Origin of the sequence: Actinomadura sp. NPDC048021 (assembly GCF_040653135.1) — a bacterium.
In the GTDB taxonomy this organism is placed as follows: domain Bacteria; phylum Actinomycetota; class Actinomycetes; order Streptosporangiales; family Streptosporangiaceae; genus Spirillospora; species Spirillospora verrucosospora.
Genome location: NZ_JBEZJQ010000019.1, coordinates 1 through 56,277, shown reverse-complemented (window position 1 = coordinate 56,277; position 56,277 = coordinate 1). Strand labels below are relative to the sequence as shown.

Here is a 56,277-nt window from a genome sequence, read left to right as displayed (position 1 = left end):
TCGGGCCTCGGCCCGCAGAGCGCGACCGAGTCCTTCGCGGCTCTGCTGCGCGACCGGCTCCGCAAGGACGGCGTCTACATCGTGGTCCCCCCGTCCGGCGGCAGCGGCGAGATCCGCCAGTTCGGCGACGTCCGCGGGCTCCCGATCGAGGACGCCTGGTCGGCCGCGAACTCCGAGACCCCCTACGACGCGGGCGCCGCGCGGGTGGTCGCGCTGTTCGTGGACATCGCCCTGTCGGGGCACGCCAGGGAGCGCCGCGACCATCCGCGGCCGCGGCCGAAGTCGAAGGTCCGCGAGGCCCTCGACGCCGACGACGCGGCCGACCGGCGGGCGTCCCGCATCGAGTGGAGCGTGTTCGGCGGCGGCGCGGCGCTGAGCGGGGCCTCGATCCTCGGCCTGCTGGTCGGCCGCCGCGTCCTGGCGGCGCGGCGGGCGCGGCGGCCGGGACGATCGCCGAAGAAGAACACCGGGAAGGCACGCAGATGAGGCGGCTTCCGGCGGTGCTCGCCGCCCTCACACTCGCCCTCGCCGCGCTCGCGGCGCTCCCCGGCGCCGCCGCGGCCGACGAGCCGCCCCCGTACGCCTACCACCGGCTCGACCGGGTGGGCGCCGCGCTGGCCAGGGACCCGCTGTTCGTCGACCCGGACCTCGCGCAGGCGCTCGGCGCGTCCGACCGCGCCCGCCTCCGCGCGGTCCTCGCCGGGACGGCGAAGCGGCTCGGCACGCCGGCGTACGTCGTCGTGATCCCCAACCCGAGCGAGTCGGAGTCGCAGGGCCGCGACGACGCGTTCCTGTTCATGCTGCACGACCGGTCGCGCCGCGACGGCCTCTACGTGATGGCCGACGGGCACGGGAATCTGGAGTCCGAGGCGTTCAACGTCCCGCGCCGGGGCCTGTCCGCGTTGGATGAACTGGACGAGGAGGACGCGCCGGGCGCCGCGAGACCCGCCGACTCCGAGCGCCCGTTCGACGGGCTCGCCGACCGGATCGTCCGGCGGCTCGACGGCTACGCGGCGGCACCCTCGGCGTCCCCCACCATGCCGCGGCTGTACTCGAGTCCGGACCCGTTCGGGCAGGAGAACACCCTGACGCCCGACGAACCGGAGATCAAGGCGCCGCTGCTGACCGGGCTCCTGCTCGCCGGGCCCGCGGCGGCCGCGGTCCTGTACTGGCTGGGTCTCGGCGTCCTGGCCCTGCGCCGGGGCGGGCTGTCGCGCCCCCCGAACCGGCCGAGGACCCGCCGGCACGACCAGGCGCGCACCAGGCCGAGCATCCGCTGGCTGCGCCGGCACGGCGCCAAGGACCTGGAGAGGCTCCGCCGCCTGCTCACCACGGCCGACAGCGAGCGCGGACGCGCCTACGCCGTGTCCGCCTACGACGCCGCGCAGATCCTCTACGACGACGCCAAGGATGACGAGGGCAAGGCGATCGACCTCGTCGGCGCGATCGTGCTGGCCCGCCAGGGATGCGTCGCCCTGACCCGCGACATCGAGTCCCCGCCGTCCCCGTGCCTGGTGAACCCTCTGCACGGCAGCTCGGTCGTGCGCAAGCGCGTCCGGATGCTGGAGAAGGACCACGGCGGGGCCCTGCCGAGGCAGTGCCCGCTCTGCGCTAACTGCCGGGATCTCGACAAGAGGCAGGCGCTCGACGAGCGGCGCCTCCTGCAGATCCCGGGGCCGGACGGCCACCGCCCGCACACCCTCGTCCCGGGCGTGTGGCGCGACGCGGCGTGGGGCGCCCACGGCAAGACCTTCCTCCCCCGCGTGATGAGGTACCTCGGTGTTGACTGAACCGTCCCCCGGCGAGCGGCTGGCCGCCGCCCTGCGCCGCTCCCCCGTCTACGTCGACCCGTCCCTGGCGCCGGCGCTCCCCGCGGCGGCCCGCCGCGAGCTCATCGCCAAGCTCCGCAAGGCCCCCGCGCCGGTCTTCGTCGTGCTGGTCCCCATCGTCAAGGGCGGCACGTGGACGGACGGCGAGCAGCTCGCGACCGTCGCGCACGACCGCCTCGGCCGCGACGGGATCTTCATCACCTTCGACGACGACTCCCAGGACCTGAGGGCGCGCGAGTGGGGCGGCGACCACCGGGCCGACCGCGCCGCCTGGGCCGTCGCCCTGGACCGCGCCATGGACGACGCGCCGCTCGCCGCCCGGCTGTCGCGCGTCGCCGACCTGATCGTCTCCGGGACCGGCCAGCAGGAGTACGACCGGGTCTCCGCCGAGATCGACAAGCGCTACAGGGCCCGGCACGGCACCGCGCCGGGCGAACGCGGCGCGGACGGGAACGAGGCGGACGGGGGCGGCCTCGCGCTGCCCCTCGGCGCCGGCGCGGCGGCCGCGGCGGCGGCCGGGGTCGCCGGGTTCCTGCTGTGGCGGCGGCGCCGGATGGCCTCCGTCCGCCGCGAGGGGGAAGGGCTGCTGATGCCCCGCACCGTGTTCGCCACGGCGCACCGCGCCACCGAGGACCAGCTCCGCGAGCAGGCGTCCCGCGAGGTCATCGCGTTCGGGGAGCTGCTGGACGACAGCACCGTCCCGACCTCCGGCGAGCGGGCCCGCGCCCTGGTGGCCCGCGCCCTGGACGCCTACCAGGCCGCGGGGAAGACCCTAGACGCGGCGCGGGGCGTCCCCGACCTTGCCGGTGTCCTCGTCCTCCTCGACCAGGGCCGCGACGCCCTGGCCTCCGCGCAGGCGGTCGCCAAGGGCCGGTCGGAGATCCCGCCCGTCCCGCTGTGCTTCTTCAACCCGCTCCACGGCGACGCGACCAGCGAACTCGACTGGCGGCCCGTCGGCTCCCGCAGGCGGCTGAGCGTCCGGACCTGCCGCGCGTGCGCCCGCGCGGCCCGCGACAAGCGCGCCCCCGAGGTCCTCACCGACCGCCGCGACGGCCGGGAGGTCCCTTACTACGAGGCCGACCCGTCCGGCAGCGTGTGGGCCGAGACCGGCTACGGCCAGCTCCGCGACGACCTCATCGAGCGCGTGCTGCGGGGCGACAACAAACCGCGCTGACCGCACGCTCCGATTGTTTACCGTCCCTTCACCGGCGGCCGTCCGGCGGCAGCCCACTTCGCGTGTGTGGTGGGACTGTGGCCCATCGATCAGGGAGAGGCGCCCGCGGGGCGGGGTGCGCCGCGCTGCTGCTGTCGCTATCGTGCGGCTGCCACGGCGGCGTCCCGTCCGCCGCACCCGTGACCGCGCGTGCCGCGGCGCGGGCGGTCTGCCTCGGCTACAACGGCCTGGACAGGGTCAACCCGGCGGCGCAGGTGCGCGCGGGCCGGTTCGCCACTCCGAAGGTCGCCCCCGTCCGCGTCGCCGACGGGACGGACGTGGACTGGGGCCTGGCACCGGACGGCAACCGGTCGTGGCAGCTCTGGTTCCATTCCCTCGAATGGCTCGGCGGCCTCATCAGGGAGCACGAGCGGACCGGTGACCGCGCCGCACTGCGAACGGCCGCGGGCGTCGCCCGGGACTGGCTCGCCGACAACGCCCGCCCCGAGCGGTTCTCCGCGCGCCGGCGCGAGGCGATCGACCAGGCCGCCAAGTTCCGCCTCGCCACCCTCGTCTGCCTCCGCAGGCACCTGGCCGGACGGTGGCTGGACGAGGCCGTCGCGGCCCACGCGCGGTGGCTGGCCCGTCCCGAGCACTACTCGGGGCCCTGGAACCACGGGACCGACGAGTCGATGACGCTCATGACGGCGGGCTGCGGCATCGGCCGGGCGGACCTCGCGGAGCTCGGCCACCGGCGCCTGCTCGACGCGGTCCTCGCCCCGCCCGGCGGCGCGCGGCCGGCCGTCGACGACGAGGGCGCCGGGAACGAGCAGTCCGCGCGCTACACCGTCTACAACCGGAGCCGGTGGCGGCTCGCCTTCCGGGTGATGCGCGAGTGCGGCCGTCCCGTCCCCGCCGAACTCGTCCGCCGGCACAAGCTGATGGACGAGTTCATCGCCTTCCAGACCACACCCGGTGGCGACCTGCTCCAGATCGGCGAGTCGGACGCGTCCAGAGCCTCCGACATCGACTCGCCCGGAACGGGCCCGCTCAGATACGTCGCGACGCAGGGCGCGGAAGGCGTCCCGCCGAAGGAGAGGGCGCGCGTCTACCGCGCCGGGTACGTGGTGGGCAGGTCCGGCTGGGGCCGGGACGGCCGCTCCTTCGCCGAGGAGACGGCCTACACGGCGCGCTTCGGACCGGGCCGGTACGCGCACGGGCAGAACGACCACATGGCGCTCACCTTCCATGCGCTCGGCCGCGACATCCTCGTTCCGAGCGGCCACATCGGCTACAGCGACACGACCTGGCGCAGGTGGCTGGCCTCGCCGGAGGCGCACAACACGCTCGTGGTGCGGGGCGCGCCGTTCCGCGAGAACGCGGCGACGGCGCTGGTCGCGCACGAGTTCCGGCGCGGCGCCGACACGTTCCGGTTCTCCGACACCGCCTTCGCCGGGACGGCCCGATTCCGCACTGTGCTCGCGGCCTCCGATCCCGACGCCGTCGCCGTGCTGGACGAGGTGCGCTCCGCCGCCCCCCGCTCCGTCGAGCAGCTCTGGCACCTGCCCGCGGCGTTCACCGCCGTTCCGGCCGGGACCGGCGCCGTCGCCACCGCGGGCCCTGTCCGCGTCCACTTCATCCGGTTACCGCTCCCCGGCACCACAGGCGGACCCGCCACGGTCACCCGAGGCGCCCTGGACCCGCCGCAAGGCTGGATCGCCCCCTCCACCCGCAAGAGACTCCCCGCCCCGGTGGTGACGATTCCCGCCCATGGAAGGACCCGGCAACTTCGCATACTGACCCTGATCGCCCCCGTCCGCGGCGAAGGACCGAGAATCCAGACCCGCACACTCCCGGACGGAACACTCCACGTAGAGGCGACCTTCTCCGCCCACAACCTGACCTTCGAGGCCACCCCCGACGGCGCCCTTCACCGCCTCCCCTGACCGGCATCCACATTTCAGCGCTCTCGGACGTGCCACGCCATGACGCTCTTGGAGTAGACCTGAGCGAGGCCGCGGGTCGGGCGGCCGGAAGGCGCTCTGGGCGCCTGGAGGTCGCACGACCCGCCGAGCCGGGCGACCGGAGCGCCACGACGGCAACCCGCACGGGCACGGAAACCAGCACCGTGGCGTGAGGATCGCCCGGCTCGCAACGGGGGTTCCAGGGGGTCGCCCCCCTGGGAATCACTGCGCGAGCATGTCGGCGGTGAGGCTGGCCTCCGTGCCGGGGATGCCCTGGTCGCCGGCGCGCTTGTCGGCCATGGCGAGGAGGCGGCGGATGCGGCCGGCGATGGCGTCCTTGGTGAGGGGCGGGTCGGCGAGCTGGCCGAGCTCCTCCAGGGAGGCCTGCTTGTGCTCCAGGCGGAGGCGTCCGGCGTTGACGAGGTGCTCGGGGGCGTCGTCGCCGAGGATCTCCAGGGCGCGGGCGACGCGGGCGCCGGCGGCGACGGCGGCGCGGGCGGAGCGGCGCAGGTTGGCGTCGTCGAAGTTGGCGAGGCGGTTGGCGGTGGCGCGGACCTCGCGGCGCATCCGGCGCTCCTCCCAGGCCAGGACGCTGTCATGGGCGCCGAGCCGGGTGAGCAGGGCGCTGATCGCGTCGCCGTCGCGGACGACGACGCGGTCGACGCCGCGGACCTCGCGGGCCTTGGCGTGGATCTTCAGGCGGCGGGCGGCGCCGACGAGGGCGAGGGCGGCCTCGGGGCCGGGGCAGGTCACCTCCAGCGACATGGAGCGGCCGGGTTCGGTGAGGGAGCCGTGCGCGAGGAACGCGCCGCGCCAGGCCGACTCGGCGTCGCAGGCGGCGCCGGCGACGACGTGCCGGGGCAGTCCGCGGACGGGCCGGCCGTTGTTGTCGATGAGGCCGGTCTGCCGGGCGAGCGACTCGCCGTCGCGGAAGACGCGCACGACGTAGCGGTTGCCCTTGCGCAGGCCGCTCGGGGCGAGCACGACGACCTCGGAGGTGTGCCCGAACACCTCCGAGATGTCCTTGATCAGCCTCCTCGCCGCCACACCGGTGTCGATCTCGGCCTCGATCACGATGCGGCCGCTGACCAGGTGCAGGCCGCCCGCGAACCGCAGCAGCGTCGAGACCTCGGCCTTGCGGCAGCACGGCTTCAGCACCGTGAGCCTGCTCAGCTCGTCCTTGACCACACCGGTCATCGCCATCTGATGAACCCTCCCCCTATCGGACTTCCAGCAGTGTGGCCGATCCCGGCCGCGCCGGTCGTCACTCGGTGAATATCTGTACGAAGGCTTGGGCCAGACGGGCGGGTTCATGACGCGGCGATCCGTCGTCGGCGGCGACGTCGGCCAGCACGAGACGTCCGCCGAGGTCCTTGACGGCCTTGTCGAGGGCGTCAGGGTCGTCCACGACCCCGCGGTCGGCGAGGACGACGTCCACGCGCAGGTCGGGCGCGTGCGCCTGCAGCACCTCCAGATGGGTCTGCGGCGAGAAGTCGTCGGTCTCGCCGGGCTGCTGCGCGAGGTTCAGCGCGACGACGCGGCGGGCGCGGGAGGTGGTGAGGGCGCGGGCCAGCGCGGGCACCTTCAGGTGCGGCAGGACGCTGGTGAACCACGAGCCGGGGCCGAACACGATCCAGTCGGCGTCGTCGACGGCGGCGAGGGTCTCGGGGCAGGCGGGCGGATCGGCGGGCACCAGGGACACGCCGAGCACGCTGCCGGGCGTCCTGGCGCACGCCACCTGGCCCTTGACATGGGTGATCTCGTCGGGCCTCGCGGGGTCGGCGCCGCGCACCTCGGCGACGATGTCCATCGGGACGGCCGCCATCGGCAGCACGCGGCCGTGCGCGCCGAGCAGCCGGCCGACCCAGTCGAGTCCGGCGACGGTGGAACCCGGTGAGGCGCCGTCGCCGCCGAGCAGCTCCCACAGCGCGACGATGAGCAGGTTGCCGACGGCGTGGCCCTGCAGGTCGCCCTCGTTGCGGAAGCGGTGCTGGACGACGTCCCGCCAGGTCTGGCCCCACTCGTCGTCGCCGCAGAGGGCGGCGAGCGCCATCCGCAGGTCGCCGGGCGGCAGCACGCCGAGCTCGCGGCGCAGCCGGCCGCTGGAACCGCCGTCGTCGGCGACGGTGACGATCGCGGTCAGCCGGTCGGTGACGCGGCGCAGCGCCGACAGCGACGCGTAGAGGCCGTGGCCCCCGCCGAGCGCGACGACCTTCGGGCCGAGGGGCTTCACCGTGCCGTTTCTCTCCTCGTCCGGGACTCCCGCCGGGTCCCGGCGCGGTCCGTCATTCGCGGCCGAGGTCACGATGGGCGACCTGCACCTCGATGCCCTCGTCCCGCAGCCGGGCGGCGATCTGTTCCGCCATGGCAACACTACGGTGTTTTCCACCGGTACATCCCACGGCAAGCGTCACGTAGTGCTTGCCCTCGCGTTCATACCCGTCGGCGAGGAGCCGCAGCACCTCGGCGTAGGCGTCCAGGAACTCCTTGGCGCCGCGCTGCCCGAGGACGTAGTCGCGGACGGCGGCGTCGCGGCCCGTCTTCGGCCGCAGCTCCGGCACCCAGTGCGGGTTCGGCAGGAACCGGCAGTCGACGACGAGGTCGGCGTCGACCGGCAGGCCGTACTTGTAGCCGAACGACACCACGGTGGCGCGCAGGCTGGACTCGCCGCTGTCCGTGCCGAAGAAGCCGATGATCTTGTTGCGCAGCTCGTGCACGTTGAGGCCGCTGGTGTCGATCACCAGGTCGGCCTCGGCGCGGACCTCGCGGACCAGGTCGCGCTCGCGGGCGATGCCGTCCACCAGGCGGCCGTCGCCCTGCAGCGGGTGGGGGCGGCGGACGCTCTCGAACCGGCGCACGAGGTCGGCGTCGCCGGCCTCCAGGAACACCACGCGCGGGTGGACGCCGCGGGCCTCCAGCTCGGCGATCGAGGAGTGCAGGTCGTCGGTGAACGCGCGGCTGCGGACGTCCACGACGACGGCGATGCGCGGCACCGCGTCCTTCACCCGGCCGCCGAGGTCGGCCATCGTGGCCAGCAGCCCGGGCGGCAGGTTGTCGACCACGAACCAGTCGAGGTCCTCGAGCGACTTGGCCGCGGTGCTGCGGCCCGCCCCGGACATGCCGGTGACGATCACGATGTCCGGGATCTTGGTCTCGCTGGTCATCCGCTACTCCCCCTGTGCTCCCCGTCGTCCCCGCCGGGTCCCTCGTCCCCGCCGGGTCCCTCGCCCCCGCCGTCCGGCGGCGCGGCGCCGCCGTGCAGCGCCGCCACGATGCTCTCGGCGCTGCGCATGCCGATTCCCGGGACCTCGGCGACCTGCGCGGGCGTCGCGTCCTTCAGCCGCTTCAGCGACCCGAAGTGCTTCAGCAGCGCCGCGCGGCGCGCCGGACCCAGACCAGGAACGTTATCGAGTTCGCTGACCGTCATGGACCTGGACCGCCGCTGCCGGTGGAAGGTGATGGCGAACCGGTGCGCCTCGTCGCGGACCCGCTGGACGAGGAACATGCCCTCGCTGTTGCGCGGCAGGATCACCGGGTCGCTCTCGCCGGGAAGCCAGAGCTCCTCCAGCCGCTTGGCGATCCCGCACACCGCGATGTCGTCGACGCCGAGCTCGTCGAGGGCGCGCTGCGCGGCCGCGACCTGCGGGGGGCCGCCGTCGACGAGGACCAGGTTGGGCGGGTAGGCGAACTTGCGCGGCCTCCCGGTCTCCGGGTCGATCGGCTGGTGCGCGCCCTCCTCCGGGTCGCCGAGGGAGTCGAGCTCGCCGGTCTTCTCGCTCTCGGCCAGGTAGCGCCTGAACCGTCGGGTGATGACCTCGTGGATGGAGCGGACGTCGTCCTGCCCCCGCACGGCCTTGATCGTGAACCGGCGGTACTCGCTCTTGCGGGCCAGGCCGTCCTCGAACACGACCATGGACGCGACCACGTCGGTGCCCTGCAGGTTGGACACGTCGTAGCACTCGATCCGCAGGGGCGCGTCGTCGAGCTCCAAGGCTTCCTGGAGCTCCTGCAGCGCGCGGCTGCGGGTGGTGAGGTCGGAGGCGCGGCGGGTCTTGTGCTGCTTGAGCGCCTCGTGGGCGTTGCGCGCGACCGTCTCCAGCAGGGTCCGCTTGTCGCCGCGCTGCGGGACGCGCAGCCGGACGGGCCCGCCGCGCTGCTCCGACAGCAGCTCGGTCATGGCCTCCACCTCCGGCGGCAGGGCCGGGACGAAGACCTCGCGGGGCACCGACTCGCTCTCGCCGTAGATCTGGATGAGGAAGTGCTCGACCAGGTCGGCGGTGGTGACGTCCTCGACCTTGTCGACGACCCAGCCGCGCTGCCCGCGGATGCGGCCGCCGCGCACGTAGAACACCTGGACGGCCGCCTCCAGCTCGTCCTCGGCGAAGGCGACCATGTCGCAGTCGGTTCGGTCGGGGAGCACGACCGCCTGCTTCTCCAGGGCGCGCTCCAGGGCGCGGATGTCGTCGCGGAGCCGGGCGGCGCGCTCGTACTCCTGGGACGCGGCGGCCTCGCGCATGTCGCGTTCGAGGCGCTTGATGAACCGGGTGGTGTTGCCCGCCATGAAGTCGCAGAAGTCCTCTGCGAGCAGCCGGTGCTCCTCCGGCGAGACGCGGCCTACGCACGGCGCCGAGCACTTGCCGATGTAGCCGAGCAGGCAGGGGCGGTCGAGCTGGTGCTGCCGCTTGAACACGCCGGCGCTGCACGTGCGGACGGGGAACACGCGCAGCAGCTGGTCGACCGTCTCCCGGATCGCCCACGCGTGGGAGTACGGCCCGAAGTAGCGCACGCCCTTGCGTTTGGCGCCCCGCATCACCATCACCCTCGGGAAGTCCTCGTTCAGGGTGACGGCGAGATAGGGATAGGACTTGTCGTCGCGGTAGCGGACGTTGAACCGGGGGTCGAACTCCTTGATCCAGGAGTACTCCAGCTGAAGGGCCTCGACCTCGGTGCCGACCACCGTCCAGTCGACGCGCGCGGCGGTCTGCACCATCGTCTGGGTGCGGGGGTGCAGGGCGGAGAAGTCGGCGAAGTAGGAGTTCAGCCGCGAGCGCAGGTTCTTGGCCTTGCCCACGTAGATGACCCGGCCGTGCTCGTCGCGGAACCGGTACACCCCCGGGGATTCCGGGATGGAGCCGGGTGCGGGTCGGTAGGTCGCCGGATCTGCCACACTCGAAAGCCTAATGGGCGGCACCGACACGCCGTGCCCCGCGCCGCCGGAGGCCCCCGCCGATCCGGAGGGTGACGTAGATCTCTCCCCTCCGCCCGGATGTTCGCAAACCATGCGGAAAGGGAGGGTCAAACGGTTCCGCGGATCCGGAAGGGGGTCGTTGCGCACGTGTCCACGCTCTGGGCTTGGATCGTCCTGGCCGCCGTCGTCGGCACGTCCGTGATCGTCGTGGAGGGGGGCCGCCGGCTCGTCGCGGGCCGGCTGTCGCACCGCTGGCCCGGCGCCGGACGGGTCGCCCGGCGCTGCACCGCGCCCGCCTTCGCGTTCGCGGTGGTGGTGAGCTCCAGCACCGCGATGCCGTACCAGTTCATCGGCGGGCACGCCGAGGACGTGGTCCGGCACGCGATGCGGATCGCGGCGATCGGCGCCTCCACGTGGCTGGTGCTGCGGATCGGGTACGCGCTGAGCGACCCGCCGCTGACGCGGCTGATGCGGATCGAGGGCGAGCGCAACCGGCGGGCGCGGCGGGCCCGCACCCAGATGCTGCTGCTGCGCCGCATCGCCGCCGTCATCATCGTGGTGCTCGCCGTCGGAGCGGCGCTGTTCACCTTCCCCGCCGTGCGGGCGGTCGGGGCGGGGGTGCTGGCCTCGGCGGGCGTCGCCGGCCTGGTGGTCGGCATCGCGGCCCGGCCCACCCTCGGCAACCTGCTCGCCGGGCTGCAGCTGGCGTTCAGCGACGCGCTGCGGCTGGACGACGTCGTCGTCACGCAGGGCATCTGGGGCCGGGTCGAGGAGCTGACGCTGTCCTACGTCGTCCTGCAGCTCTGGGACGACCGGCGCATGATCTTCCCGGTGTCGCACTTCACCGAGCAGCCGTTCGAGAACTGGACGCGGCACTCCAGCCGTCTGCTCGGCTCGGTCGAGCTGCACGTGGACTGGACGGTCCCGGTCGAGGACCTGCGCGCCGAGCTGCACTCGGCGCTGAAGGACAACCCGCTGTGGGACCAGCGGGAGTGGATGCTTCAGGTGGTGGACGTGCTGCCGAGCGGCCTCGTCACGGTGCGCGCACTGATGAGCGCCGCCGACTCGGCGAGCACCTGGGACCTGCGCTGCGACGTGCGCGAGCACCTGGTCTCCTACATCCGCGACCGCCACCCGGAGGCCCTCCCCCGGCTCCGCATCGGCCCCGAGCCGGTCGCGGACGGCGCCGAGGCCGGGGCCGGCGACCCGCCCCCGGCCACCGAGGAGGAGGTGGCGGAGGGGCGGCACGCCGACGGCGCGCGGGCCGTCCCCCGCGAGGACGGCCCGGCGCGCGCGAAGTCGCTCAGGCGAGCATGATCTTTCCGCCCTGGACGGTGACCTTCTTCGCCGCCAGGGGCTCGTCGGCGGGCGGGCTCGCCACCGAGCCATCCGTGATCTTGAATTTGCTGCCGTGGCAGTGGCAGTTGATCGTGCCCCCGGACACCGATCCGACGCCGCATCCCCGGTGGGTGCAGGTCGCGGAGAACGCCGTGAACTCGCCCTGGCGGGGCTGGCAGACGACGACCTTGGCGTCCTCGAACACCTTGCCGCCGCCGACGGGGATCTCGCCCACCGAGGCCAGGGCCGCGCCCGACCCGCCCTCGGAGCCGGCGCCCCCGGAGCCGGCTCCGCCCCCGTCGTCGCCCGACCCGCCGCACGCCGCCGCCAGCCCGGCCACGCCCGCGAGTCCGGCGCCGATGAGCAGCCCCCTGCGGGTGCCGCCCGCGGCGCCGTCCCCCGGCGCGCCCTCCCCCGGCGCGAGCTCCGTTCCGTCCGCCTGCGTCTCGGACCTGTGTGGCATCCTCGCCCCTCCGGTGACCTCTGTCGGTTCCTGTCCGTCACCGGGAATCACGGATCCGCGAGCGCGCCGGTTCAACGCGGGCCCGACTCGATGATCAGGTGACGACGATGCCGCCGCCCTCGACCCGCACGGGGTACTCCTTGAGGGGCTCCTTCGCCGGACCGCGCTGCACCGAGCCGTCGGCGATCCTGAACTCGCTGCCGTGGCAGTGGCACTTGATCAGGCCGTTCGAGACCCCGCCGACCGTGCAGCCCTGATGGGTGCACACCGCCGTGAACGCCTTGTAGGCGCCCTGGCTCGGCTGGGTCACCACGACCTTCTCGTCGCCGTAGACCTTGCCGCCGCCGACCGGGATGTCGGCGGCCTTCGCGACCTGCTTGCCCTTGAGGTCCGCGGCGGGCGTGGCCCCGCCGCCGGACGCGCAGCCCGCGAGGGCCGCGGCGCCGAGCGCCCCCGTCCCGCACAGCACCGCACGCCGGCCGACTCCCCCGCTCCCGGCGGCCTCGGCGGCCCCGGGCGTCACTTCGTCTTCCATGGCTCCATCCTGGTGGACGGCCTCACCCGTCCCGCACCGGCCCGCCTCCGGGACCTCAGGCGAGGAGCTTCTTGAGGAACTGGCCGGTGTGGCTGGCCTCGACCTCGGCGACCTCCTCGGGGGTGCCGGTCGCGACGACCGTGCCGCCCCGCGAGCCGCCCTCGGGGCCCATGTCGATGATCCAGTCGGCGGTCTTGATGACGTCGAGGTTGTGCTCGATGACCAGGACCGTGTTGCCCTTGTCGACCAGGCCGTTCAGCACGCCGAGGAGCTTGCGGATGTCCTCGAAGTGCAGGCCGGTGGTCGGCTCGTCGAGCACGTAGATGGTGCGGCCGGTGGAGCGCTTCTGCAGCTCGGAGGCCAGCTTGACGCGCTGCGCCTCGCCGCCCGACAGGGTCGGGGCGGGCTGGCCGAGCCGGACGTAGCCGAGGCCGACGTCGTTCAGCGTCTTCAGGTGCCGGTGGATCGCCGTGATCGGCTCGAAGAACTCCGTGGCCTGCTCGATCGGCATGTCGAGCACCTCGGAGATCGTCTTGCCCTTGTAGTGGACCTCCAGGGTCTCCCGGTTGTAGCGGGCGCCGTGGCAGACCTCGCACGGGACGTAGACGTCCGGCAGGAAGTTCATCTCGATCTTGATGGTGCCGTCGCCGGAGCAGTTCTCGCAGCGGCCGCCCTTGACGTTGAAGGAGAACCGGCCGGGCTGGTAGCCGCGCACCTTCGCCTCGGTGGTCTGCGCGAACAGCTTGCGGATGTGGTCGAACACGCCGGTGTAGGTCGCCGGGTTGGACCGCGGGGTGCGGCCGATCGGCGACTGGTCGACGTGCACGACCTTGTCGAGCTGGTCGACGCCGTTGACGCGCTTGTGCTTGCCGGGGACGGTCTTCGCGCCGTTCAGCTTCTTCGCCAGCGAGTTGTAGAGGATGTCGTTGACCAGCGTCGACTTGCCGGACCCCGACACACCGGTGACCGCGGTGAGGACGCCGAGCGGGAACGCGACGTCGACGTCGCGCAGGTTGTTCTGCTGCGCGCCCTTGACGGTGACCTCGCGGCCCCGGGTGCGGGGCCGCCGGATCTGCGGGACGGCGATCTCGCGGCGGCCGTCCAGGTAGGCGCCGGTGAGGGAGCGCTCGGACTTCTTCAGGTCCTCGACCGTGCCGGAGACGACGATCTCGCCGCCGTGCTCGCCCGCGCGCGGGCCGATGTCGACGATCCAGTCGGCGGCGGCGATGGTGTCCTCGTCGTGCTCGACGACGATCAGGGTGTTGCCCATGTCGCGCAGCCGGAGCAGCGTCTCCAGCAGCCGGTGGTTGTCGCGCTGGTGCAGGCCGATCGACGGCTCGTCCAGGACGTACAGGACGCCGACCAGGCCGGAGCCGATCTGCGTCGCCAGCCGGATGCGCTGGGCCTCCCCGCCGGCGAGCGTGGCGGACGCCCGGTCGAGGGTCAGGTAGTCGAGGCCGACGTCCAGCAGGAAGCCGAGCCGGGCGTTGATCTCCTTGAGGACGCGTTCGGCGATGTGCGTCTCGCGCTCGTTCAGTTCGAGCGCGAGCAGGAACTTCGCGGCCTCGCCGATCGGCATCGCGGCGACCTCGGCGATCGACATCCCGCCCATGGTGACGGCCAGCACGACCGGCTTCAGCCGGGCGCCCTCGCACGTCGGGCACGGGATCTCGCGCATGTAGCCCTCGAACCGTTCCCGGCTGGAGTCGCTCTCGGACTCGGCGTGGCGCCGCTGGATGTAGGGGACGACGCCCTCGTAGGCCGTGTAGTACGACCTCGTGCGGCCGTAGCGGTTCTTGTAACGGACGTGGACCTGCGTCTCGTGCCCGTTGAGGATCGCCTTGCGCGCCTTGGCGGGCAGCCGGTCCCACGGCGTGTTCAGGTCGAAGCCCATCGCGTCGCCCAGCGCCGACAGCAGCCGCAGGAAGTAGTCGCTGACGTGCCCGCCCGACCACGGCTGGATCGCGCCCTCGCCGAGCGAGAGCTCCCCGTCGGGGACGACGAGCTCGGCGTCGACCTCCATGCGCGTCCCGAGGCCGGTGCAGTCGGGGCAGGCGCCGTACGGCGAGTTGAACGAGAACGAGCGCGGCTCCAGCTCCTCGAACGACAGGTCGTCGTAGGGGCAGTAGAGGTGCTCGGAGTACATCCGGGTGCGGTGCTCGTCGTCCTCGGGCAGGTCGACGAAGTCGAGGACGATCGTGCCGCCCGCCAGGCCGAGCGCCGTCTCGACCGAGTCGGCGAGCCGCTGCCGGGCGGAGTCCTTCACCGAGAGCCGGTCGACCACGACGGAGATGTCGTGCTTCTCCTGCTTCTTGAGCTGGGGCGGCTCGTCCAGGCGGATCATCTGCCCGTCGACCAGCGCCCGCGAGTAGCCCTTGGACTGGAGTTCGCGGAACAGCTCCAGGTACTCGCCCTTGCGGCCGCGGATCACCGGCGCCAGCACCTGGAACCGGGCGCCCTGCTCCAGTTCCAGCACCCGGTCGACGATCTGCTGCGGCGCCTGCCGGCTGATCGGCCGGCCGCACTCGGGGCAGTGCGGGTGCCCGATCCGGGCGTAGAGCAGCCGCAGGTAGTCGTACACCTCGGTGATCGTCCCGACCGTGGACCGGGGGTTCTTGCTGGTGGACTTCTGGTCGATCGAGACCGCCGGGGAGAGCCCCTCGATGAAGTCGACGTCGGGCTTGTCCATCTGCCCGAGGAACTGCCGGGCGTAGGCCGACAGCGACTCGACGTACCGGCGCTGCCCCTCGGCGAAGATCGTGTCGAAGGCCAGGCTGGACTTCCCGGAACCCGACAGACCGGTGAACACGATCATGGAGTCCCGCGGGAGGTCGAGCGAGACGTCCTTCAGGTTGTGCTCGCGTGCTCCACGCACGATGAGTCGGTCATGCACGTTCTTCCGGTTCCTCTTCTGGGCGCGGCGATCTGCGTATACGGCTCGGTATCAAGGCTAGCCACGGGGAGCGACAGGCTCCCCCGGCTTCTCAACAGCGGCGCTCGCCGCTGCATTTCATGACGCTACCCGGCCGGTCCGAGCGGTCGGGACGGCACCATCGCACCGTACACGTGTTCGAACGCCGCCCGCCACCGGAACGCCGTCAGGGCGCGGCGCCCCCTTCCGACCACCCGGAACGCGCTTCGCGCGCGGTCGCGGCGGGACCGCGGTCACTCGTCGTCGAGGGCGTGGGAGAGGTAGCGCTCGGCGGAGCGGCGGACGGCCTCCTTCCCGCCGCTGTAGACGATCTTCTTCCACCAGGCGCCGTAGACGCGGTCGAAGTCGTAGGGCTCCAGGAGGCGCAGGGCGCGGCGGACCGTGCGGGGGCGCTCGGGGATGTAGTTCGGGTAGGAGTACATGAAGCTCACCCAGTCGCGGTCGTTGACGACCTGCACGATGTCGCCCGAGAAGAGGGCGCGGGCGTCGCGCCAGTGCAGGACCTGGCCGCCCGCGAAGTGGACGCCCGCGTTGATCAGCGTGAGGCCGTCGGCCAGTTCGAGGGTGTCGCCCGACCAGAAGGCGACCGCGTCGTCCGGGCGGGCCACCCAGCGGCGGTCGGCCTCGTGGACGTACACGGGCGCGTCGAACGCCCGCGCCCACTCGATCATGGTGCCGTAGTAGTGCGGATGGCTGATCGCGATCGCGGACACGCCGCCGAGGTCGTTCACCCGGCGGACCAGCTCGTCGTCGATGAGGGTGACCATGTCCCACAGGACGTTGCCGGACGGGGCGCGCAGGAGGAGGGCGCGCTGGCCGATGGCGATGGACGGCTCGGCGCCGATCCCGACGACGCCCGGGCCCTCCTCGGCGACGCGGCCGCGGTGGCCGGCGCGCAGTTCCTCCAGGGTCGTCCACCGCTGGCCCTCCCAGCCGACGTACTGCCGCTCGTCCTCGCAGATCGGGCAGTCGGGGCGGGGCCCGGCGTACTGGACGCCGCAGGTGACGCAGATCGGAAACTCCATGATCACCATTGTCTGGCGCGGGCCGGGCCCGTGCGACAGGATGGAGGGTCCTTTTCGCCGAGGAGGGGTCATGGACTGGCGCGACGTGATCGACGAGCTGGACGCGGGCGTGGAGCGGATCGCCGCCACGCTGGAGGGGCTGTCCCCCGGCGACCTGCGGGGCGGGTCGGGGCTGCCGGGGTGGAGCCGCGGGCACGTGGCGGCACACATCGCACGCAACGCCGACTCCCTGTGGAACCTGCTCGAAGGGGCGCGCACGGGGACGGAGGTCCCGCAGTACCCGAGCCTGGAGCGGCGCGACGCCGACATCGTCGCGGGCGCCGGCCGCTCCCGCGACGAGCTGGTCGCCGACGTCCGGGCGACGCAGGCGCGGTTCTCCGAGCAGGCCCGGTCGCTGCCTTCGAGCGCGGCGGAGGCTCCGGTGCGGGCGATGGCGGGCTGGCCCCATCCCGCCTGGTACACGGTGTTCCGCCGCTGGAACGAGGTGGAGGCCCACCACGCCGACCTGGCCGCCGGGTACGGCCCGGCCGACTGGCCGGAGCCCTACGTCCGCTGGTCCGCGGCGGCCACGCTTGCGGACCTGGCGGCGCTGCCGGACCGGCTCCTCGGGGAGCCGGCCGGGCTGCGGATCACCGCGACCGACTCCGGCGAGACCGCCGACCTCGGCTGGACGCCCGGCGGCCCGGAGGCGTCCGGCTCCGGGCGGGCGCTGCTGGGCTGGCTGAGCGGACGGTCCGACGGCGCGGGCGTGCACCTCCGCCCGGACGGTCCGCTGCCCGTGCCGCCGCCCTGGCCGTACGAGCCCTCCCGGTTCCGTGAGGAAGCGGGCTTCTGAGCGGGCCGGGGGACTAGGGGAGGTCGTCGCCCGCGAGCCGGTGCAGGGCGTCCGCGGAACGGACGGCGATCGCGCTCCGGGCGACGGTCACGCGGCCGCGCACGGGCTCGGCCGCGAGGATCTGCGCGACCTTGCGGCGGCCCATCCCGGCCCAGCGGCCGAGGTCCTGCTGGGTGACCGGGACCTGGACGACGACGCCCTCCTCGATCACGCCGTCCGGGCGCTCCCGCTTGACCGGGGAGCCGAACCGCGCCGCCAGGCGCAGGAGGCGGCCGGCGAGGCGGCGCTCGGGGTCGTCGGGGAAGTGCGCGACGCGCAGCTCGTTGGCGTCGCGGAGCCGTTCGGCGAGGACGGCGGCGACCGCCCACACCGAGCCGGGCTGGGCGTCCAGGACGCCGCGGAAGCGCGCGGCGGGCAGCACGATGGCCTCGACCCGCGTCAGCGCCTCGGCGTTGGCGTGCCGGACCCCGCCGTCCACCGCCTCCAGCTCCCCCACCAGGTCGCCGGGGCCGAGGACGTCGAGGATGGCGGTCTCGCCGTCCCGGTCGACCCAGACCTTCACCGCCCCGGACCGCAGGACGAAGACCTGGGCCGCGCGGGTGTGCTCGCGCGTCAGGAACGCGCCGGGCCTGATCACCACCGGCGCGCCCGCCCGCCGCAGGGCCTCCTGGGCGCGGGGGGTCAGCGCGTCCCAGAACCGGGGGGTCTGCATCTCGCCTCCTCACCGGACCCGGATCCGGCCGGGCCCCGGCTTCATGATCGCTTGCTCGCGGTCCAGTGAACGCGCCCCGGGGCCGGCCGACCAGGTCGCCGGTCACATCTCGGGCGGTCTTTCCGGGGCGAGCAGGCCGTCCAGGGCGCGGACGCGGCGGGCGCAGTCCGCGGCTGCCGCGTGGTCGCCGAGGGCCAGGCGGGAGTCGCGCAGCAGTTCCAGCGCCCGCCGCAGCCCCCGCTGGTCGTCGGTCTCGCGGCGGATGGCGATCTCGGCGGTGACGTGCTCCACCGCGCGGTCGTGCTCGCCGGTCAGCTGGGACGCGCGGGCCATGCTGTGCAGGGCGTGGGCCTGCTCGCGGGTGGCGCCGAGCTCGGCGGCGAGGTCGAGGGCGCGCCGCCCGGTGGCGAGGGCGTCGCCGGCGCGGCCGAGGTCGAGGTGGATGGCGGCGAGGTGGCCGAGGCCGACGGCCTCGCTGTGCCGGTCGCCGACCTCGCCGAGGATGCGCAGGGCCTCCAGCTCCCGCTCCAGGGCCTCCTCGGGGCGGCCGGCGCGGCGCAGCACGGCGGCGAGGGTGTCCATGCCGACGCCGAGGCCGTACCAGTCGCCGCCCGACTCGCGGATGCCGAGCGCCTGCCGGGCGGCGCGCTCGGCCTCCTCGGGCAGGCCGAGCCGCGCGTAGGTGCGGGCCAGGCTGCCGAGCGTCCCGGCCATGCCGCCCCGCGCGCCGAGCCGGTGCCACAGGTCCAGGGCCTCCAGGCCGAGGACGAACGCCTCCTGGTGGCGGCCGAGGCGCCGCATCACCACCGACAGGTGCTCCAGGTCGTTGGCCTCGCCGTGCTGGTCGCCGATCTCGCGCCGGATCTCCAGGGCGCGCAGGAGGTGCTCGCGCGCCTCGCGGTACCGTCCGAGGCGCCAGTGGACGATCCCGATCTGCGCGAGCGCCTCGGCCTCGCCGTGCCGGTCGCTGGTCTCGCGGTGCAGCCGCAGCGCCTGCCCGCAGTAGGTGAACGCCTCGGCGAACCGCGTCGCCTCGCACATGAGCATGCCGAGCGTGGCCAGCGCGCGCGCCTCCCCGTGGCGGGCGCCGAGGGCGCGGTAGGTGCGCAGCGCCTGCTCGGCGTCCTGCTGCGCCAGGTCGCGCAGGCCGAGCGCGGCGTTCATCCGCGCGAGCTCGGTCAGCGCCTGCGCGGCGCCGTGCATGTCGGCGAGTTCCTGGCGGATGGCGAGCGCTTCCAGAGCGTGCGAGACCGCGCCGTGGACGTTGCCTTGGCGGCGGTGGACCTGGGCCACGGTGAGCAGGGTCTCCGCCACGCCGGGTTGGTCGTGGGTCCGGCGGCGGACGTCGAGCGCCCTGGCGGCGTGGTCCAGAGCCGTCTCGTAGTCGCCGAGGCCCAGGTGCGCCCGGGCCAGGATGTCGTGGCCCTTGGCCGTTCCCGCGTCGTCTCGCAGTTCCCCGTGGACGGCGAGGGAGCGCCGGGCGTGGTCGATCGCCGTCAGGTAGCGGCCCAGCGCCACGTGGACGTCGGCCAGGGTGGCCAGGGTGGCGGCCTGCCCGTAGCGGTCGGGCGGGTCGGCGGCCCGGAACCCGCGCCGCGCGTCCTCGCCATAGCCGATGGCCTGGACGGAGTCGCCCAGCTCGAAGTGCGCCATCGCCAGGTTGTGGAGCATGACGGCGGCAGCCGCCCAGTCCTCCTCGGTGCGGGCGGCGTGCAGGCCCACCTGGTGGACGGCGATGCTGTCCTCGCTGTAGCGGCGGAACTCCTGGAAGTCGAACAGCGCGTCGGCGAGCTCCCAGCACGTGCGGTGCAGGCCGAGCCGGGCGGCCTGGTGCACCGCGGCGACCAGGTTGCGGCGCTCGGCCTCGAACCAGGCGAGTCCGGCCGCGCGCTCCGCGGCGGTGGACGGACGCCCGTGCGCCTCCCCCGGATGCGTCCGGGGACGGGACCGCGCCGCCATGGCGTGGCCCGCGCGGCGCGCCTCGGCGAGGTAGCCGGCCAGGAGCCGCCGCTGCGCCGCCTGGAGCTCGCCGTCGGAGTCCTCGCGCAGCCCCCGTTCGCGGGCGAAGTCGCGCAGCAGGTCGTGCATCCGGTAGCGGTCGGGCCCCACGTCGTGCACCAGGTAGGCCTGGCGCAGGCCCTCCAGGCATTCGCGCGCGTCGCCGACCGTGCCGTCCAGCAGGGCGGCGAGGGCGGTGGGCGTGAAGTCGGGGCCGGCGACCAGGCCGAGCCTGCGGAACGCCTCGCGCTGCCCGCGGCGCAGGCTCCGGTAGGCGACGTCGAACGTCGGGCTGAGGACGGCCAGCAGCGCCGTCCCGGACGTTCCGGGCGCCGCGCCGTCGCCCAGGCCCGCCCCCGCGAGGCCCGGCCCGTACGGCGCGGCGTCCCGGACGTCCCGGGCCGCCAGTTCCCGGACGGTCCCGGCGATCGACTCGCCGGGGTTCTCGGCGAGCCGCCCGGCCATGACGCCGAGCGCGAGCGGCAGGTGGCCGCATTCGCGGGCGAGCCGCTCGACCGCCTTGTCCTCCTCCCTGAGGCGGGGGTCGCCCGCGCCGAGGACGTTGGAGATGAGGTCCACGGCCTCCTGCGTCGCCATCTCCCGCAGTTCCAGGGTCCGGACGTCGGCGCCTTCGAGCAGGGCCGGCAGCCGCCGCCGGCTCGTCACGACCACCAGCCCCGAGGCCATCGCCGCCAGCAGCGGCCTGATCTGCTCGGGCCGGGCGGCGTTGTCCAGGATCAGCAGCATCCGCCGGTCGCCGAGCAGGGACCGGCACTGCGCCGCCAGCTCCGCCTCCGTCCTCGGGACCTGGTCGCCGGGCACGCCCGCCGCGCGCAGCACCTGCCCCATCGCCTCCGCCGGGGTGACGGGGCTGCGGGACGTGCCGCGCAGGTCGGCGAACAGGACGCCGTCGGGGAAGCGGTCGAGGACCCGGTGCGCCCAGTGGAGCGCCAGCGTGGTCTTGCCGACGCCCGCCATGCCCTGGACCACGACGGCGCGCGGCCACACCGACTGGCCGACCAGCAGGTCGAGCTTGCCGAGGCTGACCGCGCGTCCGGCGAAGTAGGGGTCGTCGGCGGGGAGGCGGACGGCGGGCGGCCGGGCCGGCGCCGCCAGGCGCACCGGTTCGCGCGCCGCGATCCCGGCGCCGTCGTCCGGCTCCCGGGCCCGCTCGGGCGCCCGCTCGGGCTCGGCGGCCGGCCAGTCGTCGCCCCAGGGGCTCGCGGCGCGGCGGAGCCGTTCGACGTCGAGGACGGTCAGCGGGCGGGCCCGCCGGTCGAGGATGCCCTTGGCCCGCCACGTCCGGAACCAGCGCACCAGCGTCTCGCGGGAGATCCCCGCCCAGTTGGCCAGCTCCGCCTGGCTGAGCCGCAGGGGGATCCGCGTGCCCTGGCCGGGGGCGGGCTCGCCGAACCGGTGCGCCAGCTCCAGCAGGTGGTAGGCGAGCCGCTGCGGGTGGTCCGCGGCCCGCACGGCGTGCCGGCGGCCGCCGTAGGTGACGCTCTCGGAGACGGCGTGCATCATCGCCTCGGCGACCTGCGGGCTCGCCGCCAGCAGGCTGCGGAACTTGCCGCGGTCCACGCGCAGCGCCGTGACGTGGTCCAGCGCGGCGACCGTGGCGCGCTGCGGATGCCCCCACGGGCCGAGGACTCCGACCAGGTCGCCCGCCCCGAACAGGTCGATGATCGACTCGTCGCCGTCGCTGGAGTCCACGAACTCCTTGGCGACCGCGTTGCTCGCGGCCCGCGGCGACGCCTTGAACACCACGTAGACGGCCGGCGCGACCGTCCCCTGGTGGCACAGCATGCCGCCAGGCGGGATGTCGGCGCGCCGTCCCATGGCGCGCAGGGCCTGCCGGTCGGTGGGGGCCAGCCGCTCCCAGAAGCTGCCCGGCCGGACGCCCGGCCCGTCGCCGATCATCCGGTCGCCCTCCCGCCGCGGCGCGCCCCCGGCGGCGTCCCGCGCTGCCGCGCGGGACGGAACGCGGTCGTCACCGCCTCACCGCCCTTCCGGGGTCGGACCTGATCTTCCGGTTCCCATGGTGCGGGGAGAAGGCGGGAAAGTCCGTCCGGCGGCGCACGGTTCGGCTGCGTCTGGTGACTCATTCCAGGCGCGCACCCCGAGCGCGGGTGATCGCGGGAGCCGATGATGGAAGATGGTCTTCGAACGAACGACGGGGAGGACGCATGACCTACACCGGTAACGCCGAGGCGGGCGGGCGTCCGGACGTCCGGGAGCTGCCCGGGCTGCGGGTGACGAAGGTGGCGGTCGGCCCGTACGACAACAACGCCTACCTGCTGCGGTGCACCGCGACCGGCGAGCAGCTGCTGATCGACGCGGCCAACGAGGCGCCCCGGCTGCTGGAGCTGATCGGCGACGGCCCCCTCGCGCGGATCGTCACCACGCACCGGCACGAGGACCACTGGATGGCGCTGAGCGAGGTGGCGCGGGCCACCGGCGCGCCGGTCGTCGCCCATCCGCGCGACGCCGGGCCCCTCCCCGAGCCGGTCGCCGAGCCGGTGGAGCACGGCGACACCGTCGCGGTCGGGCAGGCGTCCCTCGACGTCATCCACCTGCGCGGCCACACGCCCGGCTCGATCGCGCTCCTCTACGACGCGGGCGGCGAGCTGGCCGACCGCCCGCACCTGTTCACCGGCGACAGCCTGTTCCCCGGCGGCGTCGGCAACACCTGGGGCGACCCGACGCGCTTCCGGCAGCTGCTCGCGGACGTGGAGGAGCGCGTCTTCGACCGCCTCCCCGACGCCACCTGGTTCTATCCGGGGCACGGCAAGGACTCGACGCTCGGCCGGGAGCGCCCCTCGCTCCCGGAGTGGCGCGCCCGCGGCTGGTGACGCTCGCGGCCCGGCCGGAACAAGTGGCGGGGGACGTTCGTTTGCCCCAACACACTTCCCGGCCCGAGACCAGGAGTCGACCATCCCCCCACCTCACGAGGCGGATCCAGGACCCGCGCTGCGCTACCCGGCGGGTTCGCTGGTGCTCGTCGCCGGCCTGCCCGGCTCCGGTAAGAGCACGCTGCTCAACCGCCTGTACGGGCTGCGCGGCGACGAGACGGCCCCGGTGCGCGCCGGGGACGTCCGGGTGATCGACTCGCGCCAGTCGCGCAACTGGTGGGCGCGGTTCCTCGGGCCGCTGCCCGTCCGGCTGCGGACCCCGATCGTCCAGAGCACCCACGTCTGGCGCATCGGCCGCGCGATCGTCGCCGGGCACGGCGTCGTCGCCCACACGCGCGGCACCTGGCCGCACATCCTGCACGGCTTCGCCTGGCTGGCGCGCCGCCGCGGCGGGCGGCTGCACCTGATCCTCATCGACGTCGCGCCGGAGACCGCCCGCGCCGGCCAGTACGCGCGCGGCCGCGTCGTCGCCGCCGCCCTCTGGACGCGCCACTGCCGCCGCTGGCGCCCCCTGATCGCCCGAGCCCGCAGCGGCGCCCCCCTGCCGCCCGCGGCCGGCGTCACCGTCCTCGACCGCGACGCCGCCGACAAGCTGCAGGCCATCCACTTCAGCTGAGCTCGCCGAACCAGCGCACGATCCGGGCGGTGCCCGCGAGGTTGGAGCCGAGGTGGCGGGAGCCGCCGTAGAGCCGGTCGCCCACCTCGACGACGGGCACGGCGGCGCCGCGGTCCCGGAACCGCGCCGCGCAGTGGTCGGTGTTGGCGGTGACCGCCTGCTCGTCCCCGGCCATCGCGTAGAGGCGGACCGGGACGCGCGGGGTCCAGGCCGTGCAGACCTCCGCGTCCACGCGCAGGGCCTCGGCGAACGATCCGGAGGGGTGGCGCAGCAGCGCGAGGCCGCGCGGGGTGAGGAGTGCGCCCAGCGTGTCCGGGAGGCCGTCGAGCATGACGCGCCCGGGCGTCGTGCCGTCGAAGTACTTCTCGACGCGTGCGGCATAGGGCTCGCGGAACAGCTCCGAGGGGTCCTCGTAGATGCCTCCGTGGACGCGGTTCCAGGAGGTGAGCAGGTACGACGTGTACGCGACCGCCATCTTAGGAGCGATGTCCCCGCGCAGCAGGGCGGGCAGTTCCGCGCCCCGGAAGTCGTAGGCGCCGCTGATCGGGGCCACCGCGCGCAGGCGGAAGTGCGGGTCGGCGCCGCCCTGCAGCGCCCGGGCGAGGCCGAGCGCGGACGAGGCGCCCTGCGAGAAGCCGGTGACGAAGACCCGGCCGTCGAGGACGCGCCCCGCCCGCGGGGTGAAGTGACGCGCCGCGCGGAGCATGTCGAGGGACGCGCTCGTCTCGGACGGCACGTCCTTCCACGGATGGACTCCGGGTCCGAGCCCCAGGCCGAGGTAGTCGGGCGCGACCGCCGCGAACCCGGCCGCGGCGTAGGTGACGGCCGCTCCGGGCCCCCAGACGTCGTCCGCCGTCGAGGGGGCGTCGGGCTTGTAGCTCATGGTGCCGTGCGTGTACGAGACCGTCGCGAGGCGGCGGTCGCGGCTGCGCGGCAGCACGACCAGGCCGCTGGCGGTCGTCGCGCGGCCCCGGGCGTCGACCGTCCGGTAGACGAGCCGGTAGGTGTCGACGCCGTGGCGGACGGACGCGGTGTCGAAGTCCTCGGACGCGAGCCAGGCCCGGACCTGGTCGGCCGACATGGCGGCGAGGTGGGTGGCGGAGACCAGACGGCCTCGTGCGGCGTTCGGCTGGGCGACGGGCGCCGCCCGGTGCTCGGCGGTCGGGCGCTCGAACACCCCGGCGGACGCGGCGGAGACGCCGGCGGCCGTGATCGCGGCGGCGGCGAGCGTCCCGGCGGTGAGGCGGGTGAGGGTGCTTGTCATGGCGGCGAGCATCGCGCCCGGCCGCCCGGGTCCGCGTCGCCCCCGCAGGTGATCTCGTGCCCGCTACCTGAGAGGGTCCCCCGGCCGGATGGGGAGGAGGGCGGGCGGGGGCGTGGGTAGGGTCGGGGGAGGTCGAGACGACGAGAGGCGGCAGTATGGCGCAGCAGGTACGCGGGGTCGTCGCACCCGGCAAGGGTCAGCCGGTGCGGATCGAGACGATCGTCGTCCCGGACCCGGGGCCCGGCGAGGCGGTCGTCGACGTCCAGGCGTGCGGGGTCTGCCACACCGACCTGCACTACCGCGAGGGCGGGATCAACGACGAGTTCCCGTTCCTGCTCGGCCACGAGGCCGCCGGGGTCGTCGAGTCGGTGGGCGAGGGGGTGACCGAGGTGGCGCCCGGCGACTTCGTGATCCTCAACTGGCGCGCGGTGTGCGGGCAGTGCCGCGCCTGCAAGCGCGGACGCCCTTGGTACTGCTTCGACACCCACAACGCCGCCCAGAAGATGACCCTCCAGGACGGGACGGAGCTGTCGCCCGCGCTCGGCATCGGCGCGTTCGCCGACAAGACCCTCGTCGCGGCCGGGCAGTGCACCAAGGTCGACCCCGCGGCGCGGCCCGAGGCCGCCGGGCTGCTCGGGTGCGGGGTGATGGCGGGGCTCGGCGCGGCGATCAACACCGGCGGGGTCGGGCGCGGCGACTCGGTCGCGGTCATCGGCTGCGGCGGCGTCGGCGCGGCGGCCGTGCTCGGCGCCCGGCTGGCCGGGGCCGCCCGGATCATCGCCGTGGACCTGGACGAGCGCAAGCTCGCCACCGCGTCCTCCCTCGGGGCCACGCACACCGTGAACGGCGCGGAGAAGGACGTCGTCGCGACGGTGCGGGAGCTGACCGGCGGGTTCGGCGCGGACGTCGTCATCGACGCGGTCGGCCGCCCCGAGACCTACGAGCAGGCCTTCAACGCCCGCGACCTCGCCGGGACGGTGGTGCTGGTCGGCGTGCCGACCCCGGAGATGAGGCTGGAGCTGCCGCTGCTGGAGGTGTTCGGGCGCGGCGGGTCGCTGAAGTCGTCCTGGTACGGCGACTGCCTGCCGTCCCGCGACTTCCCCATGCTCATCGACCTCTACCTGCAGGGCCGCCTGGACCTCGACGCGTTCGTCTCCGAGACGATCCCGCTGGACGGCGTCGAGGCCGCGTTCGAGAAGATGCACCGCGGCGACGTGCTGCGCTCGGTGGTGGTGCTCTGATGGCCCGCGGATCCGGGGAACTGCGCGTCGACCGCCTCGTCACGTCCGGGACGTTCTCGCTGGACGGCGGGACGTGGGACGTCGACAACAACGTCTGGATCGTCGGCGACGACAGCGAGGCGATCGTCATCGACGCCGCGCACGACGCCGAGGCCATCGCGGCGGCGCTCGGCGACCGCCGGCTGGTGGCGATCGTGTGCACGCACGGGCACGACGACCACATCGACGCGGCGCCCGCCCTGCGGGCCCGCACGGGCGCGCCCGTCCTGCTGCACCCGGACGACCTGATGCTGTGGAAGCAGCGGCACCCGGACGCCTCGCCCGACGGGGAGCTGTCCGACGGGCAGGTCGTCACGGTCGCGGGCACCGGCCTGACGGTCCTGCACACGCCCGGCCACAGCCCCGGCGCGGTGTGCCTCCACGCGCCCGACCTGGCGACGGTGTTCTCCGGCGACACCCTGTTCAGCGGCGGCCCCGGCGCGACGGGCCGGTCGTTCTCCGACTTCCCGACGATCATCGCCTCGATCCGGGAGCGGCTGCTGACGCTCCCGCCGGAGACGACCGTCCGCACCGGGCACGGCGACTCCACCACCGTCGGCGCGGAGGCCCCGCATCTCGAGGAATGGATAGCCCGCGGCCACTGACCGGGATAGTGTCCCCGGTGGCGGACAGCCGTCCACGGCCGGGAGGGTGCGATGCGGCGCAGGGCACCGCTGGCGCTCCTGCTGTGCGGGGCGGTCGCGGGCTGCGGCCAGAGCGCGCGCGGCGCGGACGTGCCGGCGCCGGCCGTGCCGCCGCCGACCGCGCCGCCCGTGTCGGCCTCCGCGCCTCCGGCGAGCCCTCCTCCCCCGGCCGGCGTCCCCGCGACCGGCGAGCCCGTGCCGCTCGGGCGGGTCGCGGGGTGGCGCATCACCACGTACTACACGGCGCTGGAAAGCCTGTACGACGGCGAGCGGAAAGCGGTGCGCGGCTGCGCCCGCTTCCACTGCTCGCGCGGGAAGACCCCGCTCGGCTCCTATCCGAAGGACTTCCTCAAGGTCGTCCAGACCGAGGGCAGCGGGCGCGTCACCGAGGGGCCCGAGCGGGGCCGGTACCTGAACTGGTCGCACAGCGTCGGCTTCTGGCTGGACGACACCACCCGCGACTCGCGGGGGCGCCCGCTACGGGCGTGGGCGTCGGCGGCGGCCGACAGGTCCGTGCTGGCGCGGGGACGGCGGTTCGCGATCCTCGACTGCGGTGAGGACGGCGGCGGCCGCGCCGTCGAGGACGAGGTGTGCGCGGCGTTCCGGAAGGCCCGCTGGACGGTCACCGACCTGTTCCGCCCCGGATACGGCGGCCAGAACCACGCCGACGTCTACATCGGCGAGGAGAAGGGCTCGCGGCTGGCCGGGTCGCCGTTCTACACGACGCTGAGCGGCGCCACGCTCGTGGGGTCCTAGGACGTCCCGGACGCGGCGGCGGCTAGGACGGGACGCGCTCGACCGGGCGCGGTGAGGCGAGGCGGGTCGGCTGCGTCCGGCCCCGCAGGGTGACCTCGTCGCCGAGCGACCAGTGCGCCGCCTCGTCCGGTCCCGCCCCGGCGAGGAGGGAGCCCGCCGCCAGCACGCGCTCGCGGGTGGTCTTGGCCATGTCGGTGAGGCGGGCCGCCTCGTTCACCGGGTCGCCGATCACGGTGTACTCGAACCGCTCCTCGGCGCCGATGTGCCCGGCGACGGCCTCGCCCGCCGAGACGCCCACGGCGGCGCTCAGCGCCGGGACGTCCTCGCGCAGCCGGCGGGCCAGCTCGCGGGACGCGGCGAGCGCGCGGACGGGCGCGCCGTCCAGCGCGAGCGGCGCCCCGAAGATGGCCAGCGCGGCGTCGCCCTCGAACTTGTTGATCCAGCCGCCGTGCGCGCCGATCACCTCGACGACCACGGCGAAGAAGTCGTTCAGCAGCCGGACGACCTCGGCGGGCGGCCGGTCGGCCGCGAGCCGCGTGGAGCCGATGATGTCCACGAAGATCACCGCGACCTCGCGCAGCTCGCCGCCGAGGTCGATGCCGCGCTCCACCGCGACGCGCGCGGCGTCCGCGCCGACCTGGCGGCCGAACAGGTCCCGCAGCCGCTCGTGCTCGCGCAGCCCGGCCGCCATGTGGTTGAACCCGGCCTGCAGCAGCCCGACCTCGCTGGCGTCGTAGACGGGGACCTCGACGTCCAGGTCGCCGCGCTCGATCCGGGCGAGGCCGAGCCGCACCGACTCGACGGGGTCGGCGATGGCGCGGGCGGCGCCGTAGGTGACGCCGAGCCCGACGACCAGCGCGATGCCGCCGAGCGCGAGGACGGCGACGGCGAACTCCCGCACGGTGATCCTGGCGATGACGAAGGACCCGATCGCGAGGGTCATCAGCCCGAGGATCGGGACGGCGGTGCCGAGGCCCCAGGCCAGCACGGAACGGGCGACGACGCCGGGCAGCCCGGTCCGGCGCGGCATCTCGCTGCGCAGCGCGGTCGTCACCGCGCGCCGCAGCAGCCGCTCCGTCAGCAGGTAGACGACCGTGCAGGTGGTGAGGCCGCCGAGCAGGCTCGTCAGGCCCAGCTTGACGGCGAGCAGGCCCGAGAAGGGGGCGTTGATGACGACCCAGCCGACCGTCCCGATCCCCCACAGCGTCAGGTGCAGGGCCATCAGCCGCAGCGGCCCGTACAGCAGCAGGGAGCGCTCGTGCCGGTCGGGTTCGTCGTGCCGTTCGACCATGCGCCGGACGCGGCGGAAGAACCGTTCGCCGAGGATGAGGCCGACCGGCACCGCGGCGGTGACGTAGAGGGTGAAGACGACCAGGTTGACGAGCCGGATCCGCTCGGACACCTCGCCGACGGGGTCGGGGACGACGACGGCGAACGCGAGCACGACCAGGGCGCCGCCGAGGTTCGCCAGCGCGGTGGAGATCCGCACCAGGACCCTGGCCCGGTGGGCGATCTGGGCCCGGGTGTCGTCCGGGCCGCCGTCGATCAGCCGCCACAGGGGGCCGAGCACGCTGCCCGGCCGGAACCGGGCGCGGGGGGCGGTCTCGGCCCTTTCGGTGTTCATGAGCGAGGAGATTATCTGGTCGAATCCCCACAGACCCCACCGCCGGCGAGCGACCTCGGCGAGGGATCGCTCACTCAGGTGCGGATCGGCTCCAGCAGCCGGTGCGGGTTGCGCAGGAGCATGCTGACCGGGTCGGTGCGGCGGCGGACGCCGGGCCCGGCGTGGATCTCCAGCTCGTCCGGGGCGACGTGCCGCCCGCACGCGGCGCACCCCCCGTCCGGGCCGATCTCGGTCCCGCAGGCGAGGTGGACGAAGACGCGGCACGGCTCGGCGGACAGGTGGTCCTCCGCCCAGCGGGCGAGGGTGTGGACGACGGGCCACAGCTCCTTGCCCATCTCCGTCAGCACGTAGTCGTGGCCGTCCTTGACGAGGACGCCGGCGTCGACCAGCGACTGCAGCCGCGCCGACAGCACGGCGCGGGGGATGTCCAGGTGGACGAGGAAGTCGCTGAAGCGGCGGACGCCGTAGAAGGCGTCCCGGACGATCAGCAGCGTCCAGCGCTCCCCGACGACCTCCAGAGCGCGGGCCAGCGAGCAGTCCTGCGCCGCGTAGTCCTTGCCGAGTGCCATGCCACCACAGTACCCACCCGGGGGTTCATTGATTGAACTCTGCCGTGCTACCGTCACCCCATTCAGTTCGTTCAATGAACTTGGAGACCGCATGACGACCCTGGCGACCCCCCGCGCCGCGCGCAGCGCGCCCGGCACCGCCGCCGCGCTGACGCTGCCGGCCGCCGCCACCCTCCTGGCCCTGATGAACTACTGCGCCCCCGCGGCGACGCTGGCCGACACCGCCCGCGGGCTTCACGCCGGGGCGACCGCGCAGATCTGGCTGATGAGCTCGATCAGCCTCGGCCTCGCGGCGGCGCTGCTGGCCGCGGGCAGCCTCGCCGACGACCACGGGCGCAGGCGCGTGTTCGTGATCGGCGCGGTGGCGCTCGCCGTCTCCAGCGTCGCGTGCGCGCTCGCGCCCAACGCCGCGGTGTTCATCGCGGGCCGCGTCGCGCAGGGCGCGGCCAGCGCCGCCCTGCTGGTGACCGGACTCGGCATCGTCGGCGCCTCGTTCCCGCCGGGTCCCCGGCGGGCGCGGGCCACCGGCCTGTGGGGCGCGATGGTCGGCCTCGGCATCGCGCTCGGCCCCATCGCCGCGGCCGGGCTGACCTCCGCCGGCGGCTGGCGGCTGTGGTACTGGGCCACGGTGGCCGCGTCCGCGGCGCTCGCCGCGGCGGCCTCCCGCGCGCTCACCGAGTCGCGGGCCGAGCGTCCACGCGGCGTGGACGTGCCGGGACTGGCCACGATGAGCCTCGGCGTGGCGGCGCTGGTGGCCGCGATCACCTGGGGCCGCACCGGCTGGACGTCCCCGGGCGTCCTCGCGCTGTTCGCCGCCGCGGCCGTCCTGCTGTCCGCGTTCGTCCTCGTCGAGTCGCGGCGGCGGGAGCCGATGGTCGAGCTCGCCCTGTTCCGGCGGCCGGCGTTCCTGCTGTCGGTGACGGGGGCGCTCGTCACCGGGCTCGCCGTGATCGGGGTCATGACCTACCTGGCGACGATGATGAGCCTGGTGATGGGCCTGTCCGCGATCGCGGCGGCGCTGGTGCTGGCGATCTGGTCCGGGCTGTCGTTCGTCGTCGCCCTGCAGGCCCACCGCCTCCCGGCGCGGCTGCCCGTCCGGCGCCTGCTCGCCGCCGGGTTCGCGCTCGCCGGCGTCAGCGAGCTCGCGCTGGCGGCCCTGGCCCCGGACGCGCACTGGTGGCGGCTCGTGCCGGGCCTCGCCGCCGCCGGCGTCGCGAGCGGCCTGACCAACGCGATGCTCGCCCGGCTCGCCGTGGAGAGCGTCCCCGCCGACCGCGCCAGCATGGGGGCGGGCGCCAACAACACCGCCCGCTACATCGGGGCGTCGCTGGGCGTGGCGATCGTCGGGGCCGTCGCGACGGGGTTCGGGCACGACGCGGCCTCGCTGGCGCACGGCACGAACGTCGCGATGGTCGTCTCGGCCGTCGCCGCGCTCGCCTACGCCGTCCTCGCCCTGGTCATCCGCGACCGGGCCTCCTGAACCCGGCTAGGCGAGCTCCTCGACGAAGGCGGCCAGCTGGGTCAGGTTCCGGCACTCGTACATCGGGACCAGCTCGCCGTAGCGGGACGCGGCCGAGTCGCCGGTGTCCCACTGGGAGCGCGGCTCCGGGTTGAGCCAGTACGCGTGCCGGGCCCGGTCCGCCATCGACCGCACGATCGGCAGGGACAGCTCCCCGTAGTTGGACCGGGCGTCGCCGAGGATCAGCAGGGACGTCCTCGGGGTGACGGCGTCGCGGTACTTGTCGTCGAACACCTTGAAGGCGTGGCCGTAGTTGGACCGGCCCGTGATCCACACGAGGTCGGCCTCGGCGGCGAGGCGGGTCATCGCGCCGGTGACGTCCGCGCCCGGCGCGAAGTACTTGGTGATCTCGTCGGTGGCGTCGATGAAGGCGAACGCGCGGACCTTGGTGAACTGCTCCCGCAGCGCGAACGTCAGCAGCAGCGTGAAGTGCGCGAACGCCGACACCGAGTCGCTGGCGTCGCACAGCACCACCAGCTCGGGCCGGTGCGGGCGCCGCGGCCGGTGGTGGGTGGTGAGCGGCACTCCCCCGCTGGACAGGGACGCGCGGACCGTCCGGCGGAAGTCGAGCCGGCCCCGCCGCCCGTGCCGCTGCTTCTGGACGAGCCGGGTCGCCAGCCTGCGCGCCAGCGGGTAGACCTCGCGGCGCAGCGCCTCCATCTCGGCGCGGGTCGCGCCGGCGAAGTCGAGCCGTTCCAGCGGGGGGCGCACGGCGATGCGGGCGGTCCGCTCGACCCCGGTGTCCTCGGCGATGCGGCGCCGCACCTCGCCCGCGACGAGGCCGGAGAACCGGGAGATGCGGTCGCGGAACGTCCGGCGCGCGACGCGCTCGGCCATGCCGCCGCGCTCCCGCCCGGCCAGGACCGACTCCAGCAGCCGCGCCATCAGGGTCTCCGGCGACAGCGCGCTCATCACGCCGGAGGAGAACCACGACTCCTGCCCGGGCGTCCGGCCGTACTCGGCGACGGCCAGCCGGGCGAACCGGCGCAACCCGGCGTCGTCCCCGGACAGGAGCAGGTCGGCGAGCTCCTCCCTGCGCCGCTGCACCCGCGGGTCGAGCGCCGCGGGGACGGGCCTGCCGTCGTCGTCGACCGTCCTCGCCGGGCGCTCGGGGTCGGGCGCCGCTCCCGCGCCGTCCCCGACGGCCGCCGGGAACCACAGGTCGAAGAGCGTGTCGAACGTCGCGCGGTGCTGGGGCCGCTTGACGACCGTCGCGGCGTACGCGGCGCGCAGCGACTCCCGGTCGAGCAGGTCGACGGCCCGCACGGCGCGCACCGCGTCCAGCCCCTCGGCGACCGACACCGGCAGCCCGGCCCGCCGCAGCTCCGCGACGAACCCGGTGTGCCGGTCGACGAGTGAGGCCATGTCAGCCGCTCAACCCGAGTTCCTTGGCGGCGCGCTCCTGGTCGGAGGCGTGCTTGAGGACGACGCCGAGGGTGCGGCCCACGGCGGCCTCGTCCAGGTCGTCCAGGCCGAGGGCCAGCAGGGTGCGGGCCCAGTCGACGGTCTCCGCGATCGACGGCGCCTTCTTGATCTCCAGGTCGCGCAGCGTGCCGACGGTGCGGACGAGCTGCTCGGCCAGCTCCGCCTCGATGCCCGGCACCTGCGCGAGGACGATGTCGCGCTCCCGGTCGGGCGCCGGATAGTCCAGGTGCAGGTAGAGGCAGCGGCGCTTGAGCGCCTCCGACAGCTCCCGCGCCGCGTTCGAGGTGATCAGCACGAACGGGCGGCGGACCGCCGCCACCGTCCCGAGCTCGGGGATCGTCACCTGGAAGTCCGACAGCACCTCCAGCAGCATGCCCTCGACCTCGACGTCGGCCTTGTCCGCCTCGTCGATGAGCAGGACCGTCGGGTCGCTGCGGCGGATCGCCGCCAGCAGCGGCCGCTCCAGCAGGAACTCCTCGGAGAAGATGTCGTCGTGGGTCTCCTGCCAGGCCCGGTCGGCGGGCGCGGCCTGGATCGCGAGGAGCTGCTTCTTGTAGTTGAACTCGTAGAGCGCGCGGGCCTCGTCCAGGCCCTCGTAGCACTGCAGGCGGATCAGCTCCGCGCCGGTCGCCGCCGCCACCGCCTTCGCCAGCTCCGTCTTGCCGACCCCCGCCGGCCCCTCCACCAGCAGCGGCTTGCCGAGCGCCTGCGCCAGGAACACCGTCGTGGCGATCTCGTCGTCGGCGAGGTAGCGGACGCCGGCGAGCCTGCGCCCGGCGTCGGCGGGTGAGGCGAACATCGCGTCGGTCATTCCTTGCCCTTCCGCGCGGCGGCCTTCTTGTAGGTCTGGTTGGTCCCGGCGAACACGAGCGACGCCTTGTCCTCGCTGAGCGCGACGCCCCAGTAGGACGCGGTCTTCGGGTCGCCGCCGTTCCACGAGAAGCGGTACCTGCCGCCGCCCTCGGGGATGGCCGAACCGCTCCACAGCTTCTGCCGGCCCCGCACCCACACGCCGCTGCCGTCGGCCTTGAACTGGAAGTAGTCCTTGGCCGCGCCGACCCAGCGTCCCACCAGCGGCTTGACGTCGGCGGCCCGCACCGCCGGCAGCGGCGCCAGCGTGGTGGGCGGAGCGGACGGCGCGGCGTCCGCGGCCTGCTTCTCACCGCCGCCGCATCCCGCGAGGGCCAGCCCGGCCGCGGCGGCGCAGGCGGCGAGGGCGGTCGAACGGGCCCGCACTGTCACGGGGACCTCCGGATTTCCTGGGACAAGAGCGGAATCCTACCTGCGCGTCCGCTCACACCTGAGGGGTAGCCGCCACATGGCACCGGGGAGTGACGCGGCAGCCCTCCCCGCCCGCCTATAACGGTGTCATGACGACCCCACGACTGCCGCGCGACGACCTCACGGCGGCCATGGCGGCCCGGCGCGAGCTGGGGCCCGACTATGACGACGCCTTCATCGAGACGGTCGTCGACCGCATCGAGGAAACCCTTGACGCCCGCGCCGCCGCGCCGCGCTCCCGCCGCCGCGCCCCGGCGCCCGAGCCGCGGCACGGCGACCGCGACCACAGCCTGGCCATGGCGGTGCTGTCGCTGCTCGCCGCGATCCCGCTCAGCGCGATCGCCGTCGTCAACGCGGGCCTTCCCGGCCTCCTCATCGCCCTGGCCGGCATCGTCATCGTCAACTTCACCTACACCTTCCGGCCGCGCTGACCCAGGGGGGCGACCCCCTGGAACCCCCGTCACGAGCCGGGCGATCCTCACGCCACTGTGCGGCTCGTCGTGCCCGTGCGGGTGGGTCGGTGTCGCTCCGGTCGCCCGGCTCGACGGGCAGGCGCGTTGCGCTCGCTGCGCTCGCTCCACGCGCCTGCCCGTGGCCGGGGGCTGAGGTTCCTGCCCGTGGCCGGGGCTGGGGGTCGTGGTCGTGGGGTTACTTGCCTGGTTCGGGGTCGCGGGGGAGGCCGAGGATGCGTTCGCCGATGATGTTGAGCTGCACCTCGGTGGTGCCGCCGTAGATCGTCATCGCGCGGCTGAACAGCATGGCGCGGCCCACGATGCCGCTCTCGGCCATCGGGACCTCGGTGGCCGCGGCCGCGCCCTGCGCCGCCCAGCAGTGGTCGGCGACGTCCTGGTTGAACTGGACGCCGAGCAGCTTGCGGACGCTGGCCTCCGCGCCCGGCTCCACGCCGTTCAGCTGCTTGAGCGTGGTGCGCAGGCCGAGCAGGTCGATCGACTGGCCCTGGGCGACGAGCCTGCCGACCTCGGCGGCCGCGACCGCGTCCAGCTCCCGGTTCGCGAAGAACCGCAGCAGCTCGGGGACGCCCATGCCGAGGCCGCCGCCGGTCGACAGCGACACCCGCTCGTTGGACAGGGTGTTGCGCGCGACCTGCCAGCCCTGGTTGACCTCGCCCACCACCCGGTCGTCGGGGACGAAGACGCCGTCCAGGAAGACCTCGTTGAACAGAGCGTCGCCGGTCAGCTCCCGCAGCGGGCGGACGTCCACGCCCTCGGACGCCATGTCGACGAGGAAGTAGGTGATGCCGTCGTGCTTGGCCGCGGCGGGGTCGGTGCGGGCGATGCAGAAGCCCCACTGGGCGTGCTGGGCGAGCGACGTCCAGATCTTCTGGCCGGTGAGCCTCCAGCCGCCCTCGACCCGCTCGGCCTTCATCGACAGGGACGCCAGGTCCGAGCCGGCGCCCGGCTCGGAGAACAGCTGGCACCACACGATCTTCCCGCGCAGCGTCGGCCGCAGGAACCGCTCCTTCTGCTCGTCGGTCCCGTAGCGGACGAGCGAGGGCACCAGCCAGGCGCCGATCCCGAGATTCGGCGTCTTGACCTTGGCGGCCCGCAGCTCCTGCTGGATCAGGATCTGCTCGACCGGCCCGGCCTCGCGCCCCCACGGCCTGGGGAAGTGCGGGACGGTCCAGCCCTCGTCGCCGAGGCGCTCGGCCAGCGCGTCCTTGTCCTCGATCGCGGCCAGCTCGGCGATCTCGGCGCGGATCCGCTCGCGCAGCGGCTGGGCGTCCTCGTCCAGCTCCAGCACGACCTCGCGGCGCCCGCCGTCCAGCGCGAGCGCGGCGACCTTGGCGGCCCAGCCCTTGGACGGGCCGAGCAGCGCCCGCAGCGTCAGGGCGCGGCGCAGGTAGACGTGGGCGTCGTGCTCCCACGTGAAGCCGATGCCGCCGAGGATCTGGATGGCGTCGCGGGCGGTCTGCACCCCGGCGTCCACCGCGATGACGGCTGCCACGGCGGCGGCGAACCCGGCCTCCTCCGTGCCCTCGTCCAGGGCGCGGGCGGCGTCCCAGGCGGCGGCGCGGGCCTGCTCCAGGGCGATCAGGCTGCGGGCGGCCTTGTGCTTGACGCCCTGGAACTGCCCGATCGGGCGGCCGAACTGCTCGCGGACCTTCGCGTACTCGGCGGCGGTCGTCACCAGCCACCCCGCCAGGCCCGCGGCCTCGGCGCCGAACAGCGCGGCGGCCAGGTCCCGGACCCGGCCGGCGGTGAGGCCGTCCAGGACGCGGTCGGCGGCGACGGAGGCGCCGGAGACCTCGACGGAGGCGACGCGCCGGACCCGGTCCAGGCTCGGCACCGGGGTGACGGCGAGGTCGGCCGCGTCCAGCGCGACCCACTGCTCGCCATCGTCGACGGCGACGGGCAGCACGAGCACGTCGGCGAGCGCGGCGCCGAGCACCGTGGCCGCCGTCCCCGACACCACGAGCGCGTCGCCCTCGCGGCGGCCGGTCAGCTCGCCGTCCAGCGCGACGGCGGCCGTCCGCGACCCGTCGGCGAGGCCCGGGAGCAGGTCCGCTCGCAGCTTGGCGTTGCTGGAGGCGTCGATGACCGTGCTGGCGAGCACGGTCGGCAGGAACGGGCCGGGCGCGGCCGCGCGGCCCAGCTCCTCCAGCACGACCGACAGCTCCAGCAGGCCGAAGCCCTGCCCGCCGTGCTCCTCGTCCAGGTGCAGGCCCAGCAGGCCCTGCTCGGCGAGGGCCGGCCAGAACCCGGGCCTCGTCTCCTCCTCCGCGTCCAGCGCGGCCCGGACGGCCGTCGCCGGAATGTTGCGCTCGGCGAAGCCGCGCACCGAATCGGCGAGCGCCTCATGCTCCTCGGTCAGCCCGATGGCCATGCGTCAACCCTCTCTCGACCCTTTTGACCGAGATTCTAGAACAGCATTCGGATGATGGGGGGACGCGGTCCGCTCTCAGCTCTCGCGTGTCGCGCCGGTCTCCGCCCCGGCGGCGGGCTCGGCCTCCGGGAGCGGCTCGCGGGACGGCCTGCGGCCCGCGGCGAGGCTCGCCACCGCGGTGGCGGCCAGCGTCCCGGCGATCACGGCGAGCGACAGCCAGATCGGGATCTCGGGGGCCCAGCCGGCGCCGTACTCGTGCAGCGCGTGCAGGATCAGCTTGACGCCGATGAAGCCGAGGATGAACGCCAGCCCGTGCCCGAGGTAGACGAGACGGTCGGCGAGGCCGCCGAGCAGGAAGTACAGCTGGACGAGGCCCATGAGCGCGAACGCGTTGGCGGTGAAGACCAGGTACGGCTCGGTCGTGAGCCCGAAGATCGCGGGGATGGAGTCCAGCGCGAACAGCACGTCGGTCGAGCCGATAGCGATCATCACGATGGCCATCGGGGTGACCAGCCGGCGCCCGCCCCGCCGGGTGAGGAACCGGCTGCCGTCGTACTCGTCCGACGTCGGGATGACGCGCTTGGCCCAGCGCAGCAGCGCGTTCTCCTTGAACTCGTCCTCGTCGCCGCCGCGGACCAGGCCGATCGCCGTCCAGATGAGGAACGCGCCGAACAGGAAGAACACCCAGGTGAAGGTCGCGATGGCGGCGGCGCCGACCGCGATGAACGCGCCGCGCAGCACCAACGCGATCACGATGCCCGCCATCAGCACCGTGTGCTGGGCGTGCTTGGGCACGGCGAACCTGGCGAGGATCACCATGAACACGAAGAGGTTGTCGACGCTGAGGCTCTTCTCCATGACGAAGCCGCCGAAGTACTGCGCGGCGTGCTCCCCGCCGGAGAAGAGCCAGACTCCGAGGCCGAAGAGCACGGCGAGACCGATGTAGACCACCGACCAGAAGGCGGCGCGGCGGGTGGTGAACTCCCGCGTGTCATTGCGGTGGATCAGGAACAGGTCGGCGGCGATGATCGCAAGGATCGCCGCGATGGTGAGGCCCCAGACAAGGGGTGAGACCGACAACGTGAACACCTCCGGCGGACATGAGACGAGCGCCGGAGGTCTCTCCCGCCCTGCGATCGGGTACGGGCCGCGGAACCCGGGCCGGCATGGGCCGACCGTACTGACGAGAACCGCGCGCGGGGATACTCCCCTCCGCTTACCTGCTTCAACGCGGGCCGCTCCGGGGCGGTTCCCCTCCCCCGCGATTTTTCGGCGCCGTCTTCGAACCCGAGCGCGGGAAACCGCGTCTAAGGTCCGGTCAGCTCCAGGTACAGCCCCGCCAGCTGGTCGACGGCGTCGTCCTCGCCGGGCATCAGCGCCGACCGCCGGGCGGCGGCCGAGCCCAGCCGCGCCGCGAGCGCCGGATCGTCCAGGACGCGGCTCACCGCGCGCCCGAGCGCCTCCGCGTCGTTCGGCGGCACCAGCAGCGCCGCGTCGGACTCGGGCTCCTGCAGCAGCGCGACGTCCTCGCCCCGCTCCCCGGCGCCCACCATCCCCGGGATCCCGCCGACGCGGGTCGCGACCAGAGGCCGGCCCGCCCGCAGGATCTCCTGGACGACCAGCGGCTGCCCCTCCCACACGCTCGGCACGACCGCCACATCGCAGGCGGCCAGCAGTCCGGCGACGTCGGAGCGGCGGCCGAGCAGCAGGACCGGCAGGTCCTCGGCCTCGATCCGGGCGCGCAGCTCGCCCTCCAGCGGCCCGTCGCCCGCGATCGCGACGAGCGGCGGCGGGGTCCGTCCCGCCCACGCCGCCGCGGCGTCCAGCAGCGTCGGCAGGCCCTTCTGCTCGGCGAGCCGGGCGACGGTGACGACCAGCGGCCGCTCCCCCACGCCGAGCTCGGCCCGCACGTCGGCGCGGACGGCGGGACCGGGCGGCGCCTGCGGCGCGGGCGCCGGGACGACGGCGTGCCCGACCGACCGGGCGCCGAGCGCCCGCATCCGCTCCTCCAGATCGGGCGAGACGCCGAGGACGCGGGTGGCGCCGCGCGCGACCACGCGTTCCAGCAGCCCGTAGACCGCGGCCGTCCGGCCACCGGCGATGACGGCGTTGTGGAGCGTGACGACCAGCGGCGGGCCGCCGCGGCCGAGGCGCAGCGGGCCCGGCACGACGCGCGCGCACGCCGCCACCGCGAGGGCCCCGGCGCGCAGGCCGTGGGCGTGGACGACGTCGGCGTCGCGCAGCAGCCGCCGCAGCCGGGCGACGGCTCTGGCGTCGCTCGCCGGGCGGGGCCGGTCGGCGAGGTCGACCTCGGCGAACCGCGCGCCCCCGGCGCCGAACCCGAACAGCTCGTCGGTGGCGGCGGGCCCGCACACCACGACGCGGGCACCGCGCTCGACCAGGCCGTCGGCGACGGAACGGACGTGCCGGCCGACGCCGCCGGCGGCGGTGCCGAGGACGAGCGCGACGCGCAGCCCGTCCAGATCCTGCCTGTCAGACATTGCGGGTGACCTTCCGGGTGAGGACGGCCCGCAGGTCCCGGCCGTCGATCACGAATGCGATGATCAGGAAGACGGCGCCGGCGGCCAGCGCGGCGAGCGCCCCGGTCCCGACGTTGCGCAGTTCCCCGGCCGGGCCCGTCCCGCCGAGGCCGAGCAGCGCCGCCGTCGCGTACCCGGCGGCGCCGCCCGCGGCGGCGCCGAGCAGCCCGGCGGCCAGGGCCCGCGGCACGCCGCGCACGGCCGCGGCGCCCCTCGCGCGCACCAGCGTCACGAGCAGCAGGGCGCCGGCGACGGTCATGCCGACGGCGTTGCCGACGCCGAGCGCCGCGACGACCCACTGCCGGTCGACCGACAGCACCAGCGCGACCTCCGCGACCATGACGACGCCCCAGCCCGCGACCACGGCGGCCGCGCCCATCCGTCCCCGGTGGCACGCGTACAGGACGCGGCCGAGGTGCGCGACGAGCCCGTAGCCGAGGAGGCCGGGCGCGAACGCGAGCACCGCGCGCGACAGCACCTCCTGCTGGTCGGGGTGGCCGGGGTTGAACACCGCCGCGGCGGGGACGGCGACGGCGGCCAGCGCGGCGGCCCCTAGGCACGACACCAGGATCACCGCGCGGGTGGTGGACGCGGTGACCTGGTCGAACCGGGCGTGGTCCGCGGCGCTCATCCGGGCCGACAGCAGGGGGAACGCGCTGGTGGCGATCGGCACCGCGAGAATGGCCCACGGCAGCAGGTAGATCGCCCACGCGTACTGGTAGTTGGCGAGCGCGCCGCGGGTGCCCTGCGAGCTGAGCCGGACGATCAGCAGCGTCGCCAGCTGCTGCGCCGCGACCGTCGCGATCCCGGCCGCCGCGAGCCGCCGCACCCGCCGCGCCACCCCGTCCGGGAAGCGCAGGGTGGGCCGCAGCCGCAGGCGCAGCCGCCACGCGGCGACCGCGGCCGTGGCGGCCATCGCGACGCCGCCGAGCGCCGTGCCGATCGCCAGCGTCAGCTCGGCCCCGAGCGGGAGCCCGGCCAGGTCGTTCTCGAAGCCCCGGCCGAGCGGCGCGTAGACCACGTAAGCGCCGATCACCACGAGGCTCGACACCAGCGGCGCGAGGGCGGGCGCGACGAACCGGCGGTGCGACTGCAGCAGCCCGTACAACACGACCGCGATCCCGTACATCACCATCTGCACGGACTGGATCGCCAGCATGTCCCCGCCGACCCGCACGACGTCACCGCGCGAGCATCCCTGCGGGTTCTCGGCCACCGCCAGCTCCATGAGGGGGTGGGCGAACAGCGCCATCAGCGCCGACAGGGGCACCATCAGCACGACGATCCAGGTGAGCAGCGCCGACCCGGTCCGCCGGACCTCCTCGCGGTCGCCGCGCTCGGCGGGCCCGGCCAGCACCGGCACGACCATGCTCGCGAGCGCGCCGCCCGCGACGATCTCGTAGATGCTGCTCGGGAGCTGCGTGGCGCTGAAGTACGCCTGGCTGAGGCACGAGGTGGTGACGGTCTGGGAGAAGGCGTAGGTGCGTCCGAACCCGGCGAGCCGCGCCAGCACGGTGATGACCGCGATGACGACGGCGGCGCCGGCCAGCCCGCCGGTCAGCCGGCGCATGCCCGGCCGCCGCCGGTCGGGCGGTGGCGCTTCGGATGGGGGCACGGTAGGCGAAGGCACGCTCGTCGAGATCTGCGGGGGGCGTCCGGCGGGCTAGGCGGGGTCGGCGACGCCGTCGCCCGCCGGGTCGGCCTGCGGCGGGACGGCCGGGCGGTACGCGTCCTCGGTGTCGGGCTTCCCGCTCTCCCGTTCCCCGGTCTCCCGCTCCGCCGCCTCGGCGGGGGCCGGGGCGGGGACGGCGGCCGGGCGGCGGCCGAGCATGTCGACGCGGTTCAGCACCGGGTTGCCCGCGATGACCTTGGTGAAGCTGACGAACTCGCTGGCGGCGTTCAGCCCGGCGATCCCGGCCAGGACGGCGAGCCGCGGCCCCCGGCCGAGGCGGGTCGCCGCGAGGCCGAGCAGCGCGCCGAGCGCGTTGGCGCCGGTGTCGCCGAGCATGGCGCGCTCGCCGAGGTCCTCGGGCAGCAGCGCGGCGGCGGCGCCGAGCGGCGCGGCGACCACGGCGGAGCCGGAGCGGGTCAGCGCCAGCGGCGTCCCGGCGATGAGGCCGACCTTCACGGCCCGCCCGGGGCGCAGGTCGAACAGGTTCATCAGGTTCGCGGAGCCGGCGATGAGGGCGCCGTTGACGAGGGTGTCGAACGCGCGGCCGGTGCGGGTCGGGGCGGGCGAGCCGGCGACGGCGGCGGCGGCCAGCCCGGTCGCGCCGATGCCGAGGATCTTCACCGCGCCGCTGGTCACCTCGCCGCGCGCGAGCGCGGTCAGGTGGCCCTTGAAGCCGCGGGAGGACGCCGACCCGGCGAGGTCGTCGTAGCCGCCGAGGGCGCCGGAACCGGCGCCGGCCAGCAGCGCGGCGGCGCGGACCCGGGCGGCGGCGCCGGGGGCGAGCAGCCCGGCCGCGGCGGCGCCCGCGACGAACGCGGGGCCCTCCAGCAGCGTGACCGGCTCGCCGCGGTGGTTGGTGCGGCCCCAGACCTGCTCGCCGGGCAGCCCGTTCAGGCCGGGCGGGCGCCGCGTCAGCGCGGTGTAGGCGGCGCGGGCCGCCACCGCGCCGAGGCCTGCGCCGGTCGCCAGCCGCGTGCTCCTGGCGATGCCTCGTCTCATCAGGTCACCCGTTCTTCGCCGTGGGCGCGGGCGAGGGCAGGTAGCCGTTCGCGCCGGCGCCCGTGCCGTACTGCCCGGACTTGCCGCCGATCTCGTTCTGCAGCGCCAGGATCGTGACGACCTGGCCGGCCGCGGTGTCCACCACGTCGACGGTGGAGACCGAGTCGGCGGCGTCGGAGTCGCGCAGCGCCGCGATCAGCCCGCCCTCCTGCGCGGAGGTCGGCGGACCACCGACGACGGTACCGCGCCCGGCGCCGTCGAGTGCGGAGGCCAGCGAGATCAGTGCCTTGTTGTCGTCGCCTCCGCCGGCGTAGGCGTAGGGGGCGGCGGGCGCGACCATGACGGCGAGGGTGGCGTGCTGTCCGGGCTTGCCGCTGGTGGTGACGTATCCGGCCTGCTTGAAGCCGTTGAGGACGGCGCCTCCGGCGGCGTCCTCGCGGCCGGACCTGGCGGGGTCCTTGGTGACGAGCGCGCCCGCGAGGACCGCGCCGGCCTTGCCGTAGGCGCCCGCGTTCTCCGGGAACTTCACGTCGTCGGCCTTGAGCTGCGTGGCGAGCTCGTCGACGGTGGTCTGCTGGTCGTCGTCGAGGAGCTTCTTCTGGATCGTGACGCGCCCGGTGACGGCGGCGCCGGAGTCCTTCGCCAACCGGCTGATCTGCTCGATGCTGTCGTTGCCGGCGCCGGGCGTCTCGATCAGCACCACGGACTGGCCCTTGAGCCGCTCGGCGACGATCTGCGGCGAGAGCGCCTGGGTGAACTGCTCCTCGCCGTCCAGCTGGCGCCGCAGGTCGCGCTGCGCGAGCCGGGCCTGCTGGGCCGTCTTGGCGGCCGAGTTGGCCTGCTGGCGCAGGGTGTCGCTCACCGAGTTGGACAGCGTGGTGGAGCCCAGCACGATGCCGAGCGCCAGCGCGAGGAAGATCGCGACGATGGAGACGAGGTGGTAGCGGAAATCGATCACGTGAAGAGTCCGGTCAGCCAGAAGAGGAAGGCGTGCCAGCGGTCGGCGAGCAGGGGACTGATGACGTCCCCCGCCGGGGACATGGCGACGGCGGTGACGATGGCGATGAACGCGCCGAGGACGAGGAACAGCAGCGACCAGGTGGAGATCCGGCTGCGGTAGAGCCTGCTGACGCCCTTGGCGTCGACGAGCTTGCTGCCGACGCGGAGCCGGGTGAGGAACGTGCTGGCCATGCCGGCGCGCCCCTTGTCGAAGAACTCCTCCATGTTCGCGTGCGTTCCCACCGCGACGATCAGGGTGGCCCCCTTGTCGTCGGCGAGGAGCATCGCGATGTCCTCGCTGGTGGCGGCGGCGGGGAACACCACGGCGTCCTTGCCGAGCTCGTGCACGCGCTTCAGGCCCGGCGCGCGGCCGTCCCGGTAGGCGTGCACGACGAGCTCGGCGCCGCAGGTGAGCGCGTCGTCGGAGACCGAGTCCATGTCCCCGACGATCATGTCGGGGCGGTAGCCGGCCTCCAGCAGCGCGTCGGCGCCGCCGTCCACCCCGATCAGCACGGGGCGGTACTCGCGGATGTAGGGGCGCAGGGTCGCGATGTCCTCGCGGTAGTGGTAGCCGCGCACGACGATCAGGGCGTGCCGGCCGGAGATCCGGGTGGCCACCTCGGGGACGCCGACGCCGTCGATGAGCAGGTCGCGCTCGCGCTTGACGTACTCCATCGTGTTGGCGACGAACGCCTCCAGCTGGGAGGCGAGACCGGCCTTGGCCTCGGTCAGCGCCTCCTCGATGGACTCGGCGGTCTGCTCGGTGCCCTTGGCGACGACCTCCTCGCCCCGGTGGACGGCGGGCCCCTCGACGCGGACCTGGTCGCCCTCCTGAAGCTTGCTGAAGATCTCCGGGCCGACGTCGTCGAGCAGCGGGATGCCGGCCTCGATGAGGATCTGCGGCCCGAGGTTCGGGTACCGGCCCGAGATGCTGGGCGCGACGTTGACGACGGCTCCGACCTCGCGCGACACCAGCGCCTCGGCGCTGACGCGGTCGAGGTCGACGTGGTCGATCACCGCGACCTCGCCGGGCTGCAGCCGCTTGGTCAGGTCCTTGGTGCGGCGGTCGAGCCGCACCGTGGCGCTGATCCCGGGCCGCCCGTCGTCGCGGCCGCGGCCCAGCGTGAGAACGCGCCGCGGCAGCCTCTGGGCCAGCCGGACGCGTCTCTCTGCGGTGGGTGACGACTCGTTCATCAACTGCCATCCTGCCAGAGCACGGGAGCGGACGCCGGAAACGCCGACACTCCAGGCGTGTCCGTTCGCGCACTCTCTGTAATCCTTGCCGGAGCGGGGGGCGGCCCGCCGCGGCCCCGGCGTGTCGACTGATCTGCGGGCCCGGCCGCCGCTAGCGCTCCTCGGCGGCCATGGCGAGCAGCTCCTCGGCGTGCGCGCGGCCGAGCTCGGAGTCCTCCAGGCCGGCCAGCATCCGCGACAGCTCCCGGACGCGGCCCTCCCGGTCAAGGGCGGTGACGCCGCTGCTGGTGACGGTTCCGTCGTCGGACTTCTCCACCAGCAGGTGCTGGTCGGCGAACGCGGCGACCTGCGGCAGGTGCGTGACGACTATCACCTGGGCGTTGCGGGCCAGCCGCGCCAGGCGCCGCCCGATCTCCACCGCGGCCTTGCCGCCGACGCCCGCGTCGACCTCGTCGAACACGAAGGTCGGGACGGGGTCGGCGCCAGCGAACACGACCTCGATCGCCAGCATCACGCGGGACAGCTCGCCGCCCGAGGCGCCCTTGTGCAGCGGCAGCGGCGGCGACCCCGGGTGCGGGGCGAGCCGGACCTCGACCTCGTCGACGCCGTGCGGACCGTAGTCGCCGGTCGGGGTGACGGAGACGGCGACGCGGGCGTGCGGCATCGCCAGCGCGGTCAGCTCCTCGGTGACGGCCTCGGAGAACCGCTCGGCGGCGCGGGTGCGGACCGCGGTCAGCTCCGCGGCCTCGGCGGCGAGCCGCTCGGTGAGCTCGGCGTGCTCGGCGCGCAGCTCGTCGATGCGGTCGTCGTCGCCCTCCAGCTCCGCGAGGCGGGCGGCGGACCCGCGCGCCCACTCCAGGACCGCGGTGACCGTGCCTTCCGTCCCGCCGTACTTGCGGGTCAGGGCGGTCACCTCGGCGCGGCGCTCCTGGACGGCCGCGAGCCGCGCCGGGTCGGCGTCCACGGACTCGGCGTAGGACGCCAGGTCGGTGCCGACGTCGGCGACCAGGTAGCCCGCCTCGGCGAGCCGGTCGGCGAGCGCCGCGAGCTCGGGGTCGTGGTCGCGGACGGCGTCCAGCGCGTTGCGGGCCTGGCCGAGCAGGCCGGTCACGTTCGCGGCCTCGAACGCGGCGGCGGGGTCGCCGAGCAGGGCCTCGTGGGCGGTGTCGGCGGCGCCGCGCAGCGCGTCGGCGTGCCCGAGGCGCTCCTCCTCGGCGGCGAGGTCGGTGTCCTCGCCGTCCTTGGGGTCGACCTTCTCGATCTCCTCCAGGCCGAAGCGGAGCAGCTCGGCCTCCTGGGCCCGCTCGCGCGCCCGCGTGGTCAGCTCCTCCAGCAGCGCGCTGACCTGGCGGTGCCGCTGGTAGGCCTTGGTGTAGGCGCGCATCGGCTTGGTCAGCGCGCCGCCCGCGTACCGGTCGAGCGCGCCGCGCTGCCGCGCCGACTGCAGCAGGCGCTGCTGGTCGGACTGGCCGTGCACGGCGACCAGGTCGTCCGCCAGGGTGATCAGCACGCTGACGGGGACGGACCGGCCGCCGAGGAACGCGCGGGAGCGGCCCTCCGCCGACACCGAGCGCGTGACGATCAGGGCGCCGTCGTCCAGCTCGCCGCCGGCGTCCTCGACCCGCTCGACCACGCGGCCGCCGGGATCGACGACGATCCGGCCCTCCACCGTGGCGCGTCCCGCGCCGGGCCTGACCCGCTGCGGGTCGGCTCGGCCGCCGAACATCAGCCCGAGGCTGGTGACCACCATGGTCTTGCCCGCCCCGGTCTCCCCCGTCACCACGTTGAAGCCCGGCGACAGATCGAGCACGGCCTCGTCGATCACACCGAGGCCCTGGATCCGCACCTCATCGACCATCGGACGCACCAGCGTCACAACCCTCCGCAACCAGATCCCCGATCAGCGCCTGTGGAGATTATCCCCTCTGCCCGTCCGCCGCCTCCCCGTCCGCCCCCGGGGGCGCGCTCTGCGGCGGGAAGCCGGGGCCCGGGTAGCCGGCGATGCCGCCGGCCGCCGGGGCGTCCCCGACCTGGGAGTCCCCGAGCGGCGGGGACGGCCGGGATGGCTGGCGGACCCGCCCGCGCCAGCCCGTCACGGGCAGCCCGAACTTGGTGACCAGCCGGTCGGTGAACGGGGTGAGGTGCAGCCGCGCGAGCCGCACCGGCTCGGCGCCGCGGCGGACCTCCACCCGCGCGCCGGGCGGGAGGTCGAGCGTGCGGCGCCCGTCGCACCACAGCACCGCGCGGGGCGTGTCGGGCAGTACCTCCACCGCGACCGACGAGCGCGGCGAGACCACCAGCGGCCGTGCGAACAGCGAGTGCGCGCTGAGCGGAACGACGAGCATCGCCTCCACCTCCGGCCACACGACCGGGCCCCCGGCGGAGAACGCGTACGCGGTGGAGCCGGTCGGGGTGGCGCACACCACACCGTCGCAGCCCCAGTTGGACAGCGGCCGGCCGTCGATCTCGGCGACGACCTCCAGCATCCGCTCCCGCTCGGCCTTCTCGATGCTGGCCTCGTTGAGCGCCCACGTCGTGCCGAGGACGGTGCCGTTGCGGCGGGCGGTGACGTCGACGGTCATGCGCTCCTCGACGTCGTAGCGGCGGGTCACGACCCGGTCGACGGTGGCGGCGAGGTCCTCGCGCTCGGCCTCGGCGAGGAACCCGACGTGGCCGAGGTTGACCCCGAGCAGCGGCGTGCCGGAGCTGCGGGTGAGGTCGGCGGCGCGCAGCAGCGTCCCGTCGCCGCCGAGGACCATGACGACCTCGGCGTCGTCGGCGGCCGCGGCGGTGCTCGGCATCACCTCCACGCCCGCGCAGCCGATGTCGTCGGCCTCGCCGTCCAGGACCCGCACACAGATCCCGGCCTCGCTGAGCCGCTCGATGACCAGCTGCGCGCTGCGGACCGCCTCGGGCCGCCCGGTGTGCGCCACGACCAGCACCGACCTTGTGCTCATGCTCTCGCCCCACTCCCCGACGCGCTGCGGCGTGCGGACGGCTGGACGAACGCCCCCGCGCGGGACGTTCCCGGTTTCGACGCCCTCTGTACGCGCGGTGCGCCCTGTACGCGCGGTGCGACGCTCACTGCGGACCCTCCGCGATCGCCTTCGCCAGGGCCTCCTCCTCCAGCGGCGGGGCACCCGCGCGCAGCCACAGGAAGTACTCCACGTTGCCGGACGGCCCCGGCAGCGGGCTCGCGGCCACCCCGAGGACGCCGAGGCCGAGCGTCGCCGCGTGCTCCGCCACGCCGCGCACCGCGTCGGCGCGCAGCAGCGGGTCGCGGACGACCCCGCCCGCGCCGACCCGGTCCTTGCCCACTTCGAACTGCGGCTTCACCATGACCGCGTAGTCGGCCTCGGGGGTCGCGCACCGCCGGACCGGCCCGAGGACGAGCTTGAGCGAGATGAACGACAGGTCGCCGACGACGAGGCTCGGCGGCGCGCCGTCGAGCATCCCCGGCTCCAGGTCGCGGATGTTGACCCGCTCCAGGACGGTGACCCGGTCGTCGGTCCGCAGCGACCAGGCGATCTGCCCGTACCCGACGTCGACCGCGTACACGTGCTGCGCGCCGGCGCGCAGCAGGACGTCGGTGAACCCGCCGGTGGAGGCGCCCGCGTCCAGGCAGACCCGGCCCCGGGCGTCCAGGCCCGCGAAGGCCTCCAGCGCTCCGGCGAGCTTGTGCCCGCCGCGCGAGACGTACTCCGGGCCGCCGCCGTCCTCGGCCACGACGATCGCGGCCGCGGCCTCGACCTGGGTGGCCGCCTTCGCCGCGGTCTGCCCGCCGACGCGGACCCGGCCGTCGCCGATCAGCTGCCCGGCCTGCTCCCGCGACCGGGCCAGCCCGCGGCGCACCAGTTCGGCGTCCAGGCGTCGCCGGCTACTCACGGGGGCGCAGGGCGTCGGGGAAGGCGGGCCGGGGCGGTGCGGGCCGCTCGTCCTGCCCGGCGGCGGCGAGGAGCTCCTGGAGCCGCTGGTGGACGTCCTCGAAGACCTCCACGTGCGCGGCGACGGGCCGCCCGCCGAGCTCGCCGAGGAGGGCGACGGCGGCGTCCACGCGCGGGTCGCCGGTCGGGTCGGGCGGCGGCGCGGCCGGGAACTCCGGCTCCTCCGCGGCCTCGTCGGACATCACGTTTACCTCCCAGTGCTCCCGGAGCGCACGCGACGAGTCGCCTCCGGCTCACCATGAACGCTACCGTCCCTGAACGACATCGATGCCGGACGAACGGGGAACGGCCTGACCATGGCGAACGAGGAGGAGTGCCGTGCGGCGCTGGAGCGCGTCGCCGCGCGCCTGGCCGAGGTGGACGCCGACCGGCTCGCCGAGCACGTCGTCGAGCGCACGATCAGCTGCCGGGTCGCGGACCTCGGCGTGGCCTTCCGCAGCCGGCTGCACGGGGGCGGCCTCGACCCGTTCGAGCTGGACGAGGACCCCGGGGCCGCGCAGGTGCGCCTGACCGTGGACAGCGACGACCTCGTCGCGATGGCCTTCGACGAGTTGAACCCGGCCAAGGCGTGGAGCGCCGGCCGCCTGAAGATCGAGGCGAGCATCTTCGACCTCCTGCGGCTGCGCAAGCTCCTCTGAGCGGGGTCCGGCCCGCCCTCCAGCCCCCGGTCCGGGGCCCGGTCCTCAGAGCGAGAGCGTCTCCAGGGCCGCGGTGAGGGCCTCCGAAGGCGGCGGCTCCTCGGTCTCCCAGGCGGCGGACGCGAGGGCGCGGAGGCCGTCGTAGGGGTCGCCGGATCCGCTGAGGGCGAACGCGTCCCCGTCGCGGCGCGCGGTCCAGCCCCCGCACCGGTGCGCGCCGTCCTCCCTGACGGTCTCCGGATGCGGGACGAGGAGACCGGACAGGTCGGGCGCTAGGTAGGTGGGGCGCCGGTGGGGCGGGGCGGTGAGCGCTTGGAGGTGGCCGGTGACGCCGGTGAAGACCAGGAGGCTGTCGGCGCCGCCGTTGTAGGCGCCTTCGATGTCGGTGTCGAGGCGGTCGCCGACCACCAGCGGGCGCTCGGCTCCGGTGCGCAGGATCGACTCCTGGTGCAGCGGGCGCTCGGGCTTGCCGGTGACGATCGGCTCCACGCCGGTGGCACCGCTGATCACGCGGAGGAGGGCCCCGTTGCCGGGGTGGGGAGGCCCCTCGCCCCCGGGGATGGTCAGGTCGCCGTTGGAACCGACGAACAGCGCGCCCAGGGCGACCGCCTGGGCGCCTTCGGACAGCAGCCCGTAGCCGAGGTCGGGGTGGTAGCCCTGCACGACGGCGGGGGGACGCCCGGCCGCCGTCGACACCGGCCGCAGGCCCCGCTGGTAGAGGGCGTGGCGCAGCCCCATGCCGCCCACCACGAGCACCTCCGACCCGGCGGGCAGGCGTTCGGCGAGCAGCCGGGCGGCGGCCTGCGCGGAGGTCACCACGTCCGACGCCTCGGCGGGGACGCCGACCTCGGTGAGCAGCGCCGCCACCGCCGACGGCGTCCGCGACGCGTTGTTGGTCACGAACGCCAGCCGCTGCCCCGCCGCGCGCGCCTTGGCGAGCGACTCCGCCGCGGCGGGGACGGGCCGGCGGCCGACGTAGACGACCCCGTCCAGGTCGAGCAGGGCGACGTCGTACGCCTCGCTCAGGGGACGGTCGCTGCCTTTCATCGCGCTCCTCATGCCTGCGATCGTACGGGGGTTGTTACCAACGGGTAAGGGGCGGGTCAGCGCCGGGCCGCGAGGGTGGCCCTGGCGTGCCGCAACGCCCGCGCGTAGTCCGCGTTCTCCGGGCGCATGGCCGCGGCGAGCGCGAGATGCTCGACGGCGGCCTCGAAGTCGCCCATCCGGCTGAGCGACAGCCCGAGCCCGAACCGAGCGTAGTCCTCGGCGGGCTCCGCCTCCACGATCCCGCGGAAGCTCTCGGCGGCCGCGCCGAACTGCCGCGCCCCGAACTGGGCGCGGGCGAGCGCCTCGCGGATGCTGTGCGACTGCGGCTCGGCCTCGGCCGCCCTGGCCAGCAGCTGCAACGCCGCCGCGGCGCTGCCCGCCCGCAGCAGCTCCAGGCCCCGCGTGTACCACTCGTAGACCCCGCCCTGCGGCGAGTCCGCATGCTCGCCCGGGTCGGCGCCTGGGGAATCCTCCGGCCGTCCGGGTCCTTGAGTACTCATGTGGACCTCCCCTCGGACATCGATCAGTACGACCGTACCCGCCGCGGCGCTGGACGCCCTCCGCTGAATAGCATGCCCAGCGTGGACGACGACCTCTCCTCCGCCCTCGACCCGGAGGAGTTCAGCGCACGCGTCTTCGGGACGGCCGCGCCGCGCACGGGCGCGGGCCTGGAGCTGGCCCCGTTCCGCGGCGTCCGCTTCGTCCCCGAGGTGGCCGGCGACCCGGCGTCGGTGACCATGCCGCCCTACGACCTGATCGACGAGGCGGCGGCGCTGCGGCTGCTCGCGGAGGGCGGCCACAACATCATCAGGCTCAACCTCCCCCGCGCCGCCGGGGAGACCTACGACGCCGCCGGGCGGCGGCTGCGCCGCTGGCTGGACCGCGGCGCGCTCGCCGTCGACCCCGAACCGGCCCTGTACGTCTACGAGGCGGCCCGCGGCGGGACCGTCCTGCAGCGCGGGCTGATCGGCGGCCTCGGGCTCCGCGCGGAGTCCGACGGCGTCGTGCTGCCGCACGAGAACGTCTTCCCCGGCCCGGTCCGCGACCGGCTCGCCCTGATGGCGGCGGCGAACGCCAACCTGGAGCCGATCTTCCTGGTGTACGAGGGCGGCGGGGACGCGGCCGACGTCGTCGACGGAGCCGCGGCCGGTGCCCCGCTGATGGAGTTCGACGCCGACGACGGGCTCACCCACCGCCTGTGGCGCGTCACCGACCCGGACCTGCACGCGCGGGTGGCCGCCGACCTGCGCGGCAAGCAGGCGCTCATCGCGGACGGCCACCACCGCTACGCCACCTACCGCGCGCTCCAGGCGCGCCGCCACGCGGCGGGCGACGGCCCCGGCCCCTGGGACTCCGGGCTGGCGCTGCTGGTCGACTCGACGCGCTACCCGCCGCACCTGGGCGCCATCCACCGCGTGCTCCCCGGGCTCCGCCCGGACGCAGCGCTGGACAAGGCCGGCCAGGTCTTCACCGTGACCGGCTTCGCGGCCGAGGACGCGGCTCTGGACGCGCTCGCCCGCGCCGAGGGCCCCGCCTTCCTCCTCGGCGGCGGCGACTCCCTGCACCTGCTCACCGGTCCCGATCCGGACGCCCTGCGCGAGGCCATGCCGTCCGAGCACTCCCCCCGCTGGCGCGCGCTCGACACCGCCGTCCTCGACCATCTGCTGATCGGCGGGGTGTGGGGCGTCCCGGAGAACGAGAACGCCATCGAGGTGGTGCACGACGACCCGTCCGCGGCCATCGCCCGCGCCCGGCGCAGCGGCGGGACGGCCGTGATCCTGAACCCCCTCAGGGTCGAGGACGTGCTCGCGGTCGCGGGCGGCGGCGAGCGCGTGCCGCGCAAGTCCACCTCGTTCGGTCCCAAGCCCCGCACCGGCCTCGTCCTGCGCCTTCTCGACCGGGACGGCCCGCAGGAGCCATGATCGGGGGATGGACACCACGACCACGATCACGCCGCTCGGCGGGGACGTCTACGAGATCGACACGCGGATGGCCGGCTACACCGGCATCACCGCCGGGTACCTGATCCTGTCCGACCGGCCCTGCCTGGTGGAGCCGGGCACGTCCGGCTCGGCGCCCGTCGTCCAGGCCGCGCTGAGCGAGCTGGGCGTGGGTCCGGACGACCTGGCGAGCGTGGCCGTGACGCACATCCACCTCGACCACGCGGGCGGCGTCGGCGACATCGCCGGCATGTACCCGCGCGCGGAGGTCGTCGTCCACGAGAAGGGCGCCCGGCACCTGGCGGACCCGTCCCGCCTCATGCGCAGCGCCCGCATGGTCTACGGGGACGGTCTCGACACCCTGTTCGGCGAGCTGAAGCCCACGGACGCGGCGCGGATCCGCGCCGTCGAGGACACCGGCGCGGTCGACCTCGGCGGCGGGCGGCGGCTGGAGTCGCACTACTCCCCCGGCCACGCCAAGCACCACGTCGGGCTGGTCGACTCGCGGACCGGCGACCTCTACGTGGGCGACGCCGCCGGGATCTACATCCCGGAGACGGCGGACGTGCGGCCCGCCACGCCGCCCCCGGACTTCGACCTCGACACGGCGCTGGAGTCGATCGGCCGGTTCCGGTCGCTGGGCCCTGAGCGGCTGCTGTTCGCGCACTACGGGCCCGTGCGGGAGGTCGAGGAGACGCTGGAGCGCTCGGCGGAGGAGCTGCGGATCTGGGTGGACGCCGTCAAGGACGCCCGCGACCAGGGCCTGGACCTCGACCACGCCGTCGCGATGGTCGTCGACCGCACCAGGGACCGGTACGCGTCCATGAGCGACGACGTCGATCCGGAGCTGGCCGCCAAGTACGAGATCCTCAACAGCGCCGAGAGCAACGTCGCCGGCATCATGCACGCCCTCGGCCGGCACGCCTAGGGCCCGTCAGCGGCGGAACGGGCCGGTCACCTCGAAGGTGTAGCCGTCCGTGCCCGCGACGAACCCGCTCTTGCCGCGCTGGGACGAGAAGTACAGGCGCGACCCGTCGGGGCTGAACGCCGTCCCGGTGATCTCCGACTCGTCGTGGCCGAGCACGCGCAGGAACGGCGTCACGATCCCCTCGGCGGTGATGAGGTTGATCTCCATGTTGTCGCCGTCCTCGGCGACGTAGAGGTCGCCGGACGCCGTGGCGGTCACCGCGTCGACCCCGTGCAGGGGCGCCTCGCCGCCGGTGACGAGGTCGTCGTCGTAGGCGATGTCCAGCCGCGCGGCGGCCGCGTCGTACGCCCAGACGCGGTTGTCGCCCTTGGTGGTGAAGTAGCAGACGCCGCGCGTGTAGTAGCAGCCCTCACCGCCGTGGAAGCGCATGGCGCCGTCCACCTGGTCCCGGGTCGGTGTGAGCCACACCTGCGGGTTCGGCACCTTCGCCCACTGGACGGGGCCCGTCCCGGAGCCGACGAGCACTTCGAGCGTGCCGGACGACAGGTCGCCCCAGGTCTGCGGGCGGAACCGGTAGAAGCAGCCGTCCGACTGGTCCTCGGTGAGGTAGACGACCTTGCGCTCGGGGTCGGACGCCGCCGCCTCGTGCTTGAAGCGGCCCAGCGCCGGGCGGGACACCGCCCCCTTCTGCCCGCGCGGGTCCGTCTCGTGGACGAGGCCGAGGTCGTGCTCCTCGCACGACAGCCACGTCCCCCACGGCGTCGCCCCTCCGGAGCAGTTCAGCGAGGTCCCGTTCAGGATCCGGTACGCCGACGTGACCTTCCCGGAGGCGTCGAACCGCATCGCCGACACCCCGCCGACGGCGGGCACCTCCGAGTTGCTGACGTAGATCCAGCCGTCCTCGTCGCGGAAGCACGCGCCCCCGTCGGGGGCCGGATGCCACGTGTACCTCGTCCCTTCGACGCGCTGGAGCGAGCGCGCCACGACCCGGCTGGTGAAGCCCTGCGGCAACCGCACCCCGTTGCCGTCCGCGAACAGCAGCGGCCCGTACGGGCTCGGTCCGGGCTGCGCGGGCCCCGATGCGAAGGCCCGCTGCCACAGGGCGCCGGAGAAGGCGGTCGTCCCGCCCGCGACGGCGGCGGCGCGCAGGAACGTGCGTCGGTCCAGGGGCATGGCAACTCCAAAGAGTCGGTCTCCGCCGGACGTGTCCGGCGGCCCCCCGAACGGCGCGGTCCCGTGAATATCCGGGAAACCTACCCGCCAGTCAAGTAGCGGAGGTCAGTCCGCCTGCGGCCGCTCCTCCTCGACCTGCTTCGGCTCCAGGAAGACCGCCGGCGCCTCGGGCGCGCCCTCGTCCGGCGCGTCCGGCGCCTCGGGCTCGGCGGCCCGGAACGCGATGTCGGTCGCCGACGCCTCGACGGGCTCCGGCTCCTCCGTCTCGGCGGGCTCCGGCTCCTCCGCCTCGGCGGCTTCCTCCACCGGCGCCTCGGCGGGTGCCTCCGTCAGGACGCCGCCGGCGTCCTCTTCCTCTTCGGTGTCGAGGATCTCGAGGCCTTCGAGCTCGGCGTACCGTTCGGCCGCGTCGGTGTCGCCGTCGCGGTCGGCCGCGGCGGCCCGCGCGAACCAGTCGGACGCCTCCTCCTCGCGCCCCGCCTCGACCAGTGCGTCGGCGTAGGCGTAGAACAGCCGCACCGACCACGGCCGCAGCCGCCGGTCGCGCAGCTCCGGAATCTGCAGGGTCACGACGGCCGCGTCGTGCTGGCCCATGTCGCGCCGCACGCCTGACTCCACGATGCGCAGCTCCACGCGCTCCGCCGGGTCGAGCTTCTCCGCCTCCGGCGACTTGATCACGTCGAGGGCGCGTTCGGGCCGCCCGAGACCGCGCTCGCAGTCGGCCATGACGGCCAGGTAGGAGGAGTCACCGGCGCCCAGCCGCCGCGCGGCCCGCAGCTCGGCGAGCGCCTCCGCCCACTCCTCCGCGTGGTAGGCCGCGATCCCGGCGGCCTCCCGCACGATGCCGACGCGGGACGCGAGCCGCCGCGCCGCCTTCGCGTGCCGGTAGGCCTGCTCGGGCTCGTCCTCGGCGAGGCGGCCCGCCATCACCAGGTGCCGCGCGACCTTCACCGCGAGGTCCTTCGGCAGCGTGCGCAGCTCCTCGCGCGCCTCCACGTCCAGCTCGTCGCCGGTGACGTCCTCGGGCAGCAGCGGATCGTCATGCTTCGGCGCGGGACGCTCACGCTCCTCGTACCGCGCCGACCGGGCTCCGCGGTCGCGAGGCGGCCCGTAGGAGCGTTCTCCGTCCTGCGGACGCCTCGGGCCACCGCGACCCTTGAACGGCCTGTCACGCTCTCCTGGACGTCCTTCACGCTTGCCTTCGAAACGCCGCCCGCCCGGACGACGCTCCTCACGCTCATCGCGGGGCCCCCTGAACGGGCGATCCTGCGGACGCCCCTGGGAGCGACGCTCACCCTGGCCGCCGCGCCCCTGGAATCCTCCGGGACGCCCTTCCCGGCGCGGCCCGCCACCGCCCTGACCCGCGCGAGGCGCACGGTTGTCAAAGGAACGGCCTTCGCGACGCTCGCCGCCCTCACCAGAAAAGCGGTCGTCCCTGCGCTCGCCGCGAGGACCGGAGAAACGATTGTCCCGACGCTCGCCACCCTGGCCAGAGAAACGGCCTTCCCGGCGCTCACTCTGCCCCGAGAAACCGCCTTCCCGGCGCTCACCACGAGGACCAGAGAAACGGTCGTCTCGACGCTCACCGCGCGGACCGGAGAAGCGGCTGTCCTTACGCTCGCCACCCTGACCGGAGAAACGGTCGTCCCTGCGCTCGCCGCGAGGACCGGAGGAGCGGTTGTCTCGTCGCTCGCCGCCCTGACCGCCGAAACGGCCTTCTCGGCGCTCGCCCTGACCGGAGAAACCGCCTTCCCGGCGCTCACCACGAGGACCAGAGAAACGGTTGTCCCGACGCTCACCGCGCGGGCCAGAGAAGCGATTGTCTCGGCGCTCACCACCCTGACCGGAGAAACGGCCCTCCTTGCGCTCACCGCGCTGACCAGAGAACCGGTCGTCCTTGCGCTCGCCGCGCGGGCCGGAGGAGCGGCTGTCCTTACGCTCGCCGCCCTGACCGCCCTGGCCGCTGAAACGGCCCTCTGGGCGGCCCTCGCGGGACTCGGGACGCCGCTCATCGCGGCTGTCGTCGGAGCGCTTGAACGGACGGCCCGGCTTGCGGTCGTCGCGCTTACCGCGCGCGTCCCGTTCTTGCCTGTCACCAGGGCGACCACGTCCGCCCTGGGAGCCTCCGGCGCGGAACCCCCCGCTGCGGGGGCCGGTGCTCTTGCGAGCCCCGGGCCCTCCCTGGCCGCCGCGGGCATCGCCCCCACGACGGGCCGGCGTGTCACGCCGCCCGTTGCCGCCTCGCCGGTCGCGGCTGTCGTCGCTTCGGCCGTCCTCTTCCGCGCTCATCACGTCCGTCACTGTTCTTGGTGGTTCGGTGGAGTCTTCAGCCTACTTCGGCCGACCCACGACATGCGTCGAGGGCCGCCCCGGAAATTCCAGGGCGACCCTCGACCAATTCATGTCCGGCGGCGTCCTACTCTCCCACACGGTCTCCCATGCAGTACCATCGGCGCTGAAGGGCTTAACTTCCGGGTTCGGGATGGGACCGGGTGTT

The 56,277-nt window shown here is 74.6% G+C and carries 46 protein-coding genes, 1 rRNA gene and 1 pseudogene (1 of these 48 only partly in view); 16 read left to right on the top strand and 32 right to left on the bottom strand.

From position 1 onward, the window contains the following. The 4 genes from AB0C87_RS28295 to AB0C87_RS28280 all read left to right on the top strand — a co-directional run. A protein-coding gene (locus AB0C87_RS28295; RefSeq protein ID WP_360580360.1) for a hypothetical protein crosses the window boundary here: on the top strand, positions 1–486 show its 3' portion. It extends 231 nt beyond the left edge of the window; only the last 486 of its 717 coding nucleotides appear in the window; the start codon falls outside the window, past its left edge; the stop codon is at positions 484–486. Then, positions 483–1,790 (top strand): hypothetical protein, encoded by a 1,308-nt coding sequence (locus AB0C87_RS28290; RefSeq protein ID WP_360580358.1) that lies wholly within the window; start codon positions 483–485, stop codon positions 1,788–1,790. Before AB0C87_RS28295 ends, AB0C87_RS28290 begins: the two co-directional genes overlap by 4 nt. Next, complete coding sequence (locus tag AB0C87_RS28285; RefSeq protein ID WP_360580356.1) at positions 1,780–3,003, top strand: hypothetical protein; 1,224 nt, start codon at positions 1,780–1,782, stop codon at positions 3,001–3,003. Before AB0C87_RS28290 ends, AB0C87_RS28285 begins: the two co-directional genes overlap by 11 nt. Positions 3,004–3,182: 179 nt before the next feature. Further along, positions 3,183–4,928, top strand: coding sequence for a heparinase II/III family protein (locus AB0C87_RS28280; RefSeq protein ID WP_360580354.1), 1,746 nt, complete (start codon positions 3,183–3,185; stop codon positions 4,926–4,928). Positions 4,929–5,168: 240 nt separating this feature from the next. Here the strand turns inward: AB0C87_RS28280 and whiA are convergent, their stop codons facing one another. The 4 genes from whiA to uvrC all read right to left on the bottom strand — a co-directional run bounded on the left by whiA (position 5,169) and on the right by uvrC (position 10,113). Then, the gene (gene whiA / locus AB0C87_RS28275; protein WP_345184327.1) at positions 5,169–6,149 is read right to left on the bottom strand and encodes a DNA-binding protein WhiA; all 981 of its coding nucleotides are present in this window, start codon (positions 6,147–6,149) and stop codon (positions 5,169–5,171) included. A 61-nt stretch (positions 6,150–6,210) separates the two neighbouring features. Then, complete coding sequence (gene yvcK, locus AB0C87_RS28270) at positions 6,211–7,179, bottom strand: uridine diphosphate-N-acetylglucosamine-binding protein YvcK (protein WP_345184325.1); 969 nt, start codon at positions 7,177–7,179, stop codon at positions 6,211–6,213. Positions 7,180–7,231: 52 nt separating this feature from the next. Beyond that, positions 7,232–8,110, bottom strand: a complete 879-nt coding sequence (rapZ, locus tag AB0C87_RS28265) for an RNase adapter RapZ (RefSeq protein ID WP_345184323.1) — start codon at positions 8,108–8,110, stop codon at positions 7,232–7,234. Beyond that, positions 8,107–10,113: an excinuclease ABC subunit UvrC gene (uvrC, locus tag AB0C87_RS28260; protein WP_360580352.1), complete on the bottom strand. Its 2,007-nt coding sequence runs from the start codon at positions 10,111–10,113 to the stop codon at positions 8,107–8,109. The genes rapZ and uvrC overlap by 4 nt, the downstream gene beginning before the upstream one ends. Positions 10,114–10,281: 168 nt before the next feature. On the opposite strand from uvrC, the gene AB0C87_RS28255 reads away from it, so the two are divergent. Further along, positions 10,282–11,451: a mechanosensitive ion channel domain-containing protein gene (locus AB0C87_RS28255; protein ID WP_360580350.1), complete on the top strand. Its 1,170-nt coding sequence runs from the start codon at positions 10,282–10,284 to the stop codon at positions 11,449–11,451. On the opposite strand, the gene AB0C87_RS28250 is transcribed toward AB0C87_RS28255, so the two are convergent. From AB0C87_RS28250 to AB0C87_RS28235, 4 genes are all read right to left on the bottom strand, one after another. Beyond that, entirely contained in the window at positions 11,438–11,935 is a 498-nt protein-coding gene (locus AB0C87_RS28250; protein WP_345184315.1) for a Rieske (2Fe-2S) protein, read from the bottom strand. The genes AB0C87_RS28255 and AB0C87_RS28250 overlap by 14 nt on opposite strands. 94 nt (positions 11,936–12,029) lie before the next feature. Then, positions 12,030–12,470, bottom strand: coding sequence for a Rieske (2Fe-2S) protein (locus tag AB0C87_RS28245; RefSeq protein ID WP_345184313.1), 441 nt, complete (start codon positions 12,468–12,470; stop codon positions 12,030–12,032). Positions 12,471–12,525: 55 nt separating this feature from the next. Further along, positions 12,526–15,363: an excinuclease ABC subunit UvrA gene (gene uvrA / locus AB0C87_RS28240; protein WP_353834422.1), complete on the bottom strand. Its 2,838-nt coding sequence runs from the start codon at positions 15,361–15,363 to the stop codon at positions 12,526–12,528. Between the two features lie 272 nt (positions 15,364–15,635). Continuing rightward, positions 15,636–16,427: an MBL fold metallo-hydrolase gene (locus AB0C87_RS28235; protein ID WP_360580347.1), complete on the bottom strand. Its 792-nt coding sequence runs from the start codon at positions 16,425–16,427 to the stop codon at positions 15,636–15,638. Between the two features lie 70 nt (positions 16,428–16,497). Here AB0C87_RS28235 and AB0C87_RS28230 point away from each other — a divergent pair, with 70 nt between their 5' ends. Continuing rightward, positions 16,498–17,262 (top strand): maleylpyruvate isomerase family mycothiol-dependent enzyme, encoded by a 765-nt coding sequence (locus AB0C87_RS28230; RefSeq protein ID WP_360580346.1) that lies wholly within the window; start codon positions 16,498–16,500, stop codon positions 17,260–17,262. Positions 17,263–17,275: 13 nt separating this feature from the next. Here AB0C87_RS28230 and AB0C87_RS28225 read toward each other — a convergent pair whose 3' ends face one another. Then, entirely contained in the window at positions 17,276–17,974 is a 699-nt protein-coding gene (locus tag AB0C87_RS28225; protein ID WP_345184304.1) for a cyclic nucleotide-binding domain-containing protein, read from the bottom strand. A gap of 102 nt (positions 17,975–18,076) precedes the next feature. Next, positions 18,077–21,892 carry a tetratricopeptide repeat protein gene (locus AB0C87_RS28220; RefSeq protein WP_360580344.1) on the bottom strand — a complete coding sequence of 1,272 codons (3,816 nt, stop codon included), beginning with the start codon at positions 21,890–21,892 and terminating at the stop codon, positions 18,077–18,079. 266 nt (positions 21,893–22,158) lie between these two features. On the opposite strand from AB0C87_RS28220, the gene AB0C87_RS28215 reads away from it, so the two are divergent. Then, positions 22,159–22,824, top strand: coding sequence for an MBL fold metallo-hydrolase (locus AB0C87_RS28215; protein WP_360580342.1), 666 nt, complete (start codon positions 22,159–22,161; stop codon positions 22,822–22,824). 142 nt (positions 22,825–22,966) lie between these two features. Next, positions 22,967–23,500, top strand: a complete 534-nt coding sequence (locus AB0C87_RS28210) for a GTPase domain-containing protein (RefSeq protein ID WP_345184298.1) — start codon at positions 22,967–22,969, stop codon at positions 23,498–23,500. Here the strand turns inward: AB0C87_RS28210 and AB0C87_RS28205 are convergent. Then, positions 23,493–24,764: a hypothetical protein gene (locus AB0C87_RS28205; protein ID WP_360580340.1), complete on the bottom strand. Its 1,272-nt coding sequence runs from the start codon at positions 24,762–24,764 to the stop codon at positions 23,493–23,495. The two genes, AB0C87_RS28210 and AB0C87_RS28205, sit on opposite strands and share 8 nt — an antisense overlap. A 155-nt stretch (positions 24,765–24,919) precedes the next feature. Here AB0C87_RS28205 and AB0C87_RS28200 point away from each other — a divergent pair, with 155 nt between their 5' ends. From AB0C87_RS28200 to AB0C87_RS28190, 3 genes are read left to right on the top strand one after another with little or no spacing between them, the layout of a single operon-like run. Further along, the gene (locus AB0C87_RS28200; protein ID WP_353834415.1) at positions 24,920–26,005 is read left to right on the top strand and encodes an S-(hydroxymethyl)mycothiol dehydrogenase; all 1,086 of its coding nucleotides are present in this window, start codon (positions 24,920–24,922) and stop codon (positions 26,003–26,005) included. Beyond that, complete coding sequence (locus tag AB0C87_RS28195) at positions 26,005–26,649, top strand: MBL fold metallo-hydrolase (protein ID WP_345184291.1); 645 nt, start codon at positions 26,005–26,007, stop codon at positions 26,647–26,649. Before AB0C87_RS28200 ends, AB0C87_RS28195 begins: the two co-directional genes overlap by 1 nt. 51 nt (positions 26,650–26,700) lie before the next feature. Continuing rightward, positions 26,701–27,444, top strand: coding sequence for a hypothetical protein (locus AB0C87_RS28190; RefSeq protein WP_345184288.1), 744 nt, complete (start codon positions 26,701–26,703; stop codon positions 27,442–27,444). 22 nt (positions 27,445–27,466) lie between these two features. Here the strand turns inward: AB0C87_RS28190 and AB0C87_RS28185 are convergent, their stop codons facing one another. Together AB0C87_RS28185 and AB0C87_RS28180 are read right to left on the bottom strand one after the other, a co-directional pair. Then, a complete protein-coding gene (locus AB0C87_RS28185) occupies positions 27,467–29,068 on the bottom strand; it encodes an adenylate/guanylate cyclase domain-containing protein (RefSeq protein WP_353834413.1) in 1,602 nt (533 codons plus the stop codon). 74 nt (positions 29,069–29,142) lie between these two features. Continuing rightward, positions 29,143–29,637 carry a helix-turn-helix domain-containing protein gene (locus AB0C87_RS28180; protein WP_345184284.1) on the bottom strand — a complete coding sequence of 165 codons (495 nt, stop codon included), beginning with the start codon at positions 29,635–29,637 and terminating at the stop codon, positions 29,143–29,145. Positions 29,638–29,728: 91 nt separating this feature from the next. On the opposite strand from AB0C87_RS28180, the gene AB0C87_RS28175 reads away from it, so the two are divergent. After that, complete coding sequence (locus AB0C87_RS28175) at positions 29,729–31,117, top strand: MFS transporter (protein WP_360357654.1); 1,389 nt, start codon at positions 29,729–29,731, stop codon at positions 31,115–31,117. Positions 31,118–31,123: 6 nt separating this feature from the next. Here AB0C87_RS28175 and AB0C87_RS28170 read toward each other — a convergent pair whose 3' ends face one another. The 3 genes from AB0C87_RS28170 to AB0C87_RS28160 are packed head-to-tail and all read right to left on the bottom strand — an operon-like array spanning position 31,124 to position 33,823. Then, complete coding sequence (locus AB0C87_RS28170) at positions 31,124–32,521, bottom strand: VWA domain-containing protein (protein WP_360580336.1); 1,398 nt, start codon at positions 32,519–32,521, stop codon at positions 31,124–31,126. A 1-nt stretch (position 32,522) separates the two neighbouring features. Next, positions 32,523–33,392 carry a MoxR family ATPase gene (locus AB0C87_RS28165; RefSeq protein WP_345184277.1) on the bottom strand — a complete coding sequence of 290 codons (870 nt, stop codon included), beginning with the start codon at positions 33,390–33,392 and terminating at the stop codon, positions 32,523–32,525. Continuing rightward, entirely contained in the window at positions 33,389–33,823 is a 435-nt protein-coding gene (locus AB0C87_RS28160) for a hypothetical protein (protein WP_345184275.1), read from the bottom strand. Before AB0C87_RS28160 ends, AB0C87_RS28165 begins: the two co-directional genes overlap by 4 nt. 128 nt (positions 33,824–33,951) lie before the next feature. Between AB0C87_RS28160 and AB0C87_RS28155 the strand changes: the two genes are divergently transcribed. Next, positions 33,952–34,293 (top strand): hypothetical protein, encoded by a 342-nt coding sequence (locus tag AB0C87_RS28155; RefSeq protein ID WP_345184273.1) that lies wholly within the window; start codon positions 33,952–33,954, stop codon positions 34,291–34,293. A gap of 217 nt (positions 34,294–34,510) precedes the next feature. On the opposite strand, the gene AB0C87_RS28150 is transcribed toward AB0C87_RS28155, so the two are convergent. The 11 genes and pseudogenes from AB0C87_RS28150 to AB0C87_RS28100 form a co-directional block, all read right to left on the bottom strand. Then, entirely contained in the window at positions 34,511–36,706 is a 2,196-nt protein-coding gene (locus AB0C87_RS28150; RefSeq protein ID WP_360580334.1) for an acyl-CoA dehydrogenase, read from the bottom strand. Between the two features lie 75 nt (positions 36,707–36,781). After that, a complete protein-coding gene (locus AB0C87_RS28145) occupies positions 36,782–37,786 on the bottom strand; it encodes a TerC family protein (RefSeq protein WP_345184269.1) in 1,005 nt (334 codons plus the stop codon). A gap of 227 nt (positions 37,787–38,013) precedes the next feature. Beyond that, on the bottom strand, positions 38,014–39,207 hold the full coding sequence (locus tag AB0C87_RS28140; RefSeq protein WP_360580333.1) for a glycosyltransferase family 4 protein: 1,194 nt from the start codon (positions 39,205–39,207) through the stop codon (positions 38,014–38,016). Beyond that, positions 39,200–40,816 carry a lipid II flippase MurJ gene (locus AB0C87_RS28135; protein ID WP_360580331.1) on the bottom strand — a complete coding sequence of 539 codons (1,617 nt, stop codon included), beginning with the start codon at positions 40,814–40,816 and terminating at the stop codon, positions 39,200–39,202. Before AB0C87_RS28135 ends, AB0C87_RS28140 begins: the two co-directional genes overlap by 8 nt. 93 nt (positions 40,817–40,909) lie before the next feature. Beyond that, positions 40,910–41,917, bottom strand: coding sequence for a hypothetical protein (locus AB0C87_RS28130; protein ID WP_360356702.1), 1,008 nt, complete (start codon positions 41,915–41,917; stop codon positions 40,910–40,912). 4 nt (positions 41,918–41,921) lie between these two features. Further along, positions 41,922–42,875 (bottom strand): copper transporter, encoded by a 954-nt coding sequence (locus tag AB0C87_RS28125; protein ID WP_345187530.1) that lies wholly within the window; start codon positions 42,873–42,875, stop codon positions 41,922–41,924. Then, positions 42,872–44,110, bottom strand: a complete 1,239-nt coding sequence (gene steA, locus AB0C87_RS28120; protein WP_345187533.1) for a putative cytokinetic ring protein SteA — start codon at positions 44,108–44,110, stop codon at positions 42,872–42,874. The genes AB0C87_RS28125 and steA overlap by 4 nt, the downstream gene beginning before the upstream one ends. A gap of 151 nt (positions 44,111–44,261) precedes the next feature. Next, entirely contained in the window at positions 44,262–45,968 is a 1,707-nt protein-coding gene (gene recN / locus AB0C87_RS28115) for a DNA repair protein RecN (protein ID WP_345187535.1), read from the bottom strand. 217 nt (positions 45,969–46,185) lie between these two features. Further along, positions 46,186–47,067, bottom strand: a pseudogene (locus tag AB0C87_RS28110) (NAD kinase); the annotation flags it as partial. A 124-nt stretch (positions 47,068–47,191) separates the two neighbouring features. Further along, positions 47,192–47,995, bottom strand: coding sequence for a TlyA family rRNA (cytidine-2'-O)-methyltransferase (locus tag AB0C87_RS28105; RefSeq protein WP_353835245.1), 804 nt, complete (start codon positions 47,993–47,995; stop codon positions 47,192–47,194). After that, positions 47,988–48,236, bottom strand: a complete 249-nt coding sequence (locus tag AB0C87_RS28100; protein ID WP_345187541.1) for a hypothetical protein — start codon at positions 48,234–48,236, stop codon at positions 47,988–47,990. Before AB0C87_RS28100 ends, AB0C87_RS28105 begins: the two co-directional genes overlap by 8 nt. Before the next feature lie 114 nt (positions 48,237–48,350). On the opposite strand from AB0C87_RS28100, the gene AB0C87_RS28095 reads away from it, so the two are divergent. Beyond that, a complete protein-coding gene (locus tag AB0C87_RS28095; RefSeq protein WP_345187543.1) occupies positions 48,351–48,692 on the top strand; it encodes an SCP2 sterol-binding domain-containing protein in 342 nt (113 codons plus the stop codon). A gap of 45 nt (positions 48,693–48,737) precedes the next feature. On the opposite strand, the gene AB0C87_RS28090 is transcribed toward AB0C87_RS28095, so the two are convergent. Both AB0C87_RS28090 and AB0C87_RS28085 read right to left on the bottom strand, forming a co-directional pair. After that, positions 48,738–49,739, bottom strand: coding sequence for an HAD-IIA family hydrolase (locus AB0C87_RS28090; RefSeq protein ID WP_345187561.1), 1,002 nt, complete (start codon positions 49,737–49,739; stop codon positions 48,738–48,740). A 56-nt stretch (positions 49,740–49,795) separates the two neighbouring features. Beyond that, on the bottom strand, positions 49,796–50,239 hold the full coding sequence (locus tag AB0C87_RS28085) for a tetratricopeptide repeat protein (protein ID WP_345187546.1): 444 nt from the start codon (positions 50,237–50,239) through the stop codon (positions 49,796–49,798). Positions 50,240–50,311: 72 nt separating this feature from the next. Between AB0C87_RS28085 and AB0C87_RS28080 the strand changes: the two genes are divergently transcribed. Together AB0C87_RS28080 and AB0C87_RS28075 are read left to right on the top strand one after the other, a co-directional pair. After that, positions 50,312–51,661: a DUF1015 domain-containing protein gene (locus tag AB0C87_RS28080; protein WP_345187548.1), complete on the top strand. Its 1,350-nt coding sequence runs from the start codon at positions 50,312–50,314 to the stop codon at positions 51,659–51,661. 7 nt (positions 51,662–51,668) lie between these two features. Beyond that, positions 51,669–52,607 (top strand): MBL fold metallo-hydrolase, encoded by a 939-nt coding sequence (locus AB0C87_RS28075; protein WP_360580329.1) that lies wholly within the window; start codon positions 51,669–51,671, stop codon positions 52,605–52,607. A gap of 6 nt (positions 52,608–52,613) precedes the next feature. Here the strand turns inward: AB0C87_RS28075 and AB0C87_RS28070 are convergent, their stop codons facing one another. From AB0C87_RS28070 to rrf, 3 genes are all read right to left on the bottom strand, one after another. Then, on the bottom strand, positions 52,614–53,780 hold the full coding sequence (locus AB0C87_RS28070) for an alkaline phosphatase PhoX (RefSeq protein ID WP_360580327.1): 1,167 nt from the start codon (positions 53,778–53,780) through the stop codon (positions 52,614–52,616). A gap of 105 nt (positions 53,781–53,885) precedes the next feature. After that, the gene (locus tag AB0C87_RS28065) at positions 53,886–54,776 is read right to left on the bottom strand and encodes a hypothetical protein (RefSeq protein ID WP_360580325.1); all 891 of its coding nucleotides are present in this window, start codon (positions 54,774–54,776) and stop codon (positions 53,886–53,888) included. A 1,407-nt stretch (positions 54,777–56,183) separates the two neighbouring features. Beyond that, positions 56,184–56,277, bottom strand: a 5S ribosomal RNA gene (rrf, locus tag AB0C87_RS28060); the annotation flags it as partial.

What these genes read in the sequence shown, in the direction of transcription:
- AB0C87_RS28190 (WP_345184288.1), top strand. Translation starts at nt 26,701, where the DNA reads ATGCGGCGCAGGGCACCGCTGGCGCTCCTGCTGTGCGGGGCGGTCGCG.
- AB0C87_RS28090 (WP_345187561.1), bottom strand. Translation starts at nt 49,739, where the DNA reads ATGAAAGGCAGCGACCGTCCCCTGAGCGAGGCGTACGACGTCGCCCTG.
- AB0C87_RS28130 (WP_360356702.1), bottom strand. Translation starts at nt 41,917, where the DNA reads ATGAGACGAGGCATCGCCAGGAGCACGCGGCTGGCGACCGGCGCAGGC.
- rapZ (WP_345184323.1), bottom strand. Translation starts at nt 8,110, where the DNA reads ATGACCAGCGAGACCAAGATCCCGGACATCGTGATCGTCACCGGCATG.
- AB0C87_RS28165 (WP_345184277.1), bottom strand. Translation starts at nt 33,392, where the DNA reads ATGACCGACGCGATGTTCGCCTCACCCGCCGACGCCGGGCGCAGGCTC.
- AB0C87_RS28085 (WP_345187546.1), bottom strand. Translation starts at nt 50,239, where the DNA reads ATGAGTACTCAAGGACCCGGACGGCCGGAGGATTCCCCAGGCGCCGAC.
- whiA (WP_345184327.1), bottom strand. Translation starts at nt 6,149, where the DNA reads ATGGCGATGACCGGTGTGGTCAAGGACGAGCTGAGCAGGCTCACGGTG.
- AB0C87_RS28220 (WP_360580344.1), bottom strand. Translation starts at nt 21,892, where the DNA reads ATGATCGGCGACGGGCCGGGCGTCCGGCCGGGCAGCTTCTGGGAGCGG.
- AB0C87_RS28150 (WP_360580334.1), bottom strand. Translation starts at nt 36,706, where the DNA reads ATGGCCATCGGGCTGACCGAGGAGCATGAGGCGCTCGCCGATTCGGTG.
- AB0C87_RS28095 (WP_345187543.1), top strand. Translation starts at nt 48,351, where the DNA reads ATGGCGAACGAGGAGGAGTGCCGTGCGGCGCTGGAGCGCGTCGCCGCG.
- AB0C87_RS28225 (WP_345184304.1), bottom strand. Translation starts at nt 17,974, where the DNA reads ATGCAGACCCCCCGGTTCTGGGACGCGCTGACCCCCCGCGCCCAGGAG.
- AB0C87_RS28155 (WP_345184273.1), top strand. Translation starts at nt 33,952, where the DNA reads ATGACGACCCCACGACTGCCGCGCGACGACCTCACGGCGGCCATGGCG.
- AB0C87_RS28290 (WP_360580358.1), top strand. Translation starts at nt 483, where the DNA reads ATGAGGCGGCTTCCGGCGGTGCTCGCCGCCCTCACACTCGCCCTCGCC.
- AB0C87_RS28250 (WP_345184315.1), bottom strand. Translation starts at nt 11,935, where the DNA reads ATGCCACACAGGTCCGAGACGCAGGCGGACGGAACGGAGCTCGCGCCG.
- AB0C87_RS28175 (WP_360357654.1), top strand. Translation starts at nt 29,729, where the DNA reads ATGACGACCCTGGCGACCCCCCGCGCCGCGCGCAGCGCGCCCGGCACC.
- AB0C87_RS28230 (WP_360580346.1), top strand. Translation starts at nt 16,498, where the DNA reads ATGGACTGGCGCGACGTGATCGACGAGCTGGACGCGGGCGTGGAGCGG.
- AB0C87_RS28170 (WP_360580336.1), bottom strand. Translation starts at nt 32,521, where the DNA reads ATGGCCTCACTCGTCGACCGGCACACCGGGTTCGTCGCGGAGCTGCGG.
- AB0C87_RS28185 (WP_353834413.1), bottom strand. Translation starts at nt 29,068, where the DNA reads ATGAACACCGAAAGGGCCGAGACCGCCCCCCGCGCCCGGTTCCGGCCG.
- AB0C87_RS28215 (WP_360580342.1), top strand. Translation starts at nt 22,159, where the DNA reads ATGACCTACACCGGTAACGCCGAGGCGGGCGGGCGTCCGGACGTCCGG.
- AB0C87_RS28180 (WP_345184284.1), bottom strand. Translation starts at nt 29,637, where the DNA reads ATGGCACTCGGCAAGGACTACGCGGCGCAGGACTGCTCGCTGGCCCGC.
- AB0C87_RS28195 (WP_345184291.1), top strand. Translation starts at nt 26,005, where the DNA reads ATGGCCCGCGGATCCGGGGAACTGCGCGTCGACCGCCTCGTCACGTCC.
- AB0C87_RS28080 (WP_345187548.1), top strand. Translation starts at nt 50,312, where the DNA reads ATGCCCAGCGTGGACGACGACCTCTCCTCCGCCCTCGACCCGGAGGAG.
- AB0C87_RS28135 (WP_360580331.1), bottom strand. Translation starts at nt 40,816, where the DNA reads ATGCGCCGGCTGACCGGCGGGCTGGCCGGCGCCGCCGTCGTCATCGCG.
- AB0C87_RS28235 (WP_360580347.1), bottom strand. Translation starts at nt 16,427, where the DNA reads ATGGAGTTTCCGATCTGCGTCACCTGCGGCGTCCAGTACGCCGGGCCC.
- recN (WP_345187535.1), bottom strand. Translation starts at nt 45,968, where the DNA reads ATGGTCGATGAGGTGCGGATCCAGGGCCTCGGTGTGATCGACGAGGCC.
- AB0C87_RS28075 (WP_360580329.1), top strand. Translation starts at nt 51,669, where the DNA reads ATGGACACCACGACCACGATCACGCCGCTCGGCGGGGACGTCTACGAG.
- AB0C87_RS28100 (WP_345187541.1), bottom strand. Translation starts at nt 48,236, where the DNA reads ATGTCCGACGAGGCCGCGGAGGAGCCGGAGTTCCCGGCCGCGCCGCCG.
- steA (WP_345187533.1), bottom strand. Translation starts at nt 44,110, where the DNA reads ATGAACGAGTCGTCACCCACCGCAGAGAGACGCGTCCGGCTGGCCCAG.
- AB0C87_RS28140 (WP_360580333.1), bottom strand. Translation starts at nt 39,207, where the DNA reads ATGTCTGACAGGCAGGATCTGGACGGGCTGCGCGTCGCGCTCGTCCTC.
- AB0C87_RS28205 (WP_360580340.1), bottom strand. Translation starts at nt 24,764, where the DNA reads ATGACAAGCACCCTCACCCGCCTCACCGCCGGGACGCTCGCCGCCGCC.
- AB0C87_RS28245 (WP_345184313.1), bottom strand. Translation starts at nt 12,470, where the DNA reads ATGGAAGACGAAGTGACGCCCGGGGCCGCCGAGGCCGCCGGGAGCGGG.
- AB0C87_RS28200 (WP_353834415.1), top strand. Translation starts at nt 24,920, where the DNA reads ATGGCGCAGCAGGTACGCGGGGTCGTCGCACCCGGCAAGGGTCAGCCG.
- AB0C87_RS28070 (WP_360580327.1), bottom strand. Translation starts at nt 53,780, where the DNA reads ATGCCCCTGGACCGACGCACGTTCCTGCGCGCCGCCGCCGTCGCGGGC.